The 57,517-nt window shown below is 62.0% G+C and carries 48 protein-coding genes and 1 pseudogene (1 of these 49 cut by a window edge); 27 read left to right on the forward strand and 22 right to left on the reverse strand.

Annotated features, from left to right (window positions below; genetic code table 11):
• The 3 genes from feaR to paaY all read right to left on the reverse strand — a co-directional run.
• Window positions 1-351, reverse strand: the start of a protein-coding gene (gene feaR / locus ACF6ZU_RS03270) for a transcriptional regulator FeaR (RefSeq protein ID WP_392890495.1). Its footprint begins 564 nt before the window's first position; the window shows 351 of its 915 coding nt (coding positions 1-351); the start codon lies at window positions 349-351; the stop codon falls past the left edge of the window.
• Between the two features lie 85 nt (window positions 352-436).
• Window positions 437-1,360, reverse strand: coding sequence for a phenylacetic acid degradation operon negative regulatory protein PaaX (gene paaX / locus ACF6ZU_RS03275; RefSeq protein WP_392890496.1), 924 nt, complete (start codon window positions 1,358-1,360; stop codon window positions 437-439).
• A 166-nt stretch (window positions 1,361-1,526) separates the two neighbouring features.
• Window positions 1,527-2,123, reverse strand: a complete 597-nt coding sequence (paaY, locus tag ACF6ZU_RS03280) for a phenylacetic acid degradation protein PaaY (protein ID WP_392890497.1) — start codon at window positions 2,121-2,123, stop codon at window positions 1,527-1,529.
• Between the two features lie 363 nt (window positions 2,124-2,486).
• Here paaY and paaF point away from each other — a divergent pair, with 363 nt between their 5' ends.
• From paaF to paaK, 6 genes are all read left to right on the forward strand, one after another.
• Complete coding sequence (gene paaF, locus ACF6ZU_RS03285; RefSeq protein WP_392890498.1) at window positions 2,487-3,260, forward strand: 2,3-dehydroadipyl-CoA hydratase PaaF; 774 nt, start codon at window positions 2,487-2,489, stop codon at window positions 3,258-3,260.
• Window positions 3,261-3,300: 40 nt separating this feature from the next.
• Window positions 3,301-4,092 carry a 2-(1,2-epoxy-1,2-dihydrophenyl)acetyl-CoA isomerase PaaG gene (paaG, locus tag ACF6ZU_RS03290; protein WP_392890499.1) on the forward strand — a complete coding sequence of 264 codons (792 nt, stop codon included), beginning with the start codon at window positions 3,301-3,303 and terminating at the stop codon, window positions 4,090-4,092.
• A 3-nt stretch (window positions 4,093-4,095) separates the two neighbouring features.
• Complete coding sequence (gene paaH / locus ACF6ZU_RS03295) at window positions 4,096-5,613, forward strand: 3-hydroxyacyl-CoA dehydrogenase PaaH (RefSeq protein ID WP_392890500.1); 1,518 nt, start codon at window positions 4,096-4,098, stop codon at window positions 5,611-5,613.
• A complete protein-coding gene (paaI, locus tag ACF6ZU_RS03300; protein WP_392890501.1) occupies window positions 5,606-6,055 on the forward strand; it encodes a hydroxyphenylacetyl-CoA thioesterase PaaI in 450 nt (149 codons plus the stop codon). Before paaH ends, paaI begins: the two co-directional genes overlap by 8 nt.
• Window positions 6,048-7,259 carry a 3-oxoadipyl-CoA thiolase gene (pcaF, locus tag ACF6ZU_RS03305; RefSeq protein WP_392890502.1) on the forward strand — a complete coding sequence of 404 codons (1,212 nt, stop codon included), beginning with the start codon at window positions 6,048-6,050 and terminating at the stop codon, window positions 7,257-7,259. The genes paaI and pcaF overlap by 8 nt, the downstream gene beginning before the upstream one ends.
• Window positions 7,260-7,358: 99 nt before the next feature.
• Window positions 7,359-8,684, forward strand: a complete 1,326-nt coding sequence (gene paaK, locus ACF6ZU_RS03310; RefSeq protein WP_392890503.1) for a phenylacetate--CoA ligase PaaK — start codon at window positions 7,359-7,361, stop codon at window positions 8,682-8,684.
• A gap of 545 nt (window positions 8,685-9,229) precedes the next feature.
• On the opposite strand, the gene ACF6ZU_RS03315 is transcribed toward paaK, so the two are convergent.
• On the reverse strand, window positions 9,230-9,403 hold the full coding sequence (locus tag ACF6ZU_RS03315) for a hypothetical protein (RefSeq protein ID WP_392890504.1): 174 nt from the start codon (window positions 9,401-9,403) through the stop codon (window positions 9,230-9,232).
• A gap of 864 nt (window positions 9,404-10,267) precedes the next feature.
• Between ACF6ZU_RS03315 and paaA the strand changes: the two genes are divergently transcribed.
• The 8 genes from paaA (at window position 10,268) to paaZ (ending at window position 18,179) form a co-directional block, all read left to right on the forward strand.
• Window positions 10,268-11,257: a 1,2-phenylacetyl-CoA epoxidase subunit PaaA gene (gene paaA, locus ACF6ZU_RS03320; RefSeq protein WP_392890505.1), complete on the forward strand. Its 990-nt coding sequence runs from the start codon at window positions 10,268-10,270 to the stop codon at window positions 11,255-11,257.
• Window positions 11,258-11,281: 24 nt separating this feature from the next.
• Window positions 11,282-11,563, forward strand: a complete 282-nt coding sequence (paaB, locus tag ACF6ZU_RS03325; protein WP_007943393.1) for a 1,2-phenylacetyl-CoA epoxidase subunit PaaB — start codon at window positions 11,282-11,284, stop codon at window positions 11,561-11,563.
• Between the two features lie 8 nt (window positions 11,564-11,571).
• Complete coding sequence (gene paaC, locus ACF6ZU_RS03330) at window positions 11,572-12,333, forward strand: 1,2-phenylacetyl-CoA epoxidase subunit PaaC (RefSeq protein ID WP_392890506.1); 762 nt, start codon at window positions 11,572-11,574, stop codon at window positions 12,331-12,333.
• A complete protein-coding gene (paaD, locus tag ACF6ZU_RS03335) occupies window positions 12,320-12,853 on the forward strand; it encodes a 1,2-phenylacetyl-CoA epoxidase subunit PaaD (protein ID WP_392890507.1) in 534 nt (177 codons plus the stop codon). Before paaC ends, paaD begins: the two co-directional genes overlap by 14 nt.
• A gap of 31 nt (window positions 12,854-12,884) precedes the next feature.
• Window positions 12,885-13,961, forward strand: coding sequence for a 1,2-phenylacetyl-CoA epoxidase subunit PaaE (paaE, locus tag ACF6ZU_RS03340; protein ID WP_392890508.1), 1,077 nt, complete (start codon window positions 12,885-12,887; stop codon window positions 13,959-13,961).
• Window positions 13,962-14,139: 178 nt separating this feature from the next.
• Window positions 14,140-14,448: a DUF485 domain-containing protein gene (locus ACF6ZU_RS03345; protein WP_392890509.1), complete on the forward strand. Its 309-nt coding sequence runs from the start codon at window positions 14,140-14,142 to the stop codon at window positions 14,446-14,448.
• Window positions 14,445-16,091: a cation acetate symporter gene (locus ACF6ZU_RS03350; RefSeq protein ID WP_392890510.1), complete on the forward strand. Its 1,647-nt coding sequence runs from the start codon at window positions 14,445-14,447 to the stop codon at window positions 16,089-16,091. The genes ACF6ZU_RS03345 and ACF6ZU_RS03350 overlap by 4 nt, the downstream gene beginning before the upstream one ends.
• A 30-nt stretch (window positions 16,092-16,121) precedes the next feature.
• Window positions 16,122-18,179 (forward strand): phenylacetic acid degradation bifunctional protein PaaZ, encoded by a 2,058-nt coding sequence (gene paaZ / locus ACF6ZU_RS03355; RefSeq protein WP_392890511.1) that lies wholly within the window; start codon window positions 16,122-16,124, stop codon window positions 18,177-18,179.
• A 166-nt stretch (window positions 18,180-18,345) separates the two neighbouring features.
• Here paaZ and ACF6ZU_RS03360 read toward each other — a convergent pair whose 3' ends face one another.
• From ACF6ZU_RS03360 to ACF6ZU_RS03385, 6 genes are all read right to left on the reverse strand, one after another.
• On the reverse strand, window positions 18,346-19,197 hold the full coding sequence (locus ACF6ZU_RS03360; RefSeq protein WP_392890512.1) for a helix-turn-helix transcriptional regulator: 852 nt from the start codon (window positions 19,195-19,197) through the stop codon (window positions 18,346-18,348).
• Window positions 19,198-19,250: 53 nt separating this feature from the next.
• Window positions 19,251-20,669, reverse strand: coding sequence for an aminotransferase (locus ACF6ZU_RS03365; RefSeq protein WP_392890513.1), 1,419 nt, complete (start codon window positions 20,667-20,669; stop codon window positions 19,251-19,253).
• Window positions 20,670-20,710: 41 nt separating this feature from the next.
• Window positions 20,711-21,814 carry a polyamine ABC transporter substrate-binding protein gene (locus tag ACF6ZU_RS03370; protein ID WP_392890514.1) on the reverse strand — a complete coding sequence of 368 codons (1,104 nt, stop codon included), beginning with the start codon at window positions 21,812-21,814 and terminating at the stop codon, window positions 20,711-20,713.
• 1,221 nt (window positions 21,815-23,035) lie between these two features.
• The gene (locus tag ACF6ZU_RS03375) at window positions 23,036-24,586 is read right to left on the reverse strand and encodes a sulfite reductase flavoprotein subunit alpha (RefSeq protein WP_392890515.1); all 1,551 of its coding nucleotides are present in this window, start codon (window positions 24,584-24,586) and stop codon (window positions 23,036-23,038) included.
• A 6-nt stretch (window positions 24,587-24,592) separates the two neighbouring features.
• Window positions 24,593-25,012: a PAS domain-containing protein gene (locus ACF6ZU_RS03380; protein ID WP_392890516.1), complete on the reverse strand. Its 420-nt coding sequence runs from the start codon at window positions 25,010-25,012 to the stop codon at window positions 24,593-24,595.
• 169 nt (window positions 25,013-25,181) lie between these two features.
• On the reverse strand, window positions 25,182-25,532 hold the full coding sequence (locus ACF6ZU_RS03385) for a hypothetical protein (protein WP_392890517.1): 351 nt from the start codon (window positions 25,530-25,532) through the stop codon (window positions 25,182-25,184).
• 316 nt (window positions 25,533-25,848) lie between these two features.
• On the opposite strand from ACF6ZU_RS03385, the gene ACF6ZU_RS03390 reads away from it, so the two are divergent.
• The 3 genes from ACF6ZU_RS03390 to ACF6ZU_RS03400 all read left to right on the forward strand — a co-directional run bounded on the left by ACF6ZU_RS03390 (window position 25,849) and on the right by ACF6ZU_RS03400 (window position 29,914).
• Entirely contained in the window at window positions 25,849-27,018 is a 1,170-nt protein-coding gene (locus ACF6ZU_RS03390; RefSeq protein ID WP_392890518.1) for an aromatic ring-hydroxylating dioxygenase subunit alpha, read from the forward strand.
• 151 nt (window positions 27,019-27,169) lie between these two features.
• Complete coding sequence (locus ACF6ZU_RS03395) at window positions 27,170-28,831, forward strand: choline dehydrogenase (RefSeq protein ID WP_392890519.1); 1,662 nt, start codon at window positions 27,170-27,172, stop codon at window positions 28,829-28,831.
• Between the two features lie 9 nt (window positions 28,832-28,840).
• The gene (locus tag ACF6ZU_RS03400) at window positions 28,841-29,914 is read left to right on the forward strand and encodes a GlxA family transcriptional regulator (RefSeq protein ID WP_392890520.1); all 1,074 of its coding nucleotides are present in this window, start codon (window positions 28,841-28,843) and stop codon (window positions 29,912-29,914) included.
• 1 nt (window position 29,915) lies between these two features.
• On the opposite strand, the gene ACF6ZU_RS03405 is transcribed toward ACF6ZU_RS03400, so the two are convergent.
• Window positions 29,916-30,644 (reverse strand): class II aldolase and adducin N-terminal domain-containing protein, encoded by a 729-nt coding sequence (locus ACF6ZU_RS03405; RefSeq protein ID WP_392890521.1) that lies wholly within the window; start codon window positions 30,642-30,644, stop codon window positions 29,916-29,918.
• A 204-nt stretch (window positions 30,645-30,848) separates the two neighbouring features.
• Here ACF6ZU_RS03405 and ACF6ZU_RS03410 point away from each other — a divergent pair, with 204 nt between their 5' ends.
• From ACF6ZU_RS03410 to ACF6ZU_RS03425, 4 genes are all read left to right on the forward strand, one after another.
• A complete protein-coding gene (locus tag ACF6ZU_RS03410; RefSeq protein WP_392890522.1) occupies window positions 30,849-32,327 on the forward strand; it encodes an aldehyde dehydrogenase family protein in 1,479 nt (492 codons plus the stop codon).
• 103 nt (window positions 32,328-32,430) lie between these two features.
• On the forward strand, window positions 32,431-33,366 hold the full coding sequence (locus ACF6ZU_RS03415; protein WP_392890523.1) for a choline ABC transporter substrate-binding protein: 936 nt from the start codon (window positions 32,431-32,433) through the stop codon (window positions 33,364-33,366).
• Between the two features lie 207 nt (window positions 33,367-33,573).
• On the forward strand, window positions 33,574-34,695 hold the full coding sequence (locus ACF6ZU_RS03420) for an HlyD family secretion protein (RefSeq protein WP_392890524.1): 1,122 nt from the start codon (window positions 33,574-33,576) through the stop codon (window positions 34,693-34,695).
• Window positions 34,692-36,284, forward strand: a complete 1,593-nt coding sequence (locus tag ACF6ZU_RS03425; protein WP_392890525.1) for a DHA2 family efflux MFS transporter permease subunit — start codon at window positions 34,692-34,694, stop codon at window positions 36,282-36,284. Before ACF6ZU_RS03420 ends, ACF6ZU_RS03425 begins: the two co-directional genes overlap by 4 nt.
• Before the next feature lie 163 nt (window positions 36,285-36,447).
• Here ACF6ZU_RS03425 and ACF6ZU_RS03430 read toward each other — a convergent pair whose 3' ends face one another.
• Window positions 36,448-36,888, reverse strand: a complete 441-nt coding sequence (locus tag ACF6ZU_RS03430) for a carboxymuconolactone decarboxylase family protein (protein ID WP_392890526.1) — start codon at window positions 36,886-36,888, stop codon at window positions 36,448-36,450.
• 330 nt (window positions 36,889-37,218) lie between these two features.
• Between ACF6ZU_RS03430 and ACF6ZU_RS03435 the strand changes: the two genes are divergently transcribed.
• The 3 genes from ACF6ZU_RS03435 to ACF6ZU_RS03445 all read left to right on the forward strand — a co-directional run bounded on the left by ACF6ZU_RS03435 (window position 37,219) and on the right by ACF6ZU_RS03445 (window position 41,214).
• The gene (locus ACF6ZU_RS03435; protein WP_392890527.1) at window positions 37,219-37,725 is read left to right on the forward strand and encodes a sigma-70 family RNA polymerase sigma factor; all 507 of its coding nucleotides are present in this window, start codon (window positions 37,219-37,221) and stop codon (window positions 37,723-37,725) included.
• Window positions 37,725-38,684 carry a FecR domain-containing protein gene (locus ACF6ZU_RS03440; protein ID WP_392890528.1) on the forward strand — a complete coding sequence of 320 codons (960 nt, stop codon included), beginning with the start codon at window positions 37,725-37,727 and terminating at the stop codon, window positions 38,682-38,684. Before ACF6ZU_RS03435 ends, ACF6ZU_RS03440 begins: the two co-directional genes overlap by 1 nt.
• Window positions 38,685-38,784: 100 nt before the next feature.
• Window positions 38,785-41,214, forward strand: coding sequence for a TonB-dependent siderophore receptor (locus ACF6ZU_RS03445; protein ID WP_392890529.1), 2,430 nt, complete (start codon window positions 38,785-38,787; stop codon window positions 41,212-41,214).
• A 152-nt stretch (window positions 41,215-41,366) separates the two neighbouring features.
• Here the strand turns inward: ACF6ZU_RS03445 and ACF6ZU_RS03450 are convergent, their stop codons facing one another.
• The 3 genes from ACF6ZU_RS03450 to ACF6ZU_RS03460 all read right to left on the reverse strand — a co-directional run bounded on the left by ACF6ZU_RS03450 (window position 41,367) and on the right by ACF6ZU_RS03460 (window position 44,597).
• Window positions 41,367-42,809: a mechanosensitive ion channel domain-containing protein gene (locus tag ACF6ZU_RS03450; protein ID WP_392890530.1), complete on the reverse strand. Its 1,443-nt coding sequence runs from the start codon at window positions 42,807-42,809 to the stop codon at window positions 41,367-41,369.
• 168 nt (window positions 42,810-42,977) lie between these two features.
• On the reverse strand, window positions 42,978-43,604 hold the full coding sequence (ycaC, locus tag ACF6ZU_RS03455) for an isochorismate family cysteine hydrolase YcaC (RefSeq protein ID WP_008032356.1): 627 nt from the start codon (window positions 43,602-43,604) through the stop codon (window positions 42,978-42,980).
• Window positions 43,605-43,730: 126 nt separating this feature from the next.
• Entirely contained in the window at window positions 43,731-44,597 is an 867-nt protein-coding gene (locus ACF6ZU_RS03460) for a pirin family protein (RefSeq protein WP_392890531.1), read from the reverse strand.
• A gap of 104 nt (window positions 44,598-44,701) precedes the next feature.
• On the opposite strand from ACF6ZU_RS03460, the gene ACF6ZU_RS03465 reads away from it, so the two are divergent.
• Window positions 44,702-45,610, forward strand: coding sequence for a LysR substrate-binding domain-containing protein (locus ACF6ZU_RS03465; RefSeq protein ID WP_392890532.1), 909 nt, complete (start codon window positions 44,702-44,704; stop codon window positions 45,608-45,610).
• Window positions 45,611-45,619: 9 nt separating this feature from the next.
• On the opposite strand, the pseudogene ACF6ZU_RS03470 reads toward ACF6ZU_RS03465, so the two are convergent.
• Window positions 45,620-45,719: pseudogene (locus tag ACF6ZU_RS03470) on the reverse strand (outer membrane lipoprotein carrier protein LolA); the annotation flags it as partial.
• A 95-nt stretch (window positions 45,720-45,814) separates the two neighbouring features.
• Between ACF6ZU_RS03470 and ACF6ZU_RS03475 the strand changes: the two are divergent.
• Entirely contained in the window at window positions 45,815-46,354 is a 540-nt protein-coding gene (locus ACF6ZU_RS03475; RefSeq protein ID WP_392890533.1) for a PaaI family thioesterase, read from the forward strand.
• Window positions 46,355-46,602: 248 nt separating this feature from the next.
• Window positions 46,603-47,406, forward strand: coding sequence for a 2,5-didehydrogluconate reductase DkgB (gene dkgB / locus ACF6ZU_RS03480; RefSeq protein ID WP_392890534.1), 804 nt, complete (start codon window positions 46,603-46,605; stop codon window positions 47,404-47,406).
• A 3-nt stretch (window positions 47,407-47,409) separates the two neighbouring features.
• On the opposite strand, the gene ACF6ZU_RS03485 is transcribed toward dkgB, so the two are convergent.
• The 6 genes from ACF6ZU_RS03485 to ACF6ZU_RS03510 form a co-directional block, all read right to left on the reverse strand.
• Window positions 47,410-50,646 (reverse strand): transporter substrate-binding domain-containing protein, encoded by a 3,237-nt coding sequence (locus ACF6ZU_RS03485; RefSeq protein WP_392890535.1) that lies wholly within the window; start codon window positions 50,644-50,646, stop codon window positions 47,410-47,412.
• Window position 50,647: 1 nt separating this feature from the next.
• Complete coding sequence (locus tag ACF6ZU_RS03490; protein WP_392890536.1) at window positions 50,648-51,277, reverse strand: response regulator; 630 nt, start codon at window positions 51,275-51,277, stop codon at window positions 50,648-50,650.
• 110 nt (window positions 51,278-51,387) lie between these two features.
• Window positions 51,388-51,801, reverse strand: a complete 414-nt coding sequence (locus ACF6ZU_RS03495; RefSeq protein WP_392890537.1) for a response regulator — start codon at window positions 51,799-51,801, stop codon at window positions 51,388-51,390.
• A gap of 121 nt (window positions 51,802-51,922) precedes the next feature.
• A complete protein-coding gene (gene mgtA / locus ACF6ZU_RS03500; protein ID WP_392890538.1) occupies window positions 51,923-54,625 on the reverse strand; it encodes a magnesium-translocating P-type ATPase in 2,703 nt (900 codons plus the stop codon).
• 520 nt (window positions 54,626-55,145) lie between these two features.
• Window positions 55,146-56,483, reverse strand: a complete 1,338-nt coding sequence (locus ACF6ZU_RS03505; protein ID WP_392890539.1) for a lysine N(6)-hydroxylase/L-ornithine N(5)-oxygenase family protein — start codon at window positions 56,481-56,483, stop codon at window positions 55,146-55,148.
• A 133-nt stretch (window positions 56,484-56,616) separates the two neighbouring features.
• Complete coding sequence (locus ACF6ZU_RS03510; protein ID WP_392890540.1) at window positions 56,617-57,096, reverse strand: sigma-70 family RNA polymerase sigma factor; 480 nt, start codon at window positions 57,094-57,096, stop codon at window positions 56,617-56,619.
• Window positions 57,097-57,517 lie beyond the last annotated feature (421 nt).

Here is a 57,517-nt window from a genome sequence, read left to right on the forward strand (position 1 = left end):
GGAGTTGTCGCTGTAGGTGAAGTCACTGGGCCGCGAGGCGTCGATCAGCGTGATGTCCCCGGCCGACAGCAACACCTTGCTGTCGCCCTGGGCCATGCCGGCGGTGCCGTCGAGCTGGAACACCGCGAAGTACTTGCCGCCCTCGCCCGCCGCGACTTCCTGGGGCGTGCGGTACAGCCGTGCCTGGCGGGCATCGACAAAACTCAGTTTCAGCGCGCCGTCCTGGTGTTCGCGAATCTGACCGGCAAACTCGTCGCCCAGAGGTTGCGCGTTAAAGGCGCCACAGATCTGGTTGATCTGATGGATCCACTGATCAAACCCATCACGGCGCTGTGCAATTGAAGAAATCATGTCGGGCCTCACGCAGGCTTGTTTTTATTATCTACGCCAATCCACGGGTTCTCCTGAACGGTACGGCTCCTGCAAAACAGACGGGTTACTTGAGCCCGCCAAAGCGCCGATAAAAGCTTTCGCCCACGTCCGGCAACGGACCATCGGCGGTTTCCAGTGCATCGTTCAACCACTCTTCGGCCTTGGCGTAGATCAGCCGGTAGATGTTGCGGCACAACTGCCGGGCAGCGCGCCCCTCCCAATCGCCGGGCAATAATTCGTCGGGCAATTGCGGGTCGCGCAGCAGCAGTTTGCGGTACTCGTGAATAAGCAGGACCCGTGCCAGGAAGCAGTCCGACGGTTGCAGGTTTTCCTGCTCGCGAAGCGCTTGCCAGAGCGGTCGGAACAACTGGATGAACTCGCTGTAATGGGTCGCCAGCTCCTCGATGTTCCAGCTCTCGCGCACCTGCAGGCGCAGGGCCTTGGAGGCCAGGACATCCTGCGCGGTGGTTTCGAAAACGATGGTGTCTTCCTGGGCACCGAGGTCGAGCAGGGTCGCGTTGACATCGGCGCGGTCGCTGCGCGGGCAGGCCAGCACCGCCGGCGAAATCGCACCAAAACCTTGCCACTCCAGTTCTTCGCGCACTTGTTTGCGCTTGTCCTGGGTCAGTTGCGTAAGCATCACCAGGCACCACGAACCGTCCCATGCCGGCACGGTGGAGCTGTAGACGCGCTTGAAGGCTTTGTCGAAACGGCGGCGACCGGCGCCGGTCAGGCTGTAGTAACTGCGACGCCCGACTTTCTCGGCGGTCAGCCAGCCTTCCTTGGTCAGGCGAAAAATCGAGGTGCGGATCAGCCGTTCGTTGATGCCGATGGGTTCGAGCAATTGAATCAGGCTGCCCAGCCACACCGTGCCGCCGTGGGGTTCGATGGCATCCCCGTACAGCGTGATGATCAAGGAACTGGCGCGGATCGGCGTCTGTTCCTGGAAGCGGGTAATCAGGTGGTTCAAGGGTGTCAGGGACGACATGGGCGTACCGAGCTGAAAAAAGAAAAGGAATATACCGAATGTCTGCCGGTTAATCGCATTCCCCTGTAGGAGCCGGCTTGCCGGCGATGGCGGTGTGTCAGAAACCTTAATGTCGACTGACAATCCGCGATCGCCGGCAAGCCGGCTCCTACAGGGAATTGTGTGTTCATGAGGCACTGCCTTTTGGCCGCAGGCCGCTGTCGCTGATGCGCGGACGGTCGGGCTCCGGCTCGGTCAGCGGCTCGCAGACTTGCATCTGCTCGAGGCAACGTTTGGCCAGTTGCTGATACTCGCGCGTACCCGCCTGCTTCCACGACACTTCTTCATCGCTGAGGCTGCGCTTGACGCTGGCCGGCGCGCCCATGATCAGCGACTGCTCCGGGCCGTCGAACCCGGCCTTGACGAACGCCGCCGCCGAGACAAATGAACGGGCGCCGATGCGCGCATTGTCCATCACCACCGCGTTCATCCCCACCAGGGCGTCGGCGCCGATCCGGCAACCGTGCAACACCGCGCCATGGCCGATGTGACCGTTGCGCTCGACCACGGTGTCGCTGTCCGGAAAACCGTGCATCACGCAGGTGTCCTGCAGATTGGCGCCCTCCTCCAGCACGATCCGTCCGAAGTCCCCGCGCAGACTGGCCAGCGGCCCGACATAGCAATGCGGGCCGACAATCACGTCGCCGATCAATACGGCCGACGGATGAACGTAGGCGGTGGGATCAACCACCGGGGTCAAGCCATCGAGGCTGTAGCAGGTCATGGGGGACGTTCCTTGGTTGAACATTCACAAAGCGATGCCGACTCAGACTCATTTTGTATCACATCGCTTTTGATAGCACAAAGCACAAAAAACCGTATCACTTGCAATCACCGATGAGACGAGTGGTGAAAACGCCAGAAAAACCACGATAAAACCCAATGAAATAGGCGACATAAACAGTTTTACAACCCAGCTACTACCTACCCGAAAAAACCATCAAACAACCAATAAGACACATTAAATCAATTTTAGTATTGCATTTGCGTATCACGTTACAGGTATACTCCGGCAAAACCGGCCTACCGTGCCGATCCAATAATGAGCCGGCATCACAGCCGAGCGTGCACCGTGAGGGCATCCGCCATGCCTCTAACCCTTGCCGTCGATTTCATCGCACCGGGCGTTCGCCTGATCACCCTGCAACGCCCGCAGGCCTTGAATGCCCTGACCACCGAGTTGCTCGGTGAGCTGGCCGACGAGCTCAACGCTGCGCAAGCCGATGCCGACACCCGTGCCGTGGTCCTGACCGGCAGCCGCAAAGCCTTCGCGGCCGGCGCCGACATCAAGGAAATGGCCGAGCGCAATCTGGTCGGCATCCTCGACGACCCGCGCCAGGCGTCGTGGCAAACCATCACCCGCTTCAACAAACCGCTGATCGCCGCCGTGAACGGCTTCGCCCTCGGCGGTGGCTGCGAACTGGCGATGCACGCCGACATCATCATCGCCGGCGAAGACGCCCGCTTCGGCCAGCCGGAAATCAATCTCGGGATCATGCCCGGCGCCGGCGGCACCCAACGCCTGCTGCGTGCCGTCGGCAAATCCATGGCCATGCAGATGGTCCTGACCGGCGAGCCGATCGATGCGCGCCAGGCCCTGCGCGCCGGGCTGGTCAGCGAAGTGACCCAACCGGAATTCACCGTCGAGCGTGCCCTGCAAGTCGCCCGCGCCATTGCCGGCAAGGCCCCGCTGGCGGTGCGCCTGGCCAAGGAAGCGCTGCTCAAGGCGATGGACACCGACCTCGCCAGCGGCCTGCGCTTCGAACGCCACGCCTTCACCGTGCTGGCCGGCACCCGCGACCGCGATGAAGGGATTGCAGCGTTTCAGGAAAAGCGCACGCCGACCTTCACCGGCCAGTAATCAACGAATTCGTAATGACCTCCCAGAGAGCGCCAAGACCATGAACTTCGAACACATCCTGTTTTCCATCGAGGCCGGCGTTGCCCTGCTGAGCCTCAATCGCCCGGACCAGCTCAACAGCTTCAACACCCAGATGCATGGCGAAGTGAAGGAAGCGCTCAAGCAAGTCCGGCAGAACCCGGACGTGCGCGTGCTGCTGCTGACCGGTGAAGGACGCGGTTTCTGCGCCGGGCAAGACCTCAGCGACCGCAACGTCGCGCCGGGCAGCGCCGTGCCGGACCTGGGCGAATCGATCGAGAAGTTCTACAACCCGCTGATCCGCCAGTTGCGCGACCTGCCGCTGCCGGTGATCTGCGCAGTCAATGGCGTAGCGGCCGGCGCTGGCGCCAACATTCCACTCGCCTGCGACCTGGTGATTGCCGCGCGCTCGGCGAGCTTCATCCAGGCCTTCTGCAAAATCGGTTTGATCCCTGATTCCGGCGGCACCTGGACGTTGCCGCGTCTGGTCGGCATGGCCCGCGCCAAGGCACTGGCCTTGCTCGGCAATCGCCTGACTGCCGAGCAGGCCGAACAATGGGGCCTGATCTACCGCGTGGTCGACGATGCCGAACTGCGCGCTGAAGCCTTGACCCTCGCCCGCCACCTGGCCACGCAACCGACCTACGGTCTGGCCCTGATCAAGCGCAGCCTCAACGCCAGCCTGAGCAACACGTTCGACGAGCAGCTGGAGCTGGAAAAAGACCTGCAACGCCTGGCCGGGCGCAGCGAGGATTACCGTGAAGGCGTCAGCGCCTTCATGGAAAAACGCAGCCCAAGCTTCAAGGGGCGCTGAGTCATGACCGCACTGAACATCAACGCCCGCATCGCGGTGATCGGCGCCGGGGCCATGGGCGCCGGCATTGCCCAGGTCGCGGCGCAGGCCGGCCATCCGGTGCTGTTGCTCGACAACCGTCCGGGCGCCGCCGCGCAAGCCATCGACGGCATTGACCGGCAACTGGGCAAACGTGTCGAAAAGGGCAAGCTGTCGGCTGAAGCCCGCACCGCAACGATCCAGCGTCTGCAAGCGGCGCAAACCATTGAAGCGCTGGCCGATTGCGACCTGATCATCGAAGCCATCGTTGAGAACCTTGAGGTCAAACGCGCGCTCTTCCGCCAGCTGGAAGGCATCTGCGGCGAGCGCTGCATCCTGGCCAGCAACACCTCGTCGCTGTCGATCACCAGCATCGCCGCACAACTGGACCATCCGCAACGCCTGCTCGGCCTGCACTTCTTCAACCCGGCGCCGGTCATGGCGCTGGTGGAAATCGTCTCGGGCCTGGCCAGCGATCCAGCGTTGGCCGAGTGCCTGTACGACACCGCCAAAGCCTGGGGCAAGAAACCGGTGCACACCCGCTCGACGCCGGGGTTCATCGTCAACCGCGTCGCCCGTCCGTTCTACGCCGAAAGCCTGCGCCTGCTGCAGGAAGACGCCGCCGATTGCGCGACGCTGGATGCCTTGATGCGCGAGGCCGGCGGCTTTGCCATGGGCGCCTTCGAACTGACCGACCTGATCGGCCACGACGTCAACTATGCGGTGACCTGTTCGGTGTTCGACGCCTATTACGGCGACACGCGTTTTCTGCCGTCGCTGATCCAGAAGGAATTAGTGGAAGCCGGCCGCTTCGGACGTAAAACCGGCCAGGGTTTTTATCACTACGCCGATAATGCCTCGCGGCCGCAGCCAGCCTCTGTCAGCAGTGAGCACCCGGTTGAGACCTGCGTCGTGGAAGGTGATCTGGGCATCGCCAATGGGTTGATTGCGCGCCTGCGCGAAAACCGGATCGATGTGATTCAGCGCGACGGCCAGGGCCTGCTGAAAGCCGGTGATGCCGTGCTGGCGCTGAGCGACGGGCGCATGGCCTGCCAGCGCGCCAGGGAAGATGGCCTGCGCAACCTGATTTTGCTGGACCTGGCTTTCGACTATGGCAAGGCCAGCCGCATCGCCATCAGTTGCTCGGCAGACATTACCCCGGCCGCACTCGAACAAGGCGTTGCCCTGCTGCAACGAGCCGGCTTCACCGTCAGCCAACTCAGCGACAGCCCGGCCCTCGCCGTCCTGCGCACCGTGGCGATGCTCGCCAACGAAGCGGCCGACGCCGTGTTGCAAGGCGTAGCGTCCGCCGCCGACATCGACCTGGCCATGCGCGCCGGGGTCAATTATCCACAGGGTCCGCTGGCCTGGGCCGATGCCGTCGGGCTTTTGCACATCCTCAAGGTGCTGGAAAACCTGCAAGCGAGCTATGGCGAACAACGCTACCGCCCGTCGCTGCTGTTGCGCCGCCGCGTTGCCGAAGGGAGGAACTTCCATGACTAACCATGAAGCGATGAACCTGGCCAGCGACTGCGCGCAAGCGATGTTCAAGCGTGACACCGCCACCCAGGCGATGGGCATGCGCCTGCTCTCCGTGGCACCGGGTCGCGCCCGTGTCGGCATGAGCGTACGCGCCGACATGATCCAGGGCCACGGCACCTGCCACGGCGGCTACCTGTTCGCCCTCGCCGACTCGGCGTTTGCCTTTGCCTGCAACAGCTACAACGAGGCCACGGTGGCCATCGGTTGCAGCATCGACTACATCGCCCCGGCACGCCTGGGCGACACCCTGAATGCCGACTGCATCGAGCAGAGCCGTTCCGGGCGCACCGGCAACTACGACGTGCGCATTGAAAACCAACTGGGCCAGCTGATCGCGCTGTTCCATGGCAAATCCTACAAAGTGCGCGGCGCTGTGCTCGCGCAGGAGAACCCGAATGAATGACGCCTTGATCATCGACGCCGTGCGGACCCCGATCGGCCGCTACGCCGGTGCCTTGAGCAGCGTGCGCGCCGACGACCTCGGCGCGGTGCCGCTGCGCGAACTGCTGCGCCGCCACCCGCAAGTCAACTGGAACGCCGTGGACGATGTGATCTACGGCTGCGCCAACCAGGCCGGCGAAGACAACCGCAACGTCGCGCGCATGTCGGCACTGTTGGCCGGGTTGCCGGTCAGCGTACCGGGCACCACGCTCAACCGTCTGTGCGGTTCCGGGCTGGATGCGATCGGCACGGCGGCGCGGGCGATCCGTTGCGGCGAGGCCGGGCTGATGCTGGTCGGCGGCGTCGAATCGATGTCCCGCGCACCGCTGGTGATGGGCAAGGCCGAGCAGGCCTTTTCCCGGGATGCGCAGCTCTACGACACCACCATCGGCTGGCGCTTCGTCAATCCGCTGATGAAAAAAACCTACGGCATCGACTCCATGCCGGAGACTGCCGAGAACGTCGCCGAGCAGTTCAACATCTCCCGCGCCGACCAGGACGCCTTCGCCCTGCGCAGCCAGCAGCGTGCCAGCGCGGCCCAGGCCAGCGGGCGTCTGGCCAAGGAAATCGTCGCGGTGGAAATCCCCCAGCGCAAAGGCCCGGCCAAAGTCGTCGAGCACGACGAACACCCGCGCGGCGACACCACCCTTGAGCAGTTGGCCAAACTTGGCACGCCGTTTCGCGACGGTGGCAGCGTCACCGCCGGCAACGCTTCCGGGGTGAATGACGGCGCCTGTGCGCTGCTGCTGGCCAGCCCGGACGTCGCCAAGCGTCATGGCCTGAAGGCTCGCGGCCGGGTCGTGGCCATGGCCACCGCCGGCGTCGAGCCGCGCATCATGGGCATCGGCCCGGTGCCGGCCACGCGCAAGGTGCTGGAACTGGCCAACCTGAGCCTCGCCGACATGGACGTGATCGAACTCAACGAAGCCTTCGCCGCGCAAGGCCTGGCGGTGCTGCGTGAACTCGGCCTGAGCGACACCGACCCGCGGGTCAACCCGAATGGCGGCGCGATTGCCCTCGGCCACCCGTTGGGCATGAGCGGCGCGCGACTGGTGACCACCGCCCTGCATGAGCTTGAGGAGCAGAAGGGCCGCTACGCCTTGTGCACCATGTGCATCGGCGTCGGCCAGGGCATCGCGCTGATCATCGAGCGTTTGTCCGACTAAAGAATCGCGATTCCCGGGGAGCCGAGAGGTATCCTTGGGGCATGCACTCAAAGCCCGGCTGCGGCCGGGCTGAAACACAAAAATAATTCGAGTGAAGTTATGAACATGCCAATTGCCAAAGCCGTGCTTGCCCCCGAGCTGGACCCGCTGGAAACCGCCAGCATCGACGAACTCCGTCAGCACCAGCTCGATCGCCTGCGCTGGAGCCTGAACCACGCCTACAACAACGTGCCGCTGTACCGTCAGCGTTTCGATGCGCTGGGCGTGCACCCGGATGACATCAAATCCCTGGAAGACCTGGCGAAGTTTCCCTTCACCACCAAGACCGACCTGCGCGACAACTACCCCTACGGCATGTTTGCCGTGCCGATGCATGACGTGGTGCGCCTGCACGCGTCCAGCGGCACCACCGGCAAACCGACCGTCGTCGGCTACACCCAGAACGACATCGACACCTGGGCCAACGTGGTCGCGCGTTCGATCCGCGCCGCCGGTGGCCGACGTGGCGACAAAGTGCACATCTCCTATGGCTACGGCCTGTTCACCGGCGGCCTCGGCGCGCATTACGGCGCCGAACGCCTGGGTTGCACGGTGATCCCGATGTCCGGCGGGCAGACTGAAAAGCAAGTGCAGCTGATCAAGGATTTCCAGCCGGACATCATCATGGTCACGCCGTCGTACATGCTCAACATCGCCGATGAAATCGAGCGCCAGGGCATCGACCCGCACAAACTGGCCCTGCGCCTGGGCATCTTCGGTGCAGAGCCGTGGACCGGCGAACTGCGCAGCGCCATCGAGAACCGCCTGGGCATCACCGCGCTGGACATCTACGGCCTCTCGGAAATCATGGGGCCGGGCGTCGCCATGGAATGCGCGGAAACCAAGGACGGGCCGACGATCTGGGAAGACCACTTCTACCCGGAAATCATCGACCCGGTTACCGGCGAAGTGCTGCCGGACGGCCAGATGGGCGAACTGGTGTTCACCTCGCTGAGCAAGGAAGCCTTGCCGATGATCCGCTACCGCACCCGCGACCTGACGCGCCTGCTGCCGGGCACTGCGCGGCCGATGCGACGCATCGACAAGATCACCGGACGCAGCGATGACATGCTGATCATTCGCGGGGTTAACGTGTTTCCGACGCAGATCGAGGAGCAGGTGCTGAAAATAAAACAGCTTTCAGAGTGTTATGAGATCCATCTGTATCGCAACGGCAACCTGGACAGTGTTGATGTGCATGTCGAGCTGAAGGCTGAACACCAGCATTTGAGCGATGAACAGCAGAAGGCTGTCTGCGGCGAGCTGAGCAAGCACATCAAGACGTATATCGGGATCAGTTCGCGGATCGTTTTGCAGCCTTTCCACTCGATCAAACGCTCCGAGGGCAAGGCCTGCCACGTGGTGGATAAACGTCCGAAAGCATGACTGCTGCACCCTTTCAGCCCCGCTCGTTGCGGGGCTTTTTTTTGCGTGCATGCGCACAACCCCTGTGGGAGCGAGCCTGCTCGCGAAGGCCTTACAGGCAACCTGATTTTCGCGGATGTACACGGTCCTTGTAGGAGCCGGCTTGCTGGCGATAGCGGCCTGACATCCGACCATTTTCGTTCGGGTGTACATATCCATTCCTGCGGTAACGGTAGCTATTGGTTTCGCCCTTACGGCGACTCACTTGGAAAAGCCCCAAGTAACCAAGGGCTCTTGCCCCTTTCGTTCGGTGCCTCGCCCAGGCTCGGCATGCCCTCGTTCCGGTCCTGCTCCGTGGGCCCGCCGCCATCGGCCATCCATGGCCGGGGGCGGCTAACCCGGCATCCATGCCGGGTTGCCCACTGCGCAGAACCTCCACTCGGCCTCTCGAGGGGGCGTGCACCGCAAGATCAAAAGCCAAGGCGAGCTAACGCTCGGCCTGATGAGTGGTGAAAGGCAAAAGCGCACGCGATCCCTGTAGGAGCCAGCTTGCTGGCGAAAAACGCTCAGACACCGCGCTCATCCAGACAGCCCGCGTCATCGTTGACGTCCATCGCCAGCAAGCTGGCTCCTACAGTTTTGACCGTGTGAACCCGATCCCTTGTAGGAGCCGGCTTGCTGGCGAAAAACGCCCGGACACCGCGCTCATCCAGACAGCCCGCGCCATCGTTGACGTCCATCGCCAGCAAGCTGGCTCCTACAGTTTTGACCGTGTGAACCCAATCCCTGTAGGAGCCGGCTTGCTGGCGAAAAACGCCCGGACACCGCGCTCATCCAGACCGCCCTGCGCCATCGTTGACGTCCATCGCCAGCAAGCTGGCTCCTACAGTTTTGACCGTACGAACCCGATCCCCTGTAGGAGCGAGCCCTGCTCGCGAAAAGCGCCCAGACACCGCGTTGATTCAGGCATCCCGCGTCATCGTTGACGTCCATCGCCAGCAAGCCGGCTCCTACAGTTTTGACCGTACGAACCCGATTTTCTGTAGGAGCGAGCCCTGCTCGCGAAAAACGCCCGGGCACCGCGTTTATCCAGACAGCCCGCGTCATCGTTAACGTAAATCGTCAGCAAGCCAGCTCCTACACGGGGGGCGGTGTACATATCCGGAATGAGGGAACGCAGACACCAGAGAGCCAGGTCGGCTTTAAGGCCGCCTCGACGGCTGTGGCGGTGGTCGCCCCCTCGAGAGGCCGAGTGGAGGTTCTGCGCAGTGGGCAACCCGGCATGGATGCCGGGTTAGCCGCGCACGGCCATGGATGGCCGATCGCGGCGGGCCCACGGAGCAGGACCGGAACGAGGGTATGCCGAGCCATGGCGAGGCACCGAACGAAAGGGGCAAAAGCGCTTGGTTACTTGGCGCTTTTCCAAGTAACCCGCCGTAAGGGCGGAACCGCCAGCAGCCATGGCAGAAGAAACGGATATACACCCACACCTCCAAAGCGATACAAAAAACCATACGACACGATATTTTCTGTTTGATATTAATTTCTGTATCGCTTATAAAGTTCTCCATGCCCTCGATCAGATTCAAGGCGGGAGACCCCCAATGTACGCACAGCTCGTAGAAACAGGCGTAAAGCGCATAAAAGACCTGTCGGAAATGTCCGAACAGGAACGCGCCTTCCAGGAAAAAATCGATTCAGAAATCAAGATCGAAGCGAAAAACTGGATGCCCGATGCCTATCGCCAGACCCTGATCCGGCAGATCTCGCAGCACGCCCACTCGGAAATCGTCGGCATGCTGCCTGAAGGCAACTGGGTCACCCGCGCGCCATCGCTCAAGCGCAAGCTGCAATTGATGGCCAAGATTCAGGACGAAGCCGGCCACGGCCTGTACCTCTACAGCGCCATGGAAACCCTCGGCGCCGACCGCGACGAAGAAATCGCCAAGCTGCACAGCGGCAAGGCCAAGTACTCGAGCATCTTCAACTACCCAACCTTGAACTGGGCCGACATGGGCGCCGTGGGCTGGCTGGTGGACGGCGCCGCGATCGTCAATCAGGTGGTGTTGCAACGCACCTCGTACGGCCCCTACTCCCGGGCCATGGTGCGCATCTGCAAGGAAGAAAGTTTCCACCAGCGCCAGGGCTACGAAATCCTTTTGACCATGATGCGCCACGGCAACCAGGCGCAAAAAGACATGGTCCAGGACGCGATCAACCGCCTGTGGTGGCCGTCGCTGATGATGTTCGGCCCGAGCGATGAACACTCGCCGAACAGCGCCCAGTCCATGGCCTGGAAGATCAAGCGCCAGAGCAATGACGAACTGCGCCAGCGCTTCATCGACCAGACCATCCCGCAGCTCGAATTGCTCGGCTGCACCTGCCCCGATCCGGACCTGAAGTGGAACGCCGAACGCGGCCACTACGATTTCGCCGAAATCCAGTGGAGCGAGTTCTACGAAGTGCTCAAGGGCAACGGCCCGTGCAACCAGGAACGCGTCGCCACCCGCCGCAAAGCCATTGAAGACGGTGCCTGGGTCCGCGAAGCCGCGGTCGCCCACGCTCGTAAAAAACAGAACAAGAACGCCGCCTGATCGGCCTGATGTGGAGTCACTGAAATGTCTGAATGGACCCTCTTCGAAGTCTTCGTGCGCAGCAAGCACGGCCTCAACCACAAGCATGTCGGCAGCGTGCATGCCGCCGACACCACCATGGCCATCGAGAACGCACGCGAGCTCTACACCCGTCGCAGCGAAGGCGTGAGCCTGTGGGTCGTGCCGTCGGCGTTGATCACCGCCTCGTCGCCGGATGAAAAAGACCCGCTGTTCGATCCGTCGGACGACAAGGTCTATCGCCATGCCAGCTTCTACGAGCTGCCGGCCGAAGTCGGGCACATGTGAGGTCGACCATGAATAACAAGACCGATCTGATCGAATACCTGCTGCGCCTCGGCGACAGCGCCCTGATCCAGGGCCAGCGCCTGTGCCAATGGTGCGGCAAGGCCCCGGCGCTGGAAGAAGAGCTGGCGCTGATGAACGTCGGCCTCGACCTCGTCGGCCAGGCGCGCAACTGGCTGGAATACGCCGCTGAACTGCTGGACGACGGTCGCGACGCCGATCACCTGGCGTTCCGCCGCGATGAGCGTGCCTACCGCAACCTGCTGCTGGTGGAACAACCCAACGGCGATTACGCGGTGACCATCCTCAAGCAGTTCCTCTATGACGCCTGGCACCTCGAAGTGCTGAAAGGTCTGTGCCAGTCCAGCGATGAGCGCATCGCCGGGATCGCCGCCAAGGCCGTAAAGGAAGTCACCTATCACCTGCGCCGCTCCGGCGAGTGGGTCGAGCGTCTGGGCGACGGCACCGAGGAAAGCCACCAGCGCATGCTCGCGGCAATCCCCGAGGTCTGGCGCTTTACCGTGGAACTGATCGCCGCCGATGACAGCGAACAGCGCCTGTGCGAAGCCGGCATCACCCCGGACATCGCCACCGTCGCCGCCGCGTGGCAAGCCAAGGTCAACGAGATTTTCGCCAGCGCCACCCTGCCCGTGCCGCCCGCGCCGAGCTATTTCTACCTGAATGCGCGCAAGGGCCTGCACACCGAACACCTGGGCATTCTGCTGGCCGAGATGCAGTTCCTGCCACGAGCGTACCCCGATGCAACCTGGTGAGCTGATCGCCAGCGACCTCGGCGCCCGGCCGGCTCAACCGACCGACCTGGCCGCCGCGTGGGCGACCCTGGCGCAGGTCATGGACCCGGAAGTGCCGGTGGTCAGCGTGGTCGACCTCGGCATCGTCCGCGACCTCGACTGGCAAGCCGGCCACTTGCACGTAGTGGTGACGCCGACCTACTCCGGCTGCCCTGCCACCGAAGTGATCGAAAGCGACATCCGTGATGCGCTGGAACTCGCCGGCTTCCGGGCGCCGCAACTGGAACGCAAATTGACCCCGGCGTGGACCACCGACTGGATCACCGACAGCGGTCGCGAACGCCTGCGCGCCTACGGCATCGCTCCGCCGGACGGCAGCACCAGCAAGCGCAGCCTGCTCGGCGAAAGCCCGGTGATCCGCTGCCCGCAATGCGGCAGCGCCCACACCGAAGTGCTCAGCGAGTTCGGCTCCACCGCGTGCAAGGCGCTGTACCGCTGCGTCGATTGCCGGGAACCGTTCGACTATTTCAAGTGCATCTGAGCGGCGTCGGCCGTCCAGCTGGAGAACAACAATGAGTAAATTTCACAGCCTGACCATCAAGGACGTCCGCGCCGAGACCCGTGACGCGGTGTCCATCGCCTTCGAGATTCCGCAGGACCTGCAAGACAGTTTCCACTTCACCCAGGGCCAGCACCTGGTGATGCGCACGCAGCTGGACGGCGAAGAAGTGCGCCGTTCCTACTCGATCTGCACCGGGGTCAACGACGGTGAGCTGCGTGTCGCCATCAAGCGCGTGGCCGGCGGGCGCTTTTCCGCATTCGCCAACGAACAGCTGAAGGCCGGACACAGCCTGGAAGTGATGCCGCCCGCCGGGCATTTCTGCGTCGAGCTCGACCCGGCTCGCCACGGCCATTACCTGGCCGTCGCCGCCGGCAGCGGCATTACGCCGATCCTGTCGATCATCAAGACCACCCTGGAAACCGAGCCCCACAGCCGCGTCACCCTGCTGTACGGCAACCGTTCCAGCTCCGGCGCACTGTTTCGTGAACAGCTCGAAGACCTGAAGAACCGCTACCTGCAACGCCTGAACCTGATCTTCGTTTTCAGCCGCGAGCAGCAGGATGTCGACCTGTACAACGGCCGCATCAACGCCGAGAAATGCGAGCAGCTGTTCAGCCGCTGGCTCGACGTCAAGGCTCTCGATGCCGCATTCATCTGCGGCCCGCAGGACATGACCGAAACCGTGCGCGACAGCCTCAAGGCCAAGGGCATGGCGCCGGAGCGCATTCACTTCGAACTGTTCGCCGCCGCCGGCAGCCAGCAGAAACGCGAAGCCCGCGAGGCCGCGCGCCAGGTGGATGCGGCGGTCAGTCAGATCACCGTCATCAGCGACGGCCGCGCCCTGGCGTTCGACCTGCCGCGCAACAGCCAGAGCATCCTCGACGCCGGCAACGCCCAGGGCGCCGAACTGCCTTACTCGTGCAAGGCCGGCGTGTGCTCGACCTGCAAATGCAAAGTCATCGAAGGCGAAGTGGAAATGGACAGCAACCACGCCCTGGAAGACTACGAAGTGGCGGCCGGGTATGTGCTGTCGTGCCAGGCCTTCCCGATCAGCGACAAGGTGGTGCTGGACTTCGACCAGCTCTGATATCCGGTCCGCAAAAAACCTGTGGGAGCGAGCCTGCTCGCGATAGCGATAGATCAGCCACCAACAATGTTGAAGGTAATGGCCTCATCGCGAGCAGGCTCGCTCCCACAGATGCCCGTTGATCGACTCGAACTGATTGCTTCACACCACAACAAAAACAACAAAGGAGAGCGCTTCCATGACACCAGAAGACATCGAACTCATCCGCCAGCACCCCGACTTCATCCAGCTGGTTCGCCGCAAGCAGAATCTGTACTGGCCGCTGTCGCTGGTGATGCTGGTGATCTACTTCGGTTTCGTGTTGCTGGTGGCGTTCTCCCCCGCCACCCTCGGCCAGTCCCTGAGCGGCGGCGTGACCTCGGTGGGCATGCTGGTCGGCGTGGCGATCGTGTTACTGGCGTTCGCCCTGACCGGTTTCTACGTCTATCGCGCCAACAACGTGATCGATCCACTGAACGAAAAACTCAAACAGGAGTGCGCTCGATGAGCCGGTTCCTGGCGTTATTCCTCCTGCCGCTGGCGGTGGTCACCGACCTCGCCGTCGCGGCCGACGGCGCATCCCGCCCACTGAACTGGAACGCCATCGGCATGTTCCTGGTGTTCGTGCTGTTCACCCTCGGCGTCACCCGCTGGGCCGCATTGCGCACCCGCTCCGCCAGCGATTTCTACACCGCTGGCGGTGGCATGACCGGCTTCCAGAACGGTCTGGCAATTGCCGGTGACATGATCTCGGCGGCGTCCTTCCTCGGCATCTCGGCAATGATGTTCCTCAATGGCTACGACGGTTTGCTCTACGCCTTGGGTGTGCTGGCCGGCTGGCCGATCATTCTGTTCCTGATCGCCGAGCGCCTGCGCAACCTCGGTAAATACACCTTCGCCGACGTGGTTTCCTACCGCCTCGAACAAACTCCGGTGCGCCTGACTTCCGCGTTCGGCACGTTGACCGTGGCGCTGATGTACCTCGTCGCACAGATGGTCGGCGCCGGCAAACTGATCGAGTTGCTGTTCGGCATCGACTACCTCTACGCGGTGATGCTGGTCGGCGTGTTGATGGTGTTCTACGTGACCTTCGGCGGCATGCTCGCCACCACCTGGGTGCAGATCATCAAAGCGGTGATGCTGCTGTTCGGCACCACCTTCATGGCGTTCATGGTGCTCAAGCATTTCGGTTTCAGCACCGAGGCGATGTTCGCCGGCGCCACCGCCGTACACGCAAAAGGCACCGCCATCATGGCCCCCGGTGGCTTGCTGTCGAACCCGATCGATGCGATTTCCCTGGGGCTGGGCATGATGTTCGGCACCGCCGGCCTGCCGCATATCCTGATGCGTTTCTTCACCGTCAGCGATGCCAAGGAAGCACGTAAAAGCGTGTTCTACGCCACCGGGTTCATCGGTTACTTCTACCTGCTGCTGATTATTGTCGGCTTCGGCGCGATCGTCATGGTCGGCACCGACCCATCGTTCCGCGACGCCAGCGGCGCGATCATCGGCGGCGGCAACATGATCGCCGTGCACCTGGCGCAAGCCGTGGGTGGCAACCTGTTCCTCGGCTTTATTTCGGCTGTGGCGTTCGCCACCATTCTGGCGGTGGTCGCCGGGCTGGCGTTGTCCGGCGCCTCAGCGGTGTCCCACGACTTGTATGCCTGCGTGATGCGCAAGGGCCAGGCCACCGAGCAGCAGGAAATCCGCGTCTCGCGCATCGCGACCCTGTGCATCGGCGTGCTGGCGATCATCCTCGGCCTGTTGTTCGAATCGCAGAACATCGCGTTCCTTTCCGGCCTGGTGCTGGCCATCGCGGCATCGGTGAATTTCCCGGTGCTGTTCCTTTCGATGTACTGGAAAGGCCTGACCACACGCGGCGCGGTCACCGGCAGCCTGGCGGGCCTGGTCTCGGCGATTGTCCTGCTGGTGCTGAGCCCGGCGGTGTGGGTCAACGTGCTGCATCACGACAAGGCGCTGTTCCCTTACTCCAACCCGGCCCTGTTTTCCATGAGCCTGGCGTTCTTCAGCGCCTGGCTGTTTTCGGTCACCGACACCTCGCCACGCGCGGCCCTTGAACGCGGCCGTTACCTGGCGCAGTTCATCCGTTCGATGACCGGCATTGGCGCTTCGGGCGCCAGCAAACACTAATCCACTGATTGATAAACCGGAGCAATCCAGATGTCCTTTTCCGCCCCTACCCTGCAAAGTTTCATCGCCGGTCGCTGGATCGGCCAACACGGTGCCCAGGTGCTGCGCAGCGCCATCGACGGCCACGAGATCGCACGCACCCACGAGGAACGCCCGGACTTCGCCGAAGCCGTCGAGCACGGTCGTCGCCAGGGCATCAGCGGCCTGATGGCGCTGGACTTCCAGCAACGGGCCCAGCGTCTCAAGGCTCTGGCCTTGTACCTGAGCGAACGCAAGGAACAGCTCTACGCGATTTCCCACCACAGCGGCGCCACCCGCGCCGACAGCTGGATCGACATCGAGGGCGGCAACAGCACGCTGTTCACCTACGCCAGCCTCGGCTCGCGGGAACTGCCGTCGGGCAACATCGTCCACGAAGGCCCGGCGATGCAGCTGAGCAAGCTGGGCACCTTCGCCGGCACGCACATTCTGGTGCCGCGTGGCGGCCTGGCCGTGCACATCAACGCGTTCAACTTCCCGATCTGGGGCATGCTGGAAAAGTTCGCGCCGAGCTTCCTGGCCGGCATGCCGTGCATCGTCAAACCGGCGAGCGCCACCAGCTACCTGACCGAAGCCGTGGTCCGGCTGATGGACGAATCCGGCCTGTTGCCGCCGGGCAGCCTGCAATTGATCATCGGCAGCACCGGTGACTTGCTGGATCGCCTGCAAGGCCAGGACGTGGTGACCTTCACCGGTTCCGCCGACACCGCGGCCAAGCTGCGGGTCAACCCGAACCTGATCCGCAATTCGGTGCCGTTCAATGCCGAGGCCGACTCCCTGAACTGCGCGATCCTCGCCCCGGACGTGGCCCCGGACGATGAAGAGTTCGAACTGTTCATCAAGGAAGTGGCCCGGGAAATGACCACCAAGGCCGGGCAGAAATGCACCGCCATCCGCCGCGCCATCGTGCCGGCCAAGCATATTGATGCGGTCGCCACCCGCCTGCGTGATCGCCTAAAGAAAGTCGTGGTCGGCGATCCGTCGGTGGAAGGCGTGCGCATGGGTGCATTGGCGTCCCACGATCAGCAGAAAGACGTCGCGGAACGCCTGGAAAGCCTGCTGCAAAGCAGCGACCTGCTGTTCGGCGCCCGCGACGGTTTTGAACCGCGCGGTGAAAACGTCAGCCAGGGTGCGTTTTTCGCGCCGACCTTGTTGCAGGCCCGCGATCCGCATGCCGAAGGTGGCGCTCACGACATTGAAGCGTTCGGCCCGGTCAGCACGCTGATGGCGTACGACGATCTCGACGAAGCGCTGGCACTGGCCGCGCGCGGCAAAGGCAGCCTGGTGGCGAGCCTGATCACCAAGGATCCGCAGATCGCCGCCAAAGCCATTCCGGTCGCGGCGGCCTGGCACGGTCGCTTGCTGGTGCTGGATCGCGAGTCCGCCGCCGAATCCACCGGCCACGGTTCGCCGCTGCCACAACTCAAACACGGCGGCCCGGGTCGTGCCGGCGGCGGTGAAGAACTCGGCGGTTTGCGCGCGGTGAAACACTACCTGCAACGGGCGGCGGTGCAAGGTTCGCCGACCATGCTCGCGGCGGTCACCGGTGAATACGTGCGCGGCGCCAAGGTCATCGAGACCGAAGTGCATCCGTTCCGCCGGTTCTTCCAGGACCTGCAGATCGGCGAGTCGCTGCTGACCCACCGTCGCACCGTGACCGAGGCCGATCTGGTGAACTTCGGCTGCCTGTCCGGCGATCACTTCTACATGCACTTCGACGACATCGCCGCCAAGGAATCGCAATTCGGCAAACGCATTGCCCACGGTTACTTCGTGCTGTCGGCGGCGGCCGGGCTGTTCGTTTCGCCGGCACCGGGCCCGGTCCTGGCCAACTACGGCCTGGACACGCTGCGCTTCATCAACCCGGTGGGCATCGGCGACACGATCCATGCGCGCCTGACCTGCAAGCGCAAAATCGACCAGGGTAAAAAGAGCCCGCAAGGCATCCCGCAAGGGGTGGTGGCGTGGGACGTGGAAGTCACCAACCAGCTGGGCGAACTGGTCGCCAGTTACGACATCCTGACCCTGGTGGTCAAACGCGAGGACTAACCACGCCTCCCGGTTGACCACGAATCTCGCGGTCAACCAAAACCCACTGTGGGAGCGAGCCTGCTCGCGAAGGCGGTGTGTCATTCAACACAGAAGTTGACTGATCTACCGCTTTCGCGAGCAGGCTCGCTCCCACATGGGATCTCTGCGACTCAGGGCCGCTGGATCAGTGTTTGCGCAACCACTCGATAAACAGCGCAAACAGCTCCGATTGCGAACAGACGTTCAGCTTCAGGTACAGGTTCTTGCGATGCATGCGCACCGTTTCCGGCGAGATGCTCAGCTGGCTGGCGGTAGATTTCACCGAATGCCCGCGCAACACCATGTGCGCCACTTCCCGCTCGCGTTCGGTGAGCAGGTCGCTGCCGAAGTTTTCGAACGCCGACTGCACACGCTGCTTGAGATCGCCCCCCCCGCCCACTTCGGTATCGCCATGAATCACCTCGCGCTGCTGCAAGCCGCGCCGGCCGAATTCCGCGATGAACTCCCGCACCAACGGCTCGACCGCCCGCAACAGGTGCAACTGCTCCACCCGCAGACTTTCCCCACCAAACCCCTGGAACAGGCTGACTGAAATCTGCGTGTCATGCCCCGTATCGACGATGTAGAAACTGTCCTCCGAACTGCCCGCCTTCAGGTAGTAAGTCTTGTAGTACTCACTGTCGAAGAAGTGGTCCGGGGCGATTTCCTCCAGGTGATAAAAGCCTTCCGCCAACCCCTGCTCCACCGCCAGGCAAAACGGGTCGAGCAGGTAGCCCCCGGAAAAATAACGTTCGAGCAGCGCGACCCGGTACTCATCCGGAATGCCGCGCTGATAGAGCAACTGCGGCGCACGGTCCTTGTGTTCCAGGCTGATCATCACCGATTCGATCGACACCAGGTGCGCGAACGCCGACGCCAGGTAACCCAGGGCGTCGGGCTCGTCGATGTGGGCGAACGCTTCACGCAGGTCGCCATGCCATTTGTGCAATGCCCCGAAGGGCAAGGCAATCAGTGTGTCGTCGTTGGGTTTGCTCATGCCCCGCAGTCTAGCGGGAGAACCGATCCCTCGTAACCGTCGGCTGACCAGACTCATTGGCCAACATACAGGCCGCTCTGCTCAAGCTCCGCCGCGACCTCAAGGATGCACACCCGCAAGGTCTCGACGATTTCATCCACCTGGGCGCTCGTCAGGATCAGCGGCGGCGACATCACATTGAGGTGCATGATCGGCCGCACCAGCAACCCACGGGCCTGCGCCCGGGAGTGAATCATCTCGCCAATGTTGATCTCGTCGGCAAACAACGCCTTGGTGCGCTTGTCGGCCACGAATTCCACGCAGGCCATGAATTTCTGGCAACGCACGTCGCCCACCAGCGGCAGATCGCGGAGTGTTGCCAGGCGCTCCTCCAGATAGGCGCCGACCACGTCGACATGCTCCAGCAGGTTTTCCCGCTCGATGATTTCGATGTTTTTCAGCGCCGCGGTGCAGCACACCGGATGGCCGCTGTAGGTGAAACCGTGGGTAAAGCAGCGGCCCTTGCCCGGCTCGGCGATGACCTTCCAGATGCGGTCGGAAAAGATGCAGGCGCCCAGCGGCAGATAAGCCGAGGTCAGGCCTTTGGCGGTGGTGATGATGTCGGGCTGCACATCGAACAGGTCGTAGGAGGCGAAGAACTTGCCCAAGCGACCGAAGGACGTCACCACTTCATCGGCGACAAACAGGATGTCGTAGCGCTGGCAGACTTCCCACATGCGCTTCAAGTAACCCTTGGGCGGGATGATCACCCCGCCGGAACCCATGATCGGCTCGGCGAAGAAACCGGCGACCTTGTCGGCGCCGATGGACTGGATCTTGTCCTCGAACTCCTTGACCAGGAACTCGAGGAACTGCGTTTCGTCCATGCCGTCCGGTGCTCGGTACGGATTGGGGTTGGAAACGTGATGGATCAGCGGGTTGGCGTAATCGAATTCCGGCACGCGGTCGGCGGCCTTGTTGCCGATGGACATGGTCAGCGTGGTCGAGCCGTGATACGCGTTGAAGCGCGCGATGACGTGCTTCTTCTCGGGTTTGCCGCGGCAGTTCTGGTAGTACTGGATCAGGCGATAAGCCGTGTCCACCGCGGTGGAGCCACCGGTGGTCAGGAACACGTGATCGAGATCCCCCGGCGCGAGGCTCGCGAGCTTTTCGCAAAGCTGGATGGCGACGTTGTTGGACATGTCGGAAAACGGGTTGGAATACGCCAGTTGCCGCACTTGATCGGCGATGGCCAGTGCCATTTCCTCGCGCCCCAGGCCGATGTTGGTGCACCACATGCCGCCGACGGCATCGAGAAAGCGATTGCCCTGGGTGTCGTAGATGTAGGCGCCGTCACCGGCAACGATGTTCAGGGAACCCTGCTCGGCGTGTTCGTCGAACATGTGGTAGCCGTGCATGTGGTGAGCCTTGTCGGCCTTGACCAGCCGGGACTCATCCGCCGGCGAATAGACAGTGCGTGTTGGCGTCGCCATAAATAAACCTCTAACCGAATTGACAGACAATCACGTAAACATCAGATGCCGCTTTTGATGGTGCTCCAGACACGGGTGATGGCCCGCATGTCCTTGGCGTCCTGGGTCTTCTGCGGGAACAGGCGCTCGCGGGTGGCCGCGTCCGGGTAAATCGCCGGGTTGTTGCGCACATCGGCACTGAGCAACGGCGTCGCCGCGGCGTTGCTGTTGGCGTAGTGGATGTAATCGGTCACGTCCGCCATCACCTGCGGCTGCATCAGGTACTCGAGGAACTTGTGGGCGTTGGCGACGTGAGGCGCATCGGCCGGGATGTACATGTTGTCGAACCAGATCAACGAACCTTCCTTGGGTACGAAGTAGGACAGGTTGATCTTCAACTTGGCCTCCTCCGCCCGGGCCATGGCCGTCGCGTAGTCGCCGGACCAGGTCATGGCCATGCAGACGTCGCCGTTGGGCAGGCTGGTCAGGTAATTGACCGAGTCGAATTTACGAATGTAGGGCCGGACCGACAGCAGCAATTCCTGGGCGGCCTTGAGGTCTGCCGGCGCGGCGCTTCGTGGATCGCGACCGAGGTATTTCAGGGCCAGCGGGATCACTTCGGTGGGCGCGTCGACCAGGGTCACGCCACAGTCGGCAAAGCGCGAGACGATCTTCGGATCGAAGATCATCGCCAGCGAGCCGATCGGCGCGTCCGGCATGCGTTCCTTGATTTTGTCGACGTTGTAGGTGATGCCGTTGCTGCCCCAGGTGTAGGGCGCCGAGTAGGCGGTGCCGGGGTCGAACCCTTGCAGGTCCTGCAGGACTTTCGGGTCGAGGTTGGTCCAGCCGGGCAGCAGTTTCTTGTCCAGTGGCTGGAACACTTTGGCGCTGATCAGCGGTGGCGCCAGTGATGCGTTGAGCACGACCAGGTCGTAGCCGGAGTGGCCGGTCAGCAGTTTGGCCTGTACGGTTTCGTAGGCGTCGAAGGTGTCGTAGATCACTTTGATGCCGGTGGCCTTTTCGAAATCGGCCACGGTTTTTTCACCGATGTAATCGGCCCAGTTGTACAGCCGCAGGGTTTTGCTTTCGTCAATGTCGGCGGCGTGGGCGTGGATCATCAGGGGGACGAGAAACAGGCTGGAAATCACCGTGAGGGCCTTGCGCATAGCAAATTCACCTTATCAAGCGAGTTCGGTTCTGGATGACCGGGTGAACGTACTATTGGCGGATTTGGCGGGGGGCGCCATACCCCGAATGGGGGTGGGCTGCTGTCGGTTGGAGGCTGGAGGTTGGAGGTTGGGTACATATCCGTTGCTGCGGTAACGGCGGCTATTGGTTTCGCCCTTACGGCGAGTTACTTGGAAAAGCGCCAAGTAACCAAGCGCTCTTGCCCCACCACTCGGCACCTCGCTTGGGCTCGGTGTGCCCTCACTCCGGCATTGCTCCGCGGGTCGCCGCGATGGGCCATCCATGGCCCAGCGCGGCTAAACCGGCATCCTTGCCGGTTTCCCCGCTGCGCAATGCCTGCGTTCGGCCAGCGTGGTTAACGGGGCGCCTGCGATCAAAATCAAAACCGAGGCGGCCTCCGGGCCGACCTAGGCTTCAAGCCGGCGCGCTTCGCGCGTTTGATCACGCACCGCAATTCCCTGTAGGAGCCAGCTTGCTGGCGATGGTCGTCAACGATAACGCGGGGTATCTGGATAAACGCGTTGCCCTGGCGTTTTTCGCGAGCAGGCTCGCTCCTACAGAGGATTGTTGTTGGGCATGGCACCAGTGTCGCGCCCACTCCTTTCGAACATGCGCACATTCCCCCTGTAGGAGCCGGCTTGCTGGCGATAGCGTCCGGCCGGCCAATAGATATGTGCCTGACCCACCGCTATCGCCAGCAAGCCGGCTCCTACAGGGAATCGCGTACGCCTCGCCGGCTTTTGCTTTTGCTTTTGCTTTTGCTTTTGCTTTTGCTTTTGCTTTTGATCTTCTTGCCCCATGGGGAGGCCGAGTGGAGGTTCTGCGCAGTGGGCAACCCGGCATGGATGCCGGGTTAGCCGCCCCCGGCCATGGATGGCCGATGGCGGCGGGCCCACGGAGCAGGACCGGAGCGAGGGTATGCCGAGCATTAGCGAGGCACCGGACGAAAGGGGCAAGAGCGCTTGGTTACTTGGCGCTTTTCCAAGTAACTCGCCGTAAGGGCGAAACCAATAGCCGCCGTTACCGCAGCAATGGATATGTACACAACCCACAACCCACAACCCACAACCCACAACCCGAATATCACCTGTCGCGGTGCACCATGGAATCTCCCACAGGGGAATTGGGTGATGCCTCCAGATTGCAAAAAAAAGACGGGCAGACGAGTTGCGGCTCGTCTGCCCGCCAAAACGGGAAGTTCAATACAGTTCTTTGTGTACGCGGTCGCTGGCGGACAGGTCGGCGACGAAGGTTTGGGCTTCGTCTTCGCTGAGTTGGCCAAAGGTCATGGCGATGTTCAGCAGTGCCTGGTCGATGGCGCGTTCGAGGTTGGTTTTGTTGCCACACAGGTACAGATGCGCGCCTTGCCCAAGCAGTGCCCACAGGTAAGCGCCATGTTCGAGCATCGCGTCCTGCACGTAGTAACGGGTTTGCGTATCCCGGGAGAACGCGGTGATCACCTGATCGAGCACGCCTGTGGACTGCCAGTTCTCCAGTCGCGAGCGGTAGAGGAAATCCGACTCACGCCGACGGTCACCGAAGATCAGGCAGGTTTGCGCGGGGCTGCTTTGCTGCTCGATCTGCTCCAGCAGCGCGATCAACGGTGCAATGCCGGTGCCGGTGCCGATCAGCACCACCGGATGTTCGACCTGACGCGGCAAGTGAAAACGCGGGTTGCTGCGGACAAAGACCCGAACCTCGGCACACTTCCCCGCGAGGTGCCCGGTGGCGGTGCCGGTGCGCGGGCGATCCGCCAGTTCATAGGCGATTTCGCGAATGCACAGGTCGACGTAGCCCGGATTGTCATGGGACGCGATGGAGTACGCCCGCGGCAGACAGTCGGGCAACCACTCGGCCAGATCCTCCAGGCTCAACTGCGCGGGGTCACAGAAATCCGCCAGTACATCGAGCACGTCCTTGCCGTACAGGTAGGCCTCCAGCTCCTTGCGGTTGCTGACTTTCAGCAGGGTTTTCAGGGTCTCGTGCTGGCTGACCCGAGCGATGTCACGCAGCAGCGCTTTACCCATCTGACGCAGTTCCTTGCTCGCCAGCAACGCACCGGCATCTTCGCGGCCAAACCATTGACCGATCTGCGCCAGCAAGTGCGGATCGTTCTGCGCCAGCACATAGAGGTTGTCACCCGCGCGGTACTTGATGCCGCTGCCTTCGATGTCGAGGCGCACCTGCCAGGCGTGAGGCGCCGTGGCGTTGAGCCGCGTGCGCGAGATGACCCGCGCCGGCCACGCCGCGTTTTCGCCATAGGCGGTGACTTGCAGGTTCAGCGTGCTGCCGGCACGCCGATCGCCCTTGAGCACCGCCGCGAGGGTGGCGCACCAGGTGTCGAAAAAGCCCTCGAAATCAGTGTCGGCGTCCACCCGGTTGATCCACGGTTTCGCCTGTTTTTGCAGGAGCGCAGCGTCCAGGCTTTTGCTGAAACCGCAGAAGGTCGGGTACGCCGTGTCGCCGAGCCCGAAGATCGCATAGGGCTGATCGCCCAGGCCCTGATGCTGGTTCAGTCGATCCAGGAAGCGATCGGCATTGCCCGGCGGATCACCGTCGCCGAAGGAGCTGCAAACGATGATCAACAGGTCACGGCGGTTGAGTTTTTCGAGGTTCAGTGTGTTGAGATCCTGCACGGCCAGTTCGTAGGGCTGCACGCAGGGCAGACGCAGCAGACGCTGCGTCAACCCGCGGGCATTGCCAGACTCGGAGCCATAACCGATCACGATGCGTTCGATGACCTCTGGCATGGCGGTTTACCTGTCGTAGTGTTCGTCGAATTGCTCCTTGGAAAACTCCAATGCTTCGAAGTCACTCATCAGGTCGTTGATCACCCGGCGGATGCTGATGTATTCGACGATTGCGCCCTGTTCATCGAACAGCGGCTGCACCGTGGTATCGACCACGTACAGGCCTCCGCCCTTGCCGACATTGGGGATCACGCCGGTCCAGATTTCGCCTTTCTTGATGGTGTCCCACATGTGCTTGTAGGTGCTTTTTGGCACCGAAGGATGGCGCACGACGCTGTGGGGCTGGCCCAGCAGTTCCTCCTTGGTGTACCCGGTCAGTTTGCAGAACAGGTCGTTGACATAGGTGATGTTGCCTTGCAGGTCGGTGGTGGAAATCACCATGACGTTTTCCAGTGCGCTCAAGACTTTGGCGTTGATGGCTTGCATTGTGTTACCCCTGGATTGATTGAAAGTTTTTGCAGCGAATTCAAATCGGGTTCACCCACGGTTCAGGCATTTCCAGTTTTTTTAATCGTTAAAAATCGGTCAGTGGTGCCGAGAAAAAAGAGGATCCGACCCAAGAGCGGATCCTAAAAAGGAGTTCACAGGGGCTCGATCAGCCCTCTTGGGGCACCAGGCGCGAACCTTTGCGCGTCACTTGCTGACCCGGTTCGAAGCGCGCGTTGGGCGAGCGCACGGTGCTGATGTCGCCTTGGGCGTCCTTCACTTCGTAGGCGGTTTCCGTGAGGCCGGCCGCTTGCTGAACCGATCCGCCGGCAAAGAATCCGGCACCGGCTCCGATCAGCGCGCCGATGGGACCGCCCACGGCACCGACCATCAATCCGGTCACGGCACCGGCGCCTTTGCCGGCGGTGGTGTCGGGCACCTCGCGGACCACTTGATCGGCCATGCATAAAGGCGAGAGCAACAGGCAGAGGGTAAAGCCGACGGGGATGGAACGAGACATGGCAACTTCCTGCTTCGATTTCGATGCCTTATGCACTCCACGAAGCGTGCCAATTATTTAAACGTTTACTTTCAACAACTTAAAACCATAAGAAGTCATAAAGACAACTTCATTGAATTGTCATTATGACTATCAAGCAGTCATTAAGACTCCACCCAGAACAATTAAAGCCCAATCATCAAGCACTTATCGTCTTGATATTTTCACCACGCAACTGGTCGCTTTTCGTCAATCCGCCCGCCTCGCTCGCCCCTAGATTAGGTCCCACAACAGCAAGCCGTACCGTGCGGCGCCAGTCACCGAGGGGATCGTCCCGATGCACACTATCCAGAATCGCAAATCCGCCAGTTCGATCGACGGCTGGGACCACCAGGACCCGGAAGAAGCCTTCACCCTGCCCTCGCGCTACTTCTACGACGAGACCCTGTTCAAGGCCGAGCGCGACAACATTTTCATGCACGCCTGGCACGTGGCCGGGCATGTCAGCGAGTTCGCCGAGCCGGGGCAGTACGTGGTCACGGATCTGTTCGACCAGAGCGTGGTGGTGGCGAAGAACCGGCAAGGGCAGATCCACGCCTTCCACAACGTTTGCCAGCATCGCGGCAACCGCCTGCTCGAAGAGCGGCGCGGCACCACCGGTGGCGTGGTGCGCTGCGCCTATCACTCGTGGTGCTACGAGATGGACGGCAGCCTGCGCAGTGCGCCGCGTTGCGAAAAGATGAAGAACTTCGAATTGCAGCAATTCAACATTCCGCAGATCCGCACCGAGGAACTGGGCGGCTTCATTTACTTCAACCTCGACCCGAATGCGCCGTCGCTGCGCGACCTGTTCCCCGGTGCCGACGAAGAAATGCGCCGGGTGTTCCCGGACCTGGCGAACATGCGCCTGATCGAGGAACAGGACGTGATCGTGCCGGCCAACTGGAAGGTGATCATGGACAACTCGATCGAGGGTTATCACTTCAAGCTGTCCGGGCCGTGCCATATCGACCTGGCCAAATTGATCGACTTCAAGGGCTACCAACTGACCAAACGCGACAACTGGTGGACCTACATCGCCCCCGCCAACCTCACCGTGACCGAGGCCTACGGCGTGCCGCTCAAGCCCGACGTGAACCCGGACGAATGCTTCTTCAACATCGGCATGTGGCCGAACAACACCTTCTATACCTTCCCGTTCTCCGAGTTCCTGGGCTCGTTCATCATGATTCCGCTGGACGCCGAACGCTCGCTGCTGCGCTTCGGTTACTACTCCAACAATGCCGAAACGGCTGAGGTCAGCACATCCTGCATGAAGTGGATGAACGAGGACCTGGGGCCGGAAGACATCGCGCTGAACATCTCGGTGCAGAAAGGCCTGCACTCGCTCGGCTACGACCAGGGCCGCTACATGATCGACGCCCAGCGCAGCAATGAAAGCGAGCACCTGGTGCATCACTTCCATCGGTTGGTGTTCAACGGGATTCACGGCCGTTCCGCCACCTGAAAACACACACAAGACCTGTAGGAGCTGGCTTGCTGGCGATAGCGGTGTGTCAGGCAGCACTTTAGTCGACTGATACACCGCTATCGCCAGCAAGCCGGCTCCTACAGGGGTTTTGTGTTGTGTCCTTTAAATTGATGGAGCACCGCGAACCATGGCCAACCCTGAGTTTGATTACCTGATTGTCGGCGCAGGCTCGGCCGGCTGTGTGCTGGCCAACCGTCTGGGCGAAGACCCGGCCGTGCGGATCCTGCTGCTGGAGGCCGGGCCCGCAGACAAGAGCTGGACCATCGACATGCCGTCCGCCGTCGGGATCGTGGTCGGCGGCACGCGTTACAACTGGAGCTACACCTCCGAGCCGGAACCGTACCTGGACGGCCGCCGGATCGGCACCCCGCGCGGCCGCACGCTGGGTGGATCGTCGTCGATCAACGGCATGGTCTATATCCGTGGCCACGCCCGGGATTACGACGGTTGGGCCGAACAAGGCTGCGATGGCTGGCGTTATCAAGAGGTGCTGCCGTACTTCAAAAAAGCCCAAACCCATGCCGACGGCGGCGACGATTACCGGGGGGCGACGGGGCATCTGCACGTCACCCCCGGCGATGTGCAAACACCGTTGTGCGCGGCGTTTCTGGCGGCGGGTGCCGAGGCCGGATATGGCATCACCCACGACCTGAACGGCTATCGTCAGGAAGCGTTCGGCCCGGTGGATCGCACCACGCGCAATGGTCGGCGCTGGAGCACTTCGCGGGGTTACCTGAGCGAAGCGCTGGCCCGGGGCAATGTCCGCGTGATTACCGATGCACTGGCGCGGCGCATCCTGTTCGACGGCCCGCGCGCCATCGGCATCGAATACGAACAGAACGGTGAAATCCAGACCGTCCACGCCCGCCGCGAAGTGCTGCTGACCGCCGGGGCGATCAATTCGCCGCAATTGTTGTTGCTGTCGGGCGTCGGTCCGGCGGCGGAATTGCGCGACCTCGGTATCGAGGTCAAGCATGACCTGCCCGGCGTCGGTCGCCGCCTCAATGATCACCCGGACACCGTCGTGCAATACCTGTGCAAAAAACCGGTGTCGCTGTATCCCTGGACCACCGCGCCGGGCAAGTGGTGGATCGGCGCGCGCTGGTTTGCCAGCCACGATGGCCTGGCCGCGAGCAACCATTTCGAGGCGGGCGCGTTCATCCGCTCCCGGGCGGGCGTCGAGCATCCCAACCTGCAACTGACCTTTATGCCGCTGGCGGTCAAACCCGGCAGCGTCGACCTGGTGCCCGGTCATGCCTTCCAGATTCACATCGACCTGATGCGCCCCACCAGCCTCGGCAGCGTCACCCTGAACAGCGCCGACCCTCGACAGCCGCCGCGCATCCTGTTCAATTACCTGAAAACCGAGCAGGATCGAGCCGACATGCGCGCCGGCGCACGACTGGTGCGCGAGATCATCGGGCAGCCGGCGATGGCGGCGTTCCAGGGTGAAGAACTGGTCCCCGGCCCGCAGGCGCAGAGCGACGAAGCGCTGGATGCCTGGGCCAGGCAGGTCACGGAAACCGGCTACCATGCCAGCGGCACCTGCAAGATGGGACCGGCGGGCGACCCTGAAGCGGTGGTCGATCCGCAGCTGCGGGTGCACGGCCTCGACAGCTTGCGGGTGGTGGATGCGTCGATCATGCCGGTGATCGTCAGCGGCAACACCAACGCGCCGACGGTGATGATCGCCGAGAAGGCCAGCGACCTGATTCGCGGCCTGCAACCCCTGCCGGCCAGCGATGCGCCGGTGTGGATTCACCCGCAGTGGCAGACACGGCAACGATAGAGATGAACCATGAGTGATCAACCGTCTGACAGCGCAGCACCGTTCGAACCGCACTTCACCTGGCGGCGCGGCGATGTCGCGCCGTTGCGGGTGGCGGTGTTGTTGCTGCCGTCGTTTTCCAACTTCGGTCTGGCGGCGGTGCTGGAGCCGTTGGCGATTGCCAATTGGCTGAGCCAGCGTCCGTTGTTCCAGTGGTCGCTGTTGTCCCTGGACGGCGAGCCGGTGCAGGCCAGCAACGGCCTGAGCACCGTGGCCAACGACGGCCTGCGCGCCGATCAGGGGTTCGATGTGTGCCTGGTGATCGCCAGTTTTGACGTGCACAAACACAGCCGAAACCTCGCGCTGAAGAGCTGGCTGCGCAAGCAGGCACTGTTCGGCGCGGTGTTGGCCGGTGTGGAAACCGGCACCGAGCTGCTCGCGGCGGCCGGCGTGCTCGATGGCTACGAAGCCGCCGTGCATTGGGACAACCTGCAAGGCTTTCAGGAAAGTTATCCACGGGTCCATGCCAAGCCGCAGCTCTATACGCTGGAACGCCAGCGCATGACCTGTGCCGGCGCCACCACCACTCTGGACATGCTGCTCGGCTGGATCGGCCAGAGCGTCGACAGCGAACTGGCGCGGGAAATCGGCATGCACTTGTTGATGGGCCAGGTGCGTGCGCCGGCGGACAATCAGCTCGACGGCAGCCTGACCAACAACGGGATGTACGGCAGCAAGATCCGCCGCGCCGTGCAGTTGATGGAAAAAGCCCTGGAAGAACCGCTGGACTGCGAGGCAATTGCCGGTCAGGTCGGGCTGTCGCGACGGCAACTGGAGCGGCAATTCAAGCACCAGACCGGGCTGTCGCCGCTCAAGTACTACATCACTTTGCGACTGGCCAAGGCTCACAGCTTGCTGCAACAGACGCGCCTGAGCGTGGCGCAAGTGGCGGCGTGTTCAGGCTTTGGTTCGCTCGAGCACTTTTCCCGCACCTACCGCGCCCGCTTCGGCTGCCCGCCCAGCGAAGACCGCAGCCAGGTCTGGACCGCCCCGGTGATGCGCCAGCCGCTGCGCAAGGAACACCGGCCGGCCGAGGCGGATTGAATCACAGGCGATAGCCCGGCTCTTCCTGATCGAGAATGCCCATCAACGCGCTGAAATGCTTGTCGGCAAAGCCCGGATAGTCGAGCCATTGCCGGCAAGTCTTGCGCGCGATTTCATCGCTGGCGATGCGCAATTCGCGACCGGTTGAAAGCGCGGTGATGTAGGTTTCGCAGGCGCGCTCGAAGTAGTACAGGTCATCGAACGCCTGGGCGATGCTCGGCGCCGCGACCAACAAGCCATGGTTGCCCATCAGCAGGATCGGCTTGTCCCCCAGCAAATGGCTGACCCGCTCGGCCTCGTCGCCCAGGCCCATGCCGTCAAACCCGTCGTCGATCACCACCCGCTCGAAAAAACGCATCGCGTTTTGCTCGATCGGCGGCAGCCGCGAATCCGCCAGGCAGGCCAGCGCCGTCGCGTATTTCGAGTGCGTATGCAGGATGCAACGCGCCTGCGGTTGATTGCGGTGCAAGGCGCTGTGCAAGGCCCATGCGGTGATGTCCGGTGCGTCCGGGCGATCGAGGCTGGCGGGGTCATCGGCATTCACCAGCAGCAGGTCACTGGCCTTGATCGTCGAGAAATGCTTGCCGTAGGGGTTGATCAAAAACTCCCGGCCGTCCCCCGACACCGCCACGCTGAAGTGATTGGCGATGGACTCGTGCAGGTTCAATCGCGCGGCCCAACGGAAGGCGCAGGCCAGGCGGATTCTCAGTTGTTCGACAGCTTGACTCATCGCGTCCCCTCTCGGCTCGTTTGGTGGTTGCCTGCCAGTGTAGAGAGCCGCCATGGGCGCACTTGACGGGAAGCGACACGGGTTGCCGTTATTTCGCGGCCGGGCAGCCGTGGAAAAACGGCGTGGTTATGCCGCGTTTGATCAAGAGCCCGAAGGTTGCCGCCGCCATAGTGAGCGCCACGACCCACTTGGCTGGAGAGGCACATGCTGCACATTCCACTGTTCATCGATGGCACCTGGCAGGCGCCAAACGCGGCGCTTTTCCGCGATGTGATCAACCCGTCCAACGAAGCCGTGCTGGCGCAGGTCGCCGTCGCCGGCCCCGTGGATGCGCAACGGGCGATCAGTGCCGCGCGTACAGCGTTCGATAGCGGACCGTGGCCGACCATGGCGGTGACGGAACGGGCTCAACTGATGCAACGGATCGCCCAGCTGATCGAGCAGGACGCTGAACACCTCGCCCGCCTGGAAACCCTCAACGCCGGCAAAACCCTCGGCGAAAGCCTGGGCGATGTCGGCAACGTGGTCGCGACCTTTCGTTATTACGCCGCGCTGCTGGAGAGCGAAAGCGCCAGCATCAACAGTCACGCGCCGGCCCATGTGATCAGCTTCAACCAGCGTGAACCGGTGGGCGTGTGCGCCTTGATCGCGCCGTGGAATTACCCGCTGCTGCAAGCGGTGTGGAAGATCGCCCCGGCCTTGGCCGCCGGCAACACCGTGGTGTTCAAACCCAGCAGCCTGACGCCGATGACCGCGCATCGCCTGACTGAACTGTTGGTGGAAGCAGGCGTGCCCGACGGCGTGTTCAACCTGCTCTGCGGCCCGGGCGATGTCGGTGAAGTGCTCGCCGCCAGCCATGAAGTGGACCTGGTGTCGCTGACCGGTGGCGCCGGTGCTGGCGGCAAAGTGATGCGCGCGGCCACCGGCAATTTCAAACGCGTGGCACTGGAACTGGGCGGCAAGAACCCGAACATCGTGTTTGCCGATGCCGACTTCGAGGTGGCGCTGGATCAGGCGCTGAATGCGGTGTTTTTCAATGCCGGGCAAATCTGTTCCGCCGGTTCGCGCTTGCTGGTCGAGGACGCGATTCACGACCGGTTCGTCGACGCCTTGCAGCAACGCATCCTCAACATTCGCCTGGGCGATGGCCTCGACCCGCAGACGCAAATGGGCCCGCTGATTTCCGCCAGCCAGCGTGACCAGATCCTCACGATGATTGCCGGCGCCGTCGAACAAGGCGCGACGTTGCTGGCGGGCGGCACGATTCCCGAGCAGTTCGAACGCGGCTTCTGGCTGCGCCCGACCTTGCTGGGCAACGTCAATGCCGACATGCGCATCGCCCGGGAGGAAATCTTCGGCCCGGTGATCACCGTCGAGCGTTTCAGCGGCGAGGCCCAGGCGCTGCAACTGGCCAACGACACACCCTACGGCCTGGCAGCCGGCGTCTGGACCCGTGACATCGGCAAGGCGTATCGCATGGCCAAACGGCTGCGGGTCGGCACCCTGTGGATAAACGACTACAACGCCGCGTTCCCGCAGGCGCCGTGGGGCGGCTACAAGTCCAGCGGCATCGGCCGCGAACTGTCCCGCGCCGGCCTGGATGAATTCACCGAGCTCAAGCACATCTACCTCAACACCGAACCGGCGGCGCTGAACTGGTTCGGTGTCGATCAGCCGGGCTGACGCCACGGGATCAACGCGTTAACGCAGGTTTTTGCTTCACCCATAACAACAAGATCGCGACACCCGAAACCGCTGCCGACGTTTACCTTTGAGGAGTTGATCCATGAAAGCCTTGCTCTTGCTTGCGTCCTTGAGTTTGCCGTTGCTCGCCCACGCCGCCGAACCGGAGTCCTGCGCCACCGTGCGCTTTTCCGATGTCGGCTGGACCGACATCACCGTCACCACCGCCGTCGCCAGCGAAGTGCTGGAATCCCTCGGCTACAAGACCAAAACCACCCTGCTGTCGATTCCTGTGACCTACCGCGCCTTGTCCTCGGGCAAGGAGCTGGACGTGTTCCTCGGCAACTGGATGCCCACCACCGAAAACGACATCAAGCCGTACCGCGACGCCGGCACCGTGGAAACCGTGCGCGCCAACCTGCACGGCGCCAAGTACACCCTGGCCGTGCCCGACTATGTGTATGACGCCGGGCTGCACGATTTCGCCGACATCGCCAAATTCAAGGACAAGCTCAACGGCCAGCTCTACGGCATCGAACCCGGCAACGACGGCAATCGGCTGATCCAGAGCATGATCGACAAGGACGCCTTCGGTCTGAAGGACTTCAAGATTGTCGAGTCCAGCGAAGCGGCCATGCTCTCGCAACTCAAACGTGCCACCCGCAAGAACGAATGGATGGTGTTCCTCGGCTGGGAGCCGCACCCGATGAACACCCGCAACAAGATGAAGTACCTCAGCGGCGGCGATGAGTTTTTCGGGCCGAACTATGGCCAGGCCACGGTCTACACCAACGTGCGCAAGGATTACCTGAAGGAATGCAGCAACGTCGGCCAGTTGCTGCAGAACATGGAGTTCACCCTGGCCATGGAGAACCAGTTGATGGATGCGGTATTGAACCAGAACCAGAAACCGCGCGCGGCGGCGAAGGCGTGGTTGAAGGCGAATCCGGCGGTGCTGCAAGCGTGGCTGACGGGGGTAAATAGTCGCGACGGCAAAGACGGCCTGGCGGTGGCCAACGCCAAATTCGCCAGCCAATAAAATACGCACACCTGTAGGAGCCGGCTTGCCGGCGATGGGGGCCTGGAATTCGCCGGTGATCTTCCGGGCCTCATCGCCGGCAAGCCGGCTCCTACAAGGATCTTGCGGAACCACCTGACGATCGGCAGCAGAAACCAATTGCTACCAAATATTACATGCGTCATATTACGCGCGTAATTAAACGCCGATCCCCACAGGTATCTTTCCATGACCAGCATGCCCAGCCTCGAATCCGATCTAGCTGTCCCGGTGAGCCCACCCAAGCCTCCCCTGCTCAAGCGCCTGATCCTGCTGACACTGGCCATCGCCGCCCTGGTCTTCGCCGGGTTCTATGCCGCCCATTGGTGGACCGCCGGCCGCTTCATTGAGGAAACCGACGATGCCTACATCGGTGGCGACGTGACTGTGATCGGGCCGAAAGTCGCCGGTTACATCGAAGAAGTACTGGTCACCGACAACCAGAAAGTGAAGGCCGGCGATGTGCTGATCCGCCTCGATTCCCGCGACTACCGCGCCAACCTGGCCAAGGCCGAAGGCGCGGTCGCTGCCGAGGAAGCCCTGCTCGCCAACCTCGACGCCACCGAACAACTGCAACAGGCCGTGATCGGCCAGGCCCGCGCCGGGATCGATGCCGCCGGCGCCGAAACCGCCCGCTCCCGGGACGACAACGCGCGCTACAAAAAACTGGTGAACAGCAACGCCGTTTCGGTGGAAAGCGCCCAGCGTGCGGACGCCACGTTCAAGACCGCCCAGGCGCTCAGCTCCAAGGCCCAGGCCGAACTGCTGGCCGCGCAACGCCAGTTGAACGTGATCGCCACCCAGAAACAGCAAGCCCGTGCCGCGTTGATGCAGGCCCGGGCCGAGCGTGACCTGGCGCAACTCAACGTCGGTTATACCGAGTTGCGCGCGCCGATGGACGGGGTAATCGGCAATCGCCGGGCGCGGGTCGGCGCCTATGCCCAGGCCGGTTCGCAACAGCTGTCAGTGGTGCCGGCCAGCGGCCTGTGGGTCGATGCCAACTTCAAGGAAGACCAACTGGCGCATATGATTCCCGGCCAACGCGTGATCATTCATGCCGACGTGCTCTCGGGCCAGGTTTTCCACGGCCACCTCGACAGCCTCGCACCGGCCAGCGGTTCGCAATTCAGCGTGCTGCCCCCGGAGAACGCCACCGGTAACTTCACCAAGATCGTGCAACGGGTGCCGGTGCGCATCCTGCTCGATCCGGCCGATGGCGTGCTCGGCCATCTGCGCCCGGGCCTTTCCGTGACCGCTGAAGTGGATACGCGCAAGGAGCCTGAAACCCCAGCCGTGGCCAGCGCGCCATGAGCCGCGCCATCACCGCCCCCGCGCAACCGTTCAACGCCGCGAACATGGCGACGGCGACCAAGGTCTTCGCCTTCGCCAGCATGTGCATCGGCATGTTCATTGCGTTGCTGGATATCCAGATCGTGTCCGCCTCGCTGCGTGACATCGGTGGCGGACTCTCCGCCGGCACCGATGAAACCGCCTGGGTGCAGACCAGCTACCTGATCGCCGAAATCATCGTGATCCCGCTGTCCGGCTGGCTGTCCCGGGTGTTCTCGACCCGCTGGCTGTTCTGCGCCTCCGCCGTCGGTTTTACCCTGGCCAGCCTGCTTTGCGGCGCGGCCTGGAACATCCAGAGCATGATCGCCTTTCGCGCCCTGCAAGGGTTTCTCGGTGGTTCGATGATCCCGCTGGTGTTCACCACCGCGTTCTTTTTCTTCACCGGCAAGCAACGGGTGATTGCCGCCGCGACCATCGGTGCGGTGGCGTCCCTGGCACCGACGCTGGGCCCGGTGATCGGTGGCTGGATCACCGACGTTTCCTCGTGGCACTGGCTGTTCTACATCAACCTCGTACCGGGGATTTTCGTTGCGGTGGCGGTGCCGATGCTGGTGAAGATCGATCAGCCGGAACTGTCGCTGCTCAAGGGTGCGGACTATCTGAGCATGGTGTTTCTGGCGCTGTTTCTCGGCTGCCTGGAATACACCCTCGAAGAAGGCCCGCGCTGGAACTGGTTCAGCGACCGCACGATTCTGACCACCGCCTGGATCAGCGGCCTGGCCGGCCTGGCGTTCATCGGCCGGACGTTGCACGTGGCCAATCCGATCGTCGACTTGCGCGCACTGAAAGACCGCAACTTCGCCCTCGGCTGCTTCTTCTCGTTCGTCACCGGGATCGGCCTGTTCGCCACGATTTACCTGACGCCACTGTTTCTCGGCCGGGTGCGTGGCTATGGCGCGCTGGACATTGGTCTGGCGGTTTTCTCCACCGGGGTGTTCCAGATCATGGCGATTCCGCTGTACGCCTTTCTGGCCAACCGCATCGATCTGCGCTGGATCATGATGACCGGCCTGGGGCTGTTCGCGTTATCGATGTGGGATTTCAGCCCGATCACCCATGACTGGGGGGGCAAGGAATTGATGCTGCCGCAGGCACTGCGCGGGATTGCCCAGCAACTGGCGGTGCCGCCCGCGGTCACCCTGACCCTCGGCGGACTGGCGCCGGCCCGGCTCAAGCATGCTTCGGGATTGTTCAACCTGATGCGCAACCTCGGCGGCGCCATTGGCATCGCGGCGTGTGCAACGATCCTCAATGACCGCACCAACCTGCACTTCACCCGGTTGGCGGAAAACCTCAACAGCACCAACGAGGCGCTGAATCAGTGGTTGTCCCAGGTCGGCAACAACTTTGCGGCCCTCGGCCAGAGCGGTGACGTGGGGGTCACCGCCAGCCTGCATCAGCTCTGGCTGCTGACGTATCGTGAAGCGCAGACCCAGACCTACGGCGACGCGTTTCTGATGATCGGGGTCTGCTTCGTCATCGCCACGGCGATGGTGCCCTTGATGCGCAAGGTGCAACCACCGGCCGCGCCGTCAGCGGATGCGCATTGAGGCCAGAACTGAAGCGTTGCCACCCTGTGGGAGCGAGCCTGCTCGCGAAGGCGTCAGCACATTCAACATCGATGTGACTGAGTTACCGCTATCGCGAGCAGGCTCGCTCCCACAGTTGATTGGGGGATGCCACAAGATTTGTGCTCGGCACGGCTCCCGCCTGTCAGGCCTGAGGCGTTTTGCGGAAACCTACGGCCAGGCGATTCCAGCTGTTGATGGTGGAAATCGCCACGGTCAGGTCGACCATTTCCTTGGGGCTGAACTGCGCGGCGACCACTTCGTAATCTTCGTCCGGCGCGTGGGTCAGGCTCAGTTGAGTCAGGGATTCGGTCCACAGCAGCGCGGCACGTTCGCGATCGGTGAAGAACGGCGCCTCGCGCCAAGCCGTCACGGCGAACAGGCGACGGGTGGTTTCGCCGCCCTTGATGGCATCGGCGGTGTGCATGTCGATGCAGAACGCGCAGCCGTTGATTTGCGAGGCACGCAGCTTGACCAGTTCGATCAGGTTTTTTTCCAGCGGCAGCTTCGAAACGGCGGTTTCCAGGGCGATCATGGCTTTCAGTGCGTCAGGGGAAGCAGTGTAGAAATCGGTACGGGCTTTCATGTCGAACTCCAGGAACAAGTGGGGGTGGAGCTAAGTTAATCCCGCCGGCCGATGGCTGGAATATCCAATCTCTCAGAAGTCGGGTAGACCACCTGACAACCCCCACACCTTCCCCTGTAGGAGCGAGCCTGCTCGCGATGGACCCAACAACGCCGCGAACATTCAGACAGCACGCGTCATCGTTAACGACCATCGCGAGCAGGCTCGCTCCTACAAAGAGCAGAAAATAGTCGGCCAGGCCGATTGCCATCGCTCGGTCCTCGCCACTAGAATGCGATCAATTCTTAATTGCACTCAGGCCAGGACGCCCGAAACGAGTATCTGTCCGCCATGTCGTCAGCCGACCCGACTTCGAACCAGCACATCCACACCCTCTACAGCGAACACCACGGTTGGCTTCAGGGATGGCTGCATCGAAAACTTGGCAACCGCTGCGACGCCGCCGACCTGGCCCACGATACCTTCCTGCGGCTGCTGACCCGGCAAGTCGTCAAGCCTTTGGGCAGCGAGCCTCGTGCCTTGCTGACGCACATCGCCAAAGGCCTGGTCATCGACCGTTGGCGACGCCAGGACATCGAGCGCGCGTACCTGGAAACCATCGCGCAACTGCCGGCCGCTGAAGTCCCGTCGCCGGAAACCCGTCTGCTGATCCTTGAAACCCTGATGCGCATCGAAGCGCTGCTGCGCGAATTGCCGGCCGTCACCCGTGACACCTTCATGCTGTCGCAGATCGAAGGACTGACGTACGCGCAGATCGCCACGCGCCTGAAGGTGTCGCTGATCACCGTCAAACGGCACATGCGTACCGCGTTCATTGCCTGCCTGAGTGTCGCCTGATGAGTTCGTCGATGATCAACCCGCAGATCCTCGGCGAAGCCGCCGACTGGCTGGTGCAGCTGCATTCGGGCACCGCCACTTCGTCCGACCATCAAGCCATTGCCCAGTGGCGCAATCGCAGCGCCGAGCATGCCCAGGCCTGGCAACGGGCCGAGGCGCTGCTCGGGGAGTTTCGCAGCGTACCAGCCAACGTGGCCATCCAGACCCTGCAACGAGTGGCACGCCAGGAAGGCCTGACCCGTCGCCAGACCCTCACCCGCGTGGGTCTGTTCCTGATGGCCGGCCCGCTGGCCTTCGCCTCGCAACACATGCCCTGGCAGCAATGGACCGCCGATCAACGCACCGCCGTTGGCGAGCAGAAACGCCTGCAGTTGCCGGACGGCAGCGAGGTGGTGCTCAACACCGAAAGCGCGGTCAACATTGCCTTCAAGCCGCATGAGCGACGCGTCATGCTGCTGGATGGCGAAGCGTTGATCAGCACCGCCAGCGATCCCGCGGCACGACCCTTTATCGTGGAAACCCCGCAATGCATCGTGCGTGCGCCGGTTGCACGGTTTTGCGTGCGGATCCATGGCGCGCGTAGCCAGGTGTCGGTGCTCGAAGGCCAGGTGGACGTCACGCCATTGCTGCTTTCGCAAAGCGCCACCGTCAAGGCCGGTGAACGCCAAAGCTTCAGGTCCGACCGGTTCGACCCGCTGGAAAGTTTCGACACCAGTGCCCTGGCCTGGGACAGAGGCATGTTGCTGGCCAGCAACATGCGCCTGGACGAATTGCTCGGTGAATTGGGCCGTTACCGTCCCGGCGTGTTGCGCTGTCATGCCGATGTCGCGGGCTTGCGTGTGTCGGGGGCCTTTTCCCTGCGCGATACCGACGCCAGCCTGCGCCTGCTCGGCGATACGCTGCCGCTGAAAATCAGCAGCCTGACCCGTTACTGGCTGTCGGTCGAGCCGCGGGTCTGACGGCGTCATAAATTATTTTCACTGCCCCTGATACCTTTCTGCGTTTCGTTCGGTGTGTGGATAGACCTCTTCATTTCCACGCGCTCGACAGGAACGCCGAATGACTTCAACGCCGCTGCACCGCCCCGCCGATTTCCCGCTCAAGGCCTTGAGCCTGGGCCTTGCCCTGGCCTTCTCCGCGTTGCTGCCCGCCACCAGCCAGGCCGCCGACAGCGTCAACGAAAGTGCCACCCGCAACGTCAACATCGGCCCGGGCTTGCTCAGCCACACCCTGGCGCAATTCGCCGTGGCGGTCGGCGTGCCGCTGTCGTTCGATCCGGCACAACTGGGCAATCGCCAGAGCCCGGGATTGCAGGGCAACTACAGCGTGCAAGCGGGTTTCGCGCAATTGCTTGAAGGCAGCGGTTTCGAGCTGATCAGCACTGGGGGCAACGGCTACACCGTGGCACCGCGAGTGACCGCCGACGGTGCGCTGGAACTGGGCGCCACCAACGTCAGCGCCCTGCGCGACGACAACGCTGACACCTACGGCGGCGGCCAGGTCGCCAAGGTGGCGCAGGTCGGCATGCTCGGCACCCAGGCCTTGAAAGACCTGCCGTTCAGCATCACCAGCTACACCGCCAAGACCATCGCCGACCAGCAGGCCCAGACCGTCGGCGACGTGTTGCTCAACGACTCCTCGGTGCGCCAGTCCGCCGGTTTCGGCAACTTCTCCCAGGTGTTCATGATTCGTGGTTTGCCGCTGCTGTCCGACGACATTTCCTATAACGGTCTGTACGGGATATTGCCCCGGCAGATCATCGCCACCGAAGCCCTGGAGCGGGTCGATTTGTTCAAGGGGCCGAACGCCTTTATCAATGGCGTCACGCCCAGCGGCAGCGGGATTGGCGGCGGCGTCAACCTGCAACCGAAACGCGCCAACGATGTGCCGACCCGCAGCGTTACCCTCGATTACAGCGACGACGGCCGCGTGGGTGGGCATCTGGACCTGGGCCAGCGCTTTGGTGAAGACAACCGATTTGGTGCGCGGGTCAACCTGCTGCAACGCGAAGGCGCCACCGCCGTCGATGACGAAGACCGTCGCTCGTCGCTGATCAGCGTCGGCCTGGACTATCGAGGTGATCGCCTGCGGATTTCGACCGACCTGGGCTATCAGAAACAGGTGATCAATCAGGGCCGCTCGGTGATTTACGTCGATTCGGCCCTGAGCAAAGCGCCGAAGGTGCCGGATGCCAAAGCCGGCTACGCGCAGAGCTGGAGCTACTCGCAACTGGAAGACACCTTCGGCATGGCCCGCGCCGAGTACGACCTCAGCGACAACTGGACCGCCTACGTGTCCGGCGGTGCCAAACACACGCGCGAGAATGGCGTGTATTCGTCGCTGACCGTCACCAACCTCAACGGCGCCGCCCGTGGCGGCATGCTCTATTCGCCGCACGACGAAGACAACAAAAGCCTGATGGCCGGCCTTAACGGTCATTTGAACACCGGGCCGGTCAGTCATCAGTTGAACCTCGGACTCGCGGGCATCTGGGGCCAGCAACGCTCGGCTTTCGAAACCATCGGCGCCGCCTCGCGCTACAGCACCAATCTCTACGACGTCACGGACAAGCCGCGCCCAAGCCCGACATCGTTCGCCAGCGACATTTCCGATCCGCGCATCGTCGGCAAGAACACCCTGCGCAGCGCGGCGGTTTCCGACACCCTGGGCTTCATCGATGATCGCGTCTTGCTGACCCTCGGCGTGCGCCGCCAGACGATGAACGTCGATGGCTGGAACACCGCCACCGGCGCGCGCACCTCAAGTTATGAAGAGTCGATCACCACCCCGGTCTATGGCCTGGTGATCAAGCCGTGGGAACACGTTTCGTTCTACGCCAACCGCATCGAAGGCCTGGCCAAAGGGCCGACGCCGCCGACCACCGCGATCAACCGCGACGAAACTTTCGCCCCGGTGCGCAGCAAGCAGATCGAAGCCGGTGTGCGTGTGGACATGGACACGTACGGCGCGAGTCTCGGCGTGTATCGCATCGAACAGCCGGCGAGCTACACCCAGAACGGGATCTTCCGCGTCGATGGCCAGCAGCAAAACAAGGGCGTGGAGTTGAACATCTACGGCGAACCCTTCGATGGCCTGCGTCTGCTGAGCGGTGCGACCGTGATGAAGACCGAGATCGAAGGCAGCACCAACGGCGTCAACGACGGCAACCGCGCCGTTGGCGTGCCACGCTTTCAGCTCAACGTAGGGGCGGACTGGGACGTGCCGGGGATCGAAGGCGCGGCGCTCAGTGCGCGGATGTTGCGCACCGGCGGACAATATTTGAACGCCGCCAACACTCAGAGCATTCCGGCGTGGAACCGTTTTGATGTCGGTTCGCGGTATGCCTTCAAGCTGGATGACAAGGAAATCACCTTGCGCGCCAATCTGGAGAACGTGGCGAACAAGGCGTATTGGGCCTCGGCGAATGGCGGGTACCTGACGCAAGGGACGCCGCGGACGTTGAAGGTGTCGGCGACGCTGGATTTCTGATCTGGAATTTCGGTGAGCCGGCGGCCGCCATCGCGAGCAGGCTCGCTCCCACATTCGACCGTATTTCTATTTGAAAACGCGGTCGAATGTGGGAGTGAGCCGGCTCCGGGCGGCGTTCCGACGATCCGCGCAGCGGCCATTCACCACAAACCTCAAGCCCGGCTACGCAACCACTGCAAAAACCCCTTCTTCTCCATCACCTTCGGCGTTTCCTGGGTCAACGTCTGCGCCTTGTGCAAACGGAAATCCAGCACCGCCTTCATCGCTTCGCCGATGTCATGCCGCGCCTCCAGGCATGGCTTGAGGTAATCCTTCTCGATGCGGTAAAGGCTGCAAGCCGTCTTGGCGCTGAAGTCCGCCGGCAATGCCGTGTCCGAGAGGATCCCGCCCTCGCCGATCACCTCGCCCGGGCCCATGCGCCCTGATTCGAACTTGATCCCGGCGCGGCTCAGCGCCACCGACACCACGCCAGACTCGATGATGAACAAATGGTCGCTGACCTCCCCGGCCGGCAGGATCATTTCCCCCGGGCGAAAGGTTTGCAGGGTCATGTGCTGGCTGAAGGTTTCCTTCTCTTCCTGACGCAGGGTCGAGAAGATCGCCGAGCTTTCCAGCAACGCCCGTGGCCGTGACAGACCGGCCGGCGCATTGGATTCGACGCTGGACAACAGGCTGACGCCCGAGGCCTGCAAATGCCGGAACGCCAGGTCGAACAGCAGATTGCGCACCATGCGTTTCTGGTCCATCGACACCACGAAGCCGCTGATTTCGTACTCCACGCCGGTAGCGCTGGACGCTTTCAATGCGACGCACGGCGCCGGTTTGGCCAGCAGGTAACGGCAACCTTCCATGGCCCGTTCCAGTGCATCGATCACGGTTTGCGGACGCGCGTGCGGGCTGAGTTGCAGGCTGATGGAAACGCCGAAAATATCGCTTGGCCGACTGAAGTTGACGATCTTGGCCTTCGCCGCCAGAGAGTTGGGGATCACCGCCATGCTGCCCTGGGAGGTTTGCAGGCGCGTCGCGCGCCAGTCGATGTCGATGACCCGGCCTTCGGTGCCGTCGATGGAGATCCAGTCATCCAGTTGATAGGGTTTGGTGGTGTTGAGCACGATCCCGGAAAACACGTCGCTGAGAGTACTTTGCAACGCCAGGCCGACGATGATCGCCAACGCACCGGAGGTCGCCAGCACGCCTTTCACCGGGAGGTCGAGCACGTAGGCCAGCGCCGCGATGATCGCGATCAGGAAAATCACCGCGCCGAGCAGATCCTGAAGCAGGCGCCCGGTGTGCCCGACCCGTTGCATCATCACCGCGCCAATCAACACGGTCAGGGTCCGCGCACCGAACAGCCACCAACCGATCTGCAAACCGGTCGCCGCCAGGTGCAACGGCACGTTGTCGGCCCAGGGCGCGGGCTCCAGCGGGTTCAAGCCCTCGTTGAACAGCAGAAGGCTGAACAGCGAAAAAATCAGCAGCCGCACCACCAGTTTCCAGTTGCTGCGGTTGACACTGATCAGGCGCCACAGCCCGAGATCGATGAGGATCAGGAGCAGTGCGCAGATCAGCGGGTGGTCGGTGAGCAGTGACAGCATCAAGCAACTCCAGCCATGTACGGATCTGTAGGAGCGAGCTTGCTCGCGATGGTGGGTCAGTCGACACCAATGTAACTGATACACCAACGTTGTAGGAGCCGGCTTGCCGGCGATGGCGGTTTCAAGATCGCCATCGCCGGCAAGCCGGCTCCTACAGAGAGCGGGATGTTATTTGCTGTTGGTCAACGTGTTGTAGCTGGTCATCAGGTTGCGGTAGTCCGGGATGTGGTTGGAGAACAGCGTCGCCAGCCCTTCCACGTCGTTGCGCCAGTCGCGGTGCAGCTCACAGGCCAAGCCGAACCAGGTCATCAGTTGCGCGCCGGAGGACGACATGCGGTCCCAGGCCGATTGACGGGTCAGTTCGTTGAACGTGCCGGAAGCGTCGGTCACCACGAACACGTCAAAACCTTCCGCCAGGGCCGACAGCGCCGGGAATGCCACGCAGACCTCGGTGACCACGCCAGCGATGATCAGTTGTTTCTTGCCGGTGGCCTTGATCGCCTTGACGAAATCCTCGTTGTCCCAGGCGTTGATCTGGCCAGGACGGGCAATGTACGGCGCATCCGGGAACAGCGCTTTCAGCTCGGGCACCAGCGGGCCGTTGGGGCCGGTTTCGAAACTGGTGGTGAGGATGGTCGGCAACTTGAAGTACTTGGCCAGGTCGGCCAGGGCCAGCACGTTGTTCTTGAAACGATCCGGCTCGATGTCCCGCACCAGAGAAAGCAGGCCTGCCTGGTGATCGACCAACAGAACGGCGGCGTTATCCTTGTCGAGACGTTTGTAAGAAGTAGTCATGGGGTCATCCTCGCTTTTAATCGATGCCGAACAATTCGGCTTATGGGTATTTTGATTGATCATTCAGACGCGGCCAGACAAGCGTAGTCAGTCAAGCCTGGCGCGGTGCAACCATCTATCCGTGTTTCAACCGCTCATCCGTCCAAACCGGCCCGATTGAAAATCGGCAAAGGCCTGATGGATTTCCTGCTCGCTGTTCATCACGAACGGGCCGTGGCCGACGATGGGTTCGTCGATCGGCTCGCCGCTGAGCAGCAACACCACGGCGTCGTTGTTGGCTTCCAGGCTGAGCTGATGCCCGTTGCGTTCGAACAACGCCAATTGCCCTTCGCGCACCGTTTCCAGGCCGTTGACCTGAACCGTGCCGCGCAGCACCACCAGTGCGGTGTTGCGCCCTTCATGCAGGTCGAGGGTCAGCGACTTGCCGCCGTTGAGGCGCAAGTCCCAGACATCGACCGGGGTAAACGTCCGCGCCGGGCCGGTGTGACCGTCAAATTCGCCAGCGATCAGGCGCAGGCTGCCGGCCTTGTCCTTGAGCGGGATGCTCGGGATGTCGCCGTCGAGAATCGTCTGGTAACCGGCGTCGGCCATTTTGTCCTTGGCCGGCAGGTTGACCCACAACTGGACCATTTCCAGGGTGCCGCCCCGTTGGGCAAAACCTTCGGAGTGGAACTCCTCGTGGATGATCCCCGAGGCAGCGGTCATCCACTGCACATCGCCAGGGCCGATCTTGCCGCCGCTGCCGGTGGAGTCCCGGTGTTCCAGTTCGCCTTTGTAGACGATGGTCACGGTTTCGAAACCGCGGTGCGGGTGCTGGCCGACGCCACGACGTTCGGTGGTCGGAGTGAATTCGGCGGGACCGGCGTGATCCAGCAGCAGGAACGGGCTGATGTGTTTGCCCAGGTTGTCGTAGGAAAACAGCGTGCGAACCGGAAAACCGTCGCCGACCCAATGGGTCCGTGGACTGGTGTAGATGCCGATGATGTTTTTCATGCTGCCTCCAAATCTGTGGTGTGACGCGATGGAGAAAGCTTAAAACCAGCGCCTTTGCTGCGCTAGACTGCAAAAATCAGCCTTAGCGTTCTATATGGAGAACGATGGTGGAAGACCTCAACACCCTCTACTACTTCACCCAGGTGGTGGAACACGGTGGTTTCGCCCCCGCCGGGCGGGCACTGGACATGCCCAAATCGAAGCTCAGCCGGCGCATCGCCGAACTGGAAGAACGCCTTGGCGTGCGCTTGCTGCACCGCACCAGCCGGCACTGCTCACTGACCGAGATCGGCCAGGCCTATTACCAGCGCTGCGTGGCCATGCGCGTGGAAGCGGAAAGCGCCGCCGAACTGATCGAGCGCAACCGCTCCGAACCGCAAGGTCTGGTACGCATCAGTTGCCCGACCGCGCTGCTCAATACATGGGTGGGGCCGATGCTGACCCGCTACATGCTCAAGTACCCGCTGGTGGAGTTGTTCATCGAGAGCACCAACCGTCGCGTCGACCTGATCCACGAAGGCTTCGACATAGCCCTGCGCGTGCGTTTTCCGCCGCTGGAAAACACCGACATGGTGATGAAAGTGCTGGGCAACAGCACCCAATGCCTGGTGGGCAGCCCGGCGTTCGCCGAACGCTTGTCGACCCCCGCCTCCCCGGCCGACCTCAGCGGTTTGCCGAGCGTGCACTGGGGCGCGGCGCAACGTGAATACCAATGGGAACTGCTCGGTGCAAACGGCGCCAGCGCACTGATCCGCCACGCGCCGCGGATGGTCACCGATGACCTGCTGGCCTTGCGTCACGCGGTGCTCGCCGGCATCGGCGTGGCGCATTTGCCGACGGTGGTGGTGCGCGACGACATCGCCGCCGGACGGCTGCTGGAACTGGTGCCGGGCTGGGCGCCCAAGTGCGGGATCGTCCATGCGATCTTCCCGTCGCGCCGTGGCCTGCTGCCGTCGGTGCGGACGTTGATCGATTTTCTCGGCGAAGAATTCAGCCACAGCGACATCGCCTAGGCCCACCCCTGTGGGAGCGAGCCTGCTCGCGAAAAACCTGAGGGCACCGCGGGGTGTCAGGCCTCCAGCGTTATCGTTGACCACCAATCGCGAGCAGGCTCGCTCCCACAGGTTGCGTGAAGCAGGGCTGGCGGAGTTTTTATTTCGGACATAATATCGGAGCAGATTACAACCATAATATCCGCCCCGTCCGAGGACATGATCATGCAAAGCCCCACCCGCGAAGCCACCCTCGCCCAATGGATTGCCCAGGAAGCCGCCATGCGCGCTCGCCTGGCCGGGCCCGGCAGCCTGTCGATGGCCGAAGTCAGCGCGCTGTCACCCACCGAGTTCTTCGACGGCATCGGCAACGGTGAACTGCCCTCGCCGCCCATTGGCACCCTGATGGATTTCATCCCGATCGAATGGTCGGCCGGGCTGTTCATCTTCCAGGGCACGCCGGACGCGCGGCATTACAACCCGCTGGGCAGCGTGCACGGTGGCTATGCCGCGACCTTGCTGGATTCCTGCATGGGGTGTGCGATTCATACGCAGCTGAAAAAGGGTCAGGGCTATACAACCCTGGATTTGCGCATCAGCTATGTCCGCGCGCTGACCGGCGCCAGCGGACCGGTGCGGGCCGAGGGCAAGATTGTCCATCTGGGACGCTCGACGGCGCTGGCCGAGGGACGGATTTATGATGTGGATGGGCGGCTGTATGCGACGGGGTCGACGACTTGCATGATTCTTGAGGCCCGTGGGTAAGCTTCATGACCGAGTCGCGGCCTTCGCGAGCAGGCTCGCTCCCACAGTGATTTCATGAACGCCGAAAATCAAATGTGGGAGCGAGACCGGCTTGCCGGCGAAGAAGCCGGAGCAGACGCCTAAGGTTCACAAGGCCGCCCACTATTCATGACTTGCGGTAAACATTGCTTTGCCCTACCAGCGGTTTTTCTCAAGGATGGGCACGGGGATACTCGTGCCCATTCCCACTGCAACCCCTGGAGTCATTGATGTCTATTCCCGCATTCGGTCTCGGTACTTTCCGCCTGCAAGGCCAGGTGGTCATCGATTCGGTGAGCACCGGCCTGGAACTGGGTTACCGGGTGATCGATACCGCCCAGATCTATGAGAACGAAGCCGAGGTCGGCGCGGCCATCGCCGCCAGCGGCATTGCCCGTGAAGAACTGTTCATCACCAGCAAGATCTGGGTGGCCAACTTCGCCAAAGACCGTTTGATCGACAGCCTCAAAGAGAGCCTGCAAAAACTGCAAACCGACTACCTCGACCTGACGCTGATCCACTGGCCATCGCCGGAAGACCAGGTGCCGGTCGAAGAATTCATGGGCGCCCTCCTCGAAGCCAAACGCCTGGGCCTGACCCGCCAGATCGGCGTTTCCAATTTCACCGTCGACCTGATGAAGCAAGCCATTGCCGCCATCGGGGCCGAGCACATCGCTACCAACCAGATCGAATTGCACCCGTACCTGCAGAACCGCAAGGTCGTCGAGTTTGCCCAGAGCCAAGGTATCCAGATCACCTCCTACATGACCCTGGCCTATGGCGAAGTGCTGAAAGACCCGGTCATCCAGCAGATCGCCGATCGCCTGCAAGCCACCCCGGCGCAAGTCACCCTGGCCTGGGCGATGCAACTGGGTTACGCGGTGATTCCTTCGTCGACCAAGCGTGCCAACCTGCAAAGCAACCTCAAGGCCTGCGCCTTGACCCTGAGCGAGGCCGACATGGCGCTGATCGCCGGCCTTGATCGCGGCCAGCGCCTGACCAGCCCCAAAGGTATCGCGCCGCACTGGGATTGATCGTCAGTCCTGCGCCAGGCGCTGGTCCAGGCGTGACATGGCCTGCTGCAATTGCTCGACGGCGACGTCGATCTGCGCAGCATGGCCATCGCTGCAGGCACGCTCCAGTGCCTCGCAGCATTCGATAAGACCGCCCGCCCGAACCATCAACGCCCCGCCCTTGATACGGTGAGCGAGCTTGCGAAGAACCAATTGATCACCGCCCGCATGCGCCTCGAGCAACTCATCGCGATCCGTGCGATTAGTCATGACCACGTCACGCAGCAATTGCGCGATCAGCTCATGGTCGTCGCCGACGTATTGCTGCAGGCCGCTCAAGTCGATCCCGGAGTCATCCTGTACTGCGATCACCGGCAACGTTTCACCCGCAAACCGAAACGCCAGCCAGGCACTCAGGTCCGCCAGGCGGATCGGTTTGAACAGGCAATCGTCCATACCCGCCTCCAGGCAACGGGCCTTCTCCTCGGGTTGCGCATTGGCGGTAAACCCGAGGATCAGCGTTGGCGGCAATCCATGCGCTCGCTCCTCATCACGTATCGCACCGGCCAGTTCGTAGCCATCGAGCACGGGCATATTGCAGTCGGTGATGAGCACATCGAATTCGAACTCGCCCCACATTTCGAACCCTTGCCGGCCGTCCTCCGCGACCATGACAAAGTGGCCCAGATACCCCAGTTGCCTGGACATCAACAGCCGATTGGCCGGGTAATCGTCGACCACCAGGATCCTCAGCGGACGGGTCTGCACCGGCGCTTCGCTGCCGGGCAACTCGTTGTTGGCCAGCGGTTGCAACAGCGGCAGGTCAAGGCTGACATCGATCCGCGTGCCCTGCCCCAGGGCGCTGTCGAGCTGTAACCGCCCTCCCATCATTTCGCACAAGGTACGGCTGATCACCAGCCCCAACCCGGAACCCTGCCGGCCGGCCTGTTGGGCGTTGCCGGCCTGAACGAACGGACTGAACAAGCGCTGCTGATCGAACGCACTGATGCCGATGCCAGTGTCGGCAATGCGCAGGCTGACCGTCAGGTGCCCCGGCACTGTGGATTCGACCCGCAGCTTCAGGCTCACTTCGCCTTCGCGGGTGAACTTGATCGCGTTGCTCAGCAGATTGGACAGCACCTGCTTGAAGCGGGTGGGGTCGATCAGCACATCGCAGTCGCTCTGCTCATCCAGATCGACTCGCCACTCCAGGCTCTTTTGCCGCGCCAGGCCTTCGAACACCCGGCCCACCGAGGCCACCAGCGCCTGCAGATTGGCCCGCTCCGGTGTCAGGGACAAATGCCCGGACTCGATGCGGGCGATGTCCAGGATGTCGCCGATCAACGCCAATAACTGTTGCCCGGCATTCGATGCCACTTCGATCGCGGCACGGTCGGTGACGCCTTCATCCGCGCGCTTCAGCGCCAGTTCCAGCATGCCAAGCAGCGCATTCATCGGCGTACGGATTTCATGACTCATGGTCGCCAGAAATGTGGTTTTGGCCCGATTGGCATCGTCCGCGGCATTCTTGGCGTCCTGCAATTGGCTGAGCAATTGCTGGCGCAAGCTGATCTGCCGGCGTTGCCAGGCGATCCACGCCAGCGCCAGCAACAGCAAGGCGCTGGCACCGGCGATGCCCTGCAGGATCGCCTCCCGGTGACTCAGCCAGAAGCTCCGTTCCACCATCAGGTCATTGCGCCAATAGCCGGTCATCTCATCGATTTCTTCCGGGGCGATACTGAGCAACGCCTTGTCCAGAATCGAGTGCAGCTCAACGGCGTCGCGACCGGTTGCCAGGGTACTGCGCGCCGGGTCGGTGCCAACCGTGCTGGTGACTTGCAGACGGTCGCGGTATTGCCGGGAAATCATGATCCGGGCACCGATCAACGAGTTGATGGCACCGTCAGTCTCGCCCTGGGCGACCATTTCCATCCCGTCCGCTGTCAACGGTGCAGTGATCAGCTTCACCCGCGGATAGTGCTGGCGAATGAACTCGCCCGCACTGTTGCCCTGGGTGATGGCCAGCGTTTTATCGGCCATTTCATCCAGTGTTTTCGGGCTGTCGGGCGCGATGCGAGTCACCAGCACATTCGGGCTGGTCAGGAATGGCCGGGTGAAACGCAACTCCGTTTCGCGCTCGATGCTGGGGCTGATCCCGGCGACCATGTCGACGTGGCCGCTGCGGATCCACTCAACCAGTTCAGCCACTGAACGGGTTGGCTGAATGTCGAATTTCAAGCCCGTGCGCAAACTGATTTTCGCCAGCACATCGATGCTGATGCCACGGTACTTGCCCTCACTGTCGAGAAAGGAAATCGGCATGAGGTTCTGGTTGATCGCCACGCGCACCCGAGGATGATCGTCGAGCCAGCGCTGCTCCGCGACACTCAGGTGCAACGCCTGAGAACCCGCAATGGACGCCCCGCTGCCGCCCCATCGCCGCAGGATGTTCATGCGTTCATTGGTCGGGATCGCCGCCAGCGCGCGGTTGACGATACGCTGCAGCTGGAGGTTGTCGAGGTTCATCGCAAACGCGAAACGCCCTGGCTCTATCCGGGAAAAATCCGCCAGTTGAACGTTGTTGAGGTAGTTCTTGCTGATCAGGTAATTGACGCTGGTGGCATCCCCCAGATAAGCGTCCGACTGACCAAACGCAACGGCACCCACCGCCCCCAGTGTCGAAGGGTAGAGCTGGACATTCGCCTTGGGATAAAAAGCCTGCACTTGTTGCTCGGGCAGATAGTGGTACAGCATCGCCAGGCGTTTGCCGGCCAGCTCAGCGTCCAGGGGTTGGGCCGCATCGGTGCGGGTCACCAGGACGGGTTGATCGTCGGCATAGGTGCTAGACATCCGCAACTGCGGATCCTGCGTTTCATAACGATTGGCGGTGCCCAACAGGTCGGCCGTCCCATCCTTGATCGCTCGCACTGCCGCGTCCCGAGAGGCATAGCGCTGAACGTCGATTTCTACGTGCAGCAACTGCTTGAGCAACCCGGCATAGTCAGCCGTCAACCCTTCATAGCTTTTGCCGGTGATGGTGATGTCGAAGGGGGGATAGTCGGGCGCCGAGACGGCCAGCACCAAGCGGCCCTTTTGCCGCAGTACGCGTGAATCCGCATCCGACAGTTTGACGTCGTAACCGTCGACGCTGGAGCGTCCGAGCAGGGTCAGTGATTGCGGTTCGGCGCAGACGCTGGAAATCCAGACACCGCTAATCAGCAATAAGTGGGTGAGGTAACGCGATCGTCGGAAGATCTGCATGTCAGATCAGATGGTTGCGCTTGCAGAAATCACGCAGATGCACCTTGGATTGAAGATTGAGTTTTTCTGTCAATCGCGTCTTGTAGGTGCTGATCGTCTTGTGGCTCAGGTGCATGATTATTGCAATTTCCTTGTTACTCAAGCCATTGGCCAGGTACAGGCAGATGGTCAGCTCGCGATTGGAAAGCTTGTCAATCATCTCCTTTTCGGTACGTTGCAACGAATCCAGGGCAACGGTGGGCAGGCTTTGGAAATAGGTGTATCCCACCGACACGGCACGCAAGGCTTTGAGCACATCTTCCATACCGCTGGATTTGGAGACAAATGCCCCGGCACCGGCACGCATGCAGCGCTCCTGATAGAAGGTACGCGCCAGTGACGTAAACACCACGACCTGGCATTGCATCCCGTTGTCACGAATACGTTGCAGCACATCCAGCCCATCCATTTCAGGCATGACCAGATCCAGCACCACCACATCAGGTCGATGCTCACGAATCATCGAAATGACCTCGTTGCCTTTTGACGCTTCGAAAACTCGTTGAAAACCTTCCTGTTTAACCAGAATTCTCAGTGCACTGCGAACCACTGGATGGTCGTCTGCTATCAGCAATGTCTTTGCTGACTTCATGGCAACTCCCTGTGCAAATACACGACGATGGGGCCAGAAATGCCCTTGGGCCAGACCCGGGTTAAACGCACAAGCTGCGCAAAGACTGTTGCATGGAAATCCACGCCAGACTACCTGACAGAAATGACAGTACCGACGAACGGTAGCCGCGGATCAACGACCGCCATCAACCGCTGAATGCAAGGCAAGTCGGGCAGCGCAGTATTGGTTGTATGAATTTTCTGCCGTCCGCGGGTCGCCATCGATGGCAACGGTGCGGGCTCTGCGCCATAGATCAACGCCTGTCTGACCTGCGGGTTGTCCAGGAAGAAACCAGGCAGGTCCAACGCCTCGCCCGCCAGCGAGGCATTGATGACCACCAGATCGAAGGGCACGCTCGCGTACTCGACCAGCTTCAGTAATTCAGCCAGGTCCTGCACCGGTGCCACGCGGTAATAATCAAGTTGATTGAACAGCCGCTCGATTCTCATCCGCTGAAAGTGCTGCTCGTCGGCAATCAGGATACGTAACGCTTTATTTGACAACCGGGGCCCCCAGGAGGGTTTCAGATTCGTGAGGTCGCAAGGCTACGGAAGACCCGCAGGGCTTTCTGTAGGACTATTCCTAAATGCAACACCCCGGTTACGCGTCGGGTTCGTAGGAGCTTCACTGCCAGCCAAACCGGCGGATATAAAAGCCTTTCACTGCCTGGGTCAGCGCCATATACGCCAGCAGGATCACCGGCAGGAACACGAAATACAGCGATGGCAGCGCCTGCAACTTGAAGTAATGCGCCAGGGGACCCATCGGCAGGAAAATGCCCACGGCCATGATGACCCCGGTCATCACCATCAGCGGCAAGGCTGCGCGGCTTTGCAGGAACGGGATCTTCGGGGTGCGGATCATGTGCACGATCAGCGTCTGGGTCAGCAGCCCGACCACGAACCAGCCGGACTGGAACAGGGTTTGATGGTCCGGGGTATTGGCGTCGAACACGTACCACATCAGCGCAAACGTGGTGATGTCGAAGATCGAGCTGATCGGGCCGAAGAACAGCATGAAACGCCCGACGTCCGCCGGTTGCCAGCGCTGCGGCTGCTTGAGCATTTCTTCATCGACGTTATCGAACGGAATGGCGATCTGCGAAATGTCGTAGAGCAGGTTTTGCACCAACAGGTGCATCGGCAGCATCGGCAGGAACGGGATGAACGCGCTCGCCACCAGCACCGAGAACACATTGCCGAAGTTCGAGCTCGCGGTCATCTTGATGTACTTGAGCATGTTGGCGAAGGTCCGCCGCCCTTCCAGCACGCCCTCCTCCAGCACCATCAGGCTTTTTTCCAGCAGGATGATGTCCGCCGCTTCCTTGGCGATGTCCACCGCGCTGTCCACCGAAATACCGATGTCGGCAGTGCGCAGCGCCGGCGCGTCGTTGATGCCATCGCCCATGAAGCCGACGACATGGCCGTTGCCTTTAAGCAGACGGACAATGCGCTCCTTGTGCGACGGTGTGAGCCTGGCGAAGACGTTGGTGGTCTCCACGGCCACCGCCAGTTCGGCGTCGGTCATGCGCTCGATGTCGTTGCCCATCAGCAGGCCTTGCTGCTCCAGGCCGACTTCGCGGCAGATCTTCGCGGTCACCAGTTCGTTGTCGCCGGTCAGCACTTTCACCGCCACGCCGTGCGCGGCCAATGCCTTCAAGGCCGGCGCGGTGCTTTCCTTCGGCGGATCGAGAAACGCCACGTAGCCGATCAGCGTCAGGGCCTGTTCATCCGCCAGGCTGTAGGTGTCGCGCCCCTCGATCATCGGCCGTGCGGCGACCGCCACTACGCGCAGGCCTTCGGCATTGAACGCGGCGGTGACCTGACGAATCCGCGCCAGCAGGTCGTCGGTCAGCCCTTCATCGACCACGCCGTGCCGCACCCGGGTGCACACCGCCAGCACTTCTTCCACGGCGCCCTTGCAGATCAACAGGTGCGAATGATCACGCTCGGCGACCACCACCGACATGCGCCGACGGGTGAAGTCGAACGGGATCTCGTCGACCTTGCGAAACGCCGTGCCGACCTTCAGTTCACGGTGGACCTCGACGTGTTCGAGCACCGCCACGTCCAGCAGGTTTTTCAGGCCGGTCTGGTAGTAGCTGTTGAGGTAGGCCATTTCCAGCACGTCATCGGAATCGTTGCCCCAGACATCGACGTTGCGCGCGAGGAAGATTTTGTCCTGGGTCAGGGTGCCGGTCTTGTCCGTGCACAGCACGTCCATGGCGCCGAAGTTCTGGATCGCGTCAAGGCGTTTGACGATGACTTTTTTGCGCGACAGGAACACCGCGCCTTTGGCCAGGGTCGAGGTGACGATCATCGGCAACATTTCCGGGGTCAGGCCCACGGCAATCGACAGCGCGAACAGCAACGCTTCGGTCCAGTCACCCTTGGTGAAACCGTTGATGAACAGCACCAGCGGCGCCATGACGAACATGAAGCGGATCAGCAGCCAGCTGACTTTGTTGACCCCGGTCTGAAACGAGGTCGGCGCGCGATCGGTGGCGCCGACCCGTTGGGCCAGCGCCCCGAAATAGGTGTTGTTGCCGGTGGTGAGGATCACCGCGATCGCCGTGCCGGACACCACGTTGGTGCCCATGAACAGGATGTTGTCGAGGTCCAGCGGGTTGCTCGTGTCACTGTCCTGCTGACGGCGGAATTTTTCCACCGGCATCGATTCGCCGGTCATCGCGGCCTGGCTGACAAACAGGTCCTTGGCGTTGAGCACCCGGCAGTCGGCAGGAATCATGTCGCCGGCCGAGAGCACGATCAGGTCGCCCGGCACCAGCCATTTGATCGGCACTTCGGTGCGCAGGGCATCGCGTCGCATTACCGTGGCGGTGTTGCTGACCATCGCCTTGAGCGCGTCGGCAGCCTGGTTGGATTTGCTTTCCTGCCAGAAGCGCAGCAGGGTCGAGAGCACCACCATCGAGAAAATCACGATGGCGGCTTTCATGTCCTCGGTCAGCCAGGAAATGAAGGCGAGCAGCGTCAGCAGCAGGTTGAACGGATTCTTGTAGCAGTGCCACAGGTGAACCCACCACGGCAGCGGTTGTTCGTGCTCGACTTCGTTGAGGCCGAATTGCCCGCGCAGCACATCGGCCTCGGCCTCGCTCAGGCCGTCGGTGTGGCTGTTGAGGTGGTCCAGCAGTTGGCCGGTGTCGCTGTTGGCGGCGCTCACCAGGGTTTGCGCCAGGGTCGGCGGCACTTCGCGGCTGACCGTGGTGTCGGTGAAGGTTTCCAGCAGCGCCAGGCGACGGAAGTGTCGGGCGATGTGGCGGGTGCGCAGGAATCCGGCGAAGAATTCTTTGAGCAGGGTCAGGTTCATGGCAGTTCCCCCAGGGTCAGCCGGGAGACCGTCAAGCAGGCATGCAGGAGCGTCGCGAAGTCGACAGAAAGTCGAAATCACGCAGGGTTCAGCGTCGATGAGAGGACGTCGTGACACGGACCAGGACTGGCCGCGATCGGGATGCCGCTGCTCGCTGTTCGGCGAGACGACGGCACAAAAAAGTGGCGCGTTATCTTGCCGGGAAGTTGCCGGTTATCGAAACCGGCCGACTACTGTCACTCGAACAAGTGCCCACTGTGGGTCTCCGCTATTGATGAAAACGCACGAAGCTTACGCCCCGGTTTTTGGAGAGTAAACGAAGGATTGGCGTGTTGCGGGGGAATCTGGGGGTTCTTCAGGGAGGGTTCAGGATTGAATATTTTTGGTGCCTTTCATGACGCCATCGCGAGCAGGCTCGCTCCCACATTTGATCTTTGTCTTACACAAAATTTGTGTTCACTGAAGATCCACTGTGGGAGCGAGCCTGCTCGCGATGGCGTCATGAAAGGCACCGAAAATATTAACTGGCAGTCGCCAGCAGCAAATCCACCACCGACCGGCTATGCCCACGGTGCTTGCCATGCTCATACAACGACCCGGCAATCTCATCCGCACGAATCGGCAGGATCGACAACAGCGTGTCGCTCAAACCGTGGCTCGCCTGGCAGAAGCCCTGCATGTAAATGCCGGCCTTGCAGCGCTCGTCGGTGATCAGCTTGTAGTTGCGGTCCACCTCGAACTCGCCCAGGTACTGCTCCAGCGGTGCCAACAGCTTGCGGTGCATCTGGCGCTCGTAACCGGTGGCCAGCACCACGGCGTCGTAATGACGCACCGTGACTTCACCGGTGGCGTTGTTGCGCACCGCCAGTTCGATGCCGCGCTCGGTGGCGGTGGCCTTTTCGATAGTGGTCAATGTGCGGAAGGCATGGCGGGCGATGCCCGAGACTTTCTGGCGATAGAAGATCCCGTAGATGCGCTCGATCAGGTCGATGTCCACCACCGAATAATTGGTGTTGTGGTACTCGTTGACCAGACGCTCGCGCTCGCTGCTGGCCTGCTGGAACACCAGGTCGGTGAACTCCGGCGAGAACACTTCGTTGACGAACGGGCTGTCGTCCGCCGGCTTCAGCGCCGAACCGCGCAGGATCATGTCCACCTGCACCGACGGGAAGCTGTCGTTCAGGTCGATGAAGGCCTCCGCCGCGCTCTGCCCGCCACCGATGATCGCGATGCTCATCGGCTGGTTGTTCACGCACGGCTGTTTGGCCATCTGCGCCAGGTACTGCGAATGGTGGAACACGCGGCCGTCATCCTTCAGCGCCTTGAACGCTTCAGGAATGCGCGGCGTACCGCCGGCGCTCACCACCACCGAACGGGCGGTGCGCACGTGTTGCTGGCCTTGGGTATCACGGGAGATTACGCGCAGCGCTTCGACCTGCTGGTTGTGCAACACCGGCTCGATGGTCAGCACTTCTTCGCCGTAACGGCTCTGCTCGGCGAATTGCCCGGCGACCCAGCACAGGTAGTCGTTGTACTCCATGCGGCACGGGTAAAAGGTGCCGAGGTTGATGAAGTCCACCAGACGACCGTGGTGCTTGAGGTAGTTGACGAAGGAATACGGGCTGGTCGGATTGCGCAGGGTCACCAGGTCCTTGAGGAAGGAAATCTGCAACTCGCTCTGGGTCACCAGGGTGTTGCCGTGCCAGCGGTAGTCCGCCTGCTTGTCGAGAAACAGTACATCCAGTTCGCCCTGGCTCGGCCCGCGCTCTTGCAAAGCGATGGCCAGCGCCAGGTTCGAAGGGCCGAAACCGACGCCGATCAGGTCGTGAACGAGGGGCGATGCAATTGCCTGTGTCATTTCCAGTGTCCTCTGGATGAACCCCCGAGCAACGGGGAGTAAGCCGAAGTGACCTGGCCAGCAGGTCGTCTGTTGATAGGGAACGAGGACAATGAAATAAAATTTAATACTTGTTTCTAGGAGACCCTGAAGATCAGTGGGCATCCCATTGGCGCATGCGCACCCGGCAATGCTTCATCGCATTGACGATGTGCTTCTCGACCAGGGCCCGTGAAATCCCCAGGCGTTCGGCGATTTCCGGGTGCGACAGGCCGTCGATCTTGCGCAGCAGGAAGCTCTCGCGGCACAGCCGGGGCAGCTCCGCCAACGCGCGCTGGAGCATTTCCAGGCGCTGGCCGTGGTCGAGGCAATTGTGCGGGGACGGGGTGAAATAGCGTTCTTCGTTGTCGAGCACCTCCAGCGATTCGACCTGACGCAAGGCATTGCGCCGATGGTCGTCGATCACCAGATTGAGTGCGGTGCGGTAAAGGAAAGCCCGGGGCTGCTCGATCGGCGTGTCGCTGGAACGTTCCAGAACCCGCACATAAGCGTCATGCACCACATCTTCGGCCACCTGACGGTTGCCCAGCTTGGCGTTGAGGAAACACACCAGCTCGCGATAGTAGTTTTCCAACCATGACTCCCGGCCGCAGGGCTGCGGTTTCTGTCCTTGAGCCACCGCGACGACCGCCGAAATAGGCAGTGGCACGATAGTGGCAGTTCGAGGTGCGTAATTTATAGTAATTCTCATATAGATTTAAAGTATTGCTTCAGCTTGCCCGACAAATAGTCTTCGAACTGTTTAATACTCCCGGCTTGCAACCGGCTATTTTATCCACTCGATCCCCCCTGTAGGAGCCGGCTTGCTGGCGATGGTCGTTAACGATAACGCGTTCTGCCTGAATCAACGCGGCGCACTTTCGTCCATCGCCAGCAAGCCGGCTCCTACAAAGTTTTGTGTTGTGAACACCATCCCCGCCGCTCCCACAGGGTGATTGTGTCGGCTTGTTTCGGCGCCTAAATTCCCCGCCCCTTTTCTCGTATTAAGGACAGCT

Origin of the sequence: Pseudomonas migulae (assembly GCF_043225285.1) — a bacterium.
GTDB lineage: Bacteria > Pseudomonadota > Gammaproteobacteria > Pseudomonadales > Pseudomonadaceae > Aquipseudomonas > Aquipseudomonas migulae_C.

Bases quoted from the DNA above. Each gene is read 5' to 3' on its own strand.
- paaX (WP_392890496.1), bottom strand. From the start codon at position 1,360: ATGTCGTCCCTGACACCCTTGAACCACCTGATTACCCGCTTCCAGGAA.
- paaY (WP_392890497.1), bottom strand. From the start codon at position 2,123: ATGACCTGCTACAGCCTCGATGGCTTGACCCCGGTGGTTGATCCCACC.
- paaF (WP_392890498.1), top strand. From the start codon at position 2,487: ATGCCTCTAACCCTTGCCGTCGATTTCATCGCACCGGGCGTTCGCCTG.
- paaG (WP_392890499.1), top strand. From the start codon at position 3,301: ATGAACTTCGAACACATCCTGTTTTCCATCGAGGCCGGCGTTGCCCTG.
- paaH (WP_392890500.1), top strand. From the start codon at position 4,096: ATGACCGCACTGAACATCAACGCCCGCATCGCGGTGATCGGCGCCGGG.
- paaI (WP_392890501.1), top strand. From the start codon at position 5,606: ATGACTAACCATGAAGCGATGAACCTGGCCAGCGACTGCGCGCAAGCG.
- pcaF (WP_392890502.1), top strand. From the start codon at position 6,048: ATGAATGACGCCTTGATCATCGACGCCGTGCGGACCCCGATCGGCCGC.
- paaK (WP_392890503.1), top strand. From the start codon at position 7,359: ATGAACATGCCAATTGCCAAAGCCGTGCTTGCCCCCGAGCTGGACCCG.
- ACF6ZU_RS03315 (WP_392890504.1), bottom strand. From the start codon at position 9,403: ATGGACGTCAACGATGGCGCGGGCTGTCTGGATGAGCGCGGTGTCCGG.
- paaA (WP_392890505.1), top strand. From the start codon at position 10,268: ATGTACGCACAGCTCGTAGAAACAGGCGTAAAGCGCATAAAAGACCTG.
- paaB (WP_007943393.1), top strand. From the start codon at position 11,282: ATGTCTGAATGGACCCTCTTCGAAGTCTTCGTGCGCAGCAAGCACGGC.
- paaC (WP_392890506.1), top strand. From the start codon at position 11,572: ATGAATAACAAGACCGATCTGATCGAATACCTGCTGCGCCTCGGCGAC.
- paaD (WP_392890507.1), top strand. From the start codon at position 12,320: ATGCAACCTGGTGAGCTGATCGCCAGCGACCTCGGCGCCCGGCCGGCT.
- paaE (WP_392890508.1), top strand. From the start codon at position 12,885: ATGAGTAAATTTCACAGCCTGACCATCAAGGACGTCCGCGCCGAGACC.
- ACF6ZU_RS03345 (WP_392890509.1), top strand. From the start codon at position 14,140: ATGACACCAGAAGACATCGAACTCATCCGCCAGCACCCCGACTTCATC.
- ACF6ZU_RS03350 (WP_392890510.1), top strand. From the start codon at position 14,445: ATGAGCCGGTTCCTGGCGTTATTCCTCCTGCCGCTGGCGGTGGTCACC.
- paaZ (WP_392890511.1), top strand. From the start codon at position 16,122: ATGTCCTTTTCCGCCCCTACCCTGCAAAGTTTCATCGCCGGTCGCTGG.
- ACF6ZU_RS03360 (WP_392890512.1), bottom strand. From the start codon at position 19,197: ATGAGCAAACCCAACGACGACACACTGATTGCCTTGCCCTTCGGGGCA.
- ACF6ZU_RS03365 (WP_392890513.1), bottom strand. From the start codon at position 20,669: ATGGCGACGCCAACACGCACTGTCTATTCGCCGGCGGATGAGTCCCGG.
- ACF6ZU_RS03370 (WP_392890514.1), bottom strand. From the start codon at position 21,814: ATGCGCAAGGCCCTCACGGTGATTTCCAGCCTGTTTCTCGTCCCCCTG.
- ACF6ZU_RS03375 (WP_392890515.1), bottom strand. From the start codon at position 24,586: ATGCCAGAGGTCATCGAACGCATCGTGATCGGTTATGGCTCCGAGTCT.
- ACF6ZU_RS03380 (WP_392890516.1), bottom strand. From the start codon at position 25,012: ATGCAAGCCATCAACGCCAAAGTCTTGAGCGCACTGGAAAACGTCATG.
- ACF6ZU_RS03385 (WP_392890517.1), bottom strand. From the start codon at position 25,532: ATGTCTCGTTCCATCCCCGTCGGCTTTACCCTCTGCCTGTTGCTCTCG.
- ACF6ZU_RS03390 (WP_392890518.1), top strand. From the start codon at position 25,849: ATGCACACTATCCAGAATCGCAAATCCGCCAGTTCGATCGACGGCTGG.
- ACF6ZU_RS03395 (WP_392890519.1), top strand. From the start codon at position 27,170: ATGGCCAACCCTGAGTTTGATTACCTGATTGTCGGCGCAGGCTCGGCC.
- ACF6ZU_RS03400 (WP_392890520.1), top strand. From the start codon at position 28,841: ATGAGTGATCAACCGTCTGACAGCGCAGCACCGTTCGAACCGCACTTC.
- ACF6ZU_RS03405 (WP_392890521.1), bottom strand. From the start codon at position 30,644: ATGAGTCAAGCTGTCGAACAACTGAGAATCCGCCTGGCCTGCGCCTTC.
- ACF6ZU_RS03410 (WP_392890522.1), top strand. From the start codon at position 30,849: ATGCTGCACATTCCACTGTTCATCGATGGCACCTGGCAGGCGCCAAAC.
- ACF6ZU_RS03415 (WP_392890523.1), top strand. From the start codon at position 32,431: ATGAAAGCCTTGCTCTTGCTTGCGTCCTTGAGTTTGCCGTTGCTCGCC.
- ACF6ZU_RS03420 (WP_392890524.1), top strand. From the start codon at position 33,574: ATGACCAGCATGCCCAGCCTCGAATCCGATCTAGCTGTCCCGGTGAGC.
- ACF6ZU_RS03425 (WP_392890525.1), top strand. From the start codon at position 34,692: ATGAGCCGCGCCATCACCGCCCCCGCGCAACCGTTCAACGCCGCGAAC.
- ACF6ZU_RS03430 (WP_392890526.1), bottom strand. From the start codon at position 36,888: ATGAAAGCCCGTACCGATTTCTACACTGCTTCCCCTGACGCACTGAAA.
- ACF6ZU_RS03435 (WP_392890527.1), top strand. From the start codon at position 37,219: ATGTCGTCAGCCGACCCGACTTCGAACCAGCACATCCACACCCTCTAC.
- ACF6ZU_RS03440 (WP_392890528.1), top strand. From the start codon at position 37,725: ATGAGTTCGTCGATGATCAACCCGCAGATCCTCGGCGAAGCCGCCGAC.
- ACF6ZU_RS03445 (WP_392890529.1), top strand. From the start codon at position 38,785: ATGACTTCAACGCCGCTGCACCGCCCCGCCGATTTCCCGCTCAAGGCC.
- ACF6ZU_RS03450 (WP_392890530.1), bottom strand. From the start codon at position 42,809: ATGCTGTCACTGCTCACCGACCACCCGCTGATCTGCGCACTGCTCCTG.
- ycaC (WP_008032356.1), bottom strand. From the start codon at position 43,604: ATGACTACTTCTTACAAACGTCTCGACAAGGATAACGCCGCCGTTCTG.
- ACF6ZU_RS03460 (WP_392890531.1), bottom strand. From the start codon at position 44,597: ATGAAAAACATCATCGGCATCTACACCAGTCCACGGACCCATTGGGTC.
- ACF6ZU_RS03465 (WP_392890532.1), top strand. From the start codon at position 44,702: ATGGTGGAAGACCTCAACACCCTCTACTACTTCACCCAGGTGGTGGAA.
- ACF6ZU_RS03475 (WP_392890533.1), top strand. From the start codon at position 45,815: ATGCAAAGCCCCACCCGCGAAGCCACCCTCGCCCAATGGATTGCCCAG.
- dkgB (WP_392890534.1), top strand. From the start codon at position 46,603: ATGTCTATTCCCGCATTCGGTCTCGGTACTTTCCGCCTGCAAGGCCAG.
- ACF6ZU_RS03485 (WP_392890535.1), bottom strand. From the start codon at position 50,646: ATGCAGATCTTCCGACGATCGCGTTACCTCACCCACTTATTGCTGATT.
- ACF6ZU_RS03490 (WP_392890536.1), bottom strand. From the start codon at position 51,277: ATGAAGTCAGCAAAGACATTGCTGATAGCAGACGACCATCCAGTGGTT.
- mgtA (WP_392890538.1), bottom strand. From the start codon at position 54,625: ATGAACCTGACCCTGCTCAAAGAATTCTTCGCCGGATTCCTGCGCACC.
- ACF6ZU_RS03505 (WP_392890539.1), bottom strand. From the start codon at position 56,483: ATGACACAGGCAATTGCATCGCCCCTCGTTCACGACCTGATCGGCGTC.